This is a genomic window from Micromonospora sonchi (genome assembly GCF_014646235.1).
In the GTDB taxonomy this organism is placed as follows: Bacteria; Actinomycetota; Actinomycetes; order Mycobacteriales; family Micromonosporaceae; genus Micromonospora; species Micromonospora sonchi.
This window is the reverse complement of record NZ_BMNB01000006.1, coordinates 113,958-169,558: the sequence shown is the minus strand read 5'-3', so window position 1 is coordinate 169,558 and position 55,601 is coordinate 113,958. Positions and strand designations below refer to the sequence as shown.

At 71.8% G+C, this 55,601-nt stretch carries 56 protein-coding genes and 1 pseudogene (2 of these 57 cut by a window edge); 24 read left to right on the top strand and 33 right to left on the bottom strand.

Annotated features, from left to right (window positions below):
- From IEY61_RS08875 to IEY61_RS08855, 5 genes are all read right to left on the bottom strand, one after another.
- On the bottom strand, positions 1-1,337 hold the 5' portion of the coding sequence (locus tag IEY61_RS08875; protein WP_189042390.1) for a glycoside hydrolase family 65 protein. The gene continues 1,039 nt to the left of window position 1, outside the view; 1,337 of the gene's 2,376 nt are visible here — the first part of the coding sequence; the start codon lies at positions 1,335-1,337; its stop codon lies beyond the left edge, outside the window.
- On the bottom strand, positions 1,334-2,086 hold the full coding sequence (locus tag IEY61_RS08870) for an HAD family hydrolase (RefSeq protein WP_189042388.1): 753 nt from the start codon (positions 2,084-2,086) through the stop codon (positions 1,334-1,336). The genes IEY61_RS08875 and IEY61_RS08870 overlap by 4 nt, the downstream gene beginning before the upstream one ends.
- 60 nt (positions 2,087-2,146) lie before the next feature.
- Positions 2,147-2,611 (bottom strand): DUF4442 domain-containing protein, encoded by a 465-nt coding sequence (locus IEY61_RS08865; RefSeq protein ID WP_189042386.1) that lies wholly within the window; start codon positions 2,609-2,611, stop codon positions 2,147-2,149.
- 123 nt (positions 2,612-2,734) lie between these two features.
- Positions 2,735-2,923, bottom strand: coding sequence for a DUF397 domain-containing protein (locus IEY61_RS08860; RefSeq protein ID WP_189042384.1), 189 nt, complete (start codon positions 2,921-2,923; stop codon positions 2,735-2,737).
- Positions 2,914-3,714 carry a helix-turn-helix domain-containing protein gene (locus IEY61_RS08855; protein WP_189042382.1) on the bottom strand — a complete coding sequence of 267 codons (801 nt, stop codon included), beginning with the start codon at positions 3,712-3,714 and terminating at the stop codon, positions 2,914-2,916. The genes IEY61_RS08860 and IEY61_RS08855 overlap by 10 nt, the downstream gene beginning before the upstream one ends.
- A 213-nt stretch (positions 3,715-3,927) precedes the next feature.
- On the opposite strand from IEY61_RS08855, the gene IEY61_RS08850 reads away from it, so the two are divergent.
- Entirely contained in the window at positions 3,928-4,254 is a 327-nt protein-coding gene (locus IEY61_RS08850; RefSeq protein ID WP_189042380.1) for a hypothetical protein, read from the top strand.
- Between the two features lie 498 nt (positions 4,255-4,752).
- On the opposite strand, the gene IEY61_RS08845 is transcribed toward IEY61_RS08850, so the two are convergent.
- The 5 genes from IEY61_RS08845 to IEY61_RS08825 form a co-directional block, all read right to left on the bottom strand.
- Positions 4,753-6,111, bottom strand: coding sequence for an ABC transporter ATP-binding protein (locus IEY61_RS08845; protein ID WP_189042378.1), 1,359 nt, complete (start codon positions 6,109-6,111; stop codon positions 4,753-4,755).
- A gap of 80 nt (positions 6,112-6,191) precedes the next feature.
- Positions 6,192-8,369, bottom strand: a complete 2,178-nt coding sequence (locus IEY61_RS08840) for a bifunctional glycosyltransferase/CDP-glycerol:glycerophosphate glycerophosphotransferase (RefSeq protein ID WP_189042376.1) — start codon at positions 8,367-8,369, stop codon at positions 6,192-6,194.
- A 17-nt stretch (positions 8,370-8,386) separates the two neighbouring features.
- Positions 8,387-10,207 (bottom strand): DUF5941 domain-containing protein, encoded by a 1,821-nt coding sequence (locus IEY61_RS08835; protein WP_189042375.1) that lies wholly within the window; start codon positions 10,205-10,207, stop codon positions 8,387-8,389.
- Positions 10,204-10,950, bottom strand: a complete 747-nt coding sequence (locus tag IEY61_RS08830) for an ABC transporter ATP-binding protein (RefSeq protein WP_189042374.1) — start codon at positions 10,948-10,950, stop codon at positions 10,204-10,206. Before IEY61_RS08830 ends, IEY61_RS08835 begins: the two co-directional genes overlap by 4 nt.
- Positions 10,950-11,777 (bottom strand): ABC transporter permease, encoded by an 828-nt coding sequence (locus tag IEY61_RS08825; protein ID WP_189042373.1) that lies wholly within the window; start codon positions 11,775-11,777, stop codon positions 10,950-10,952. The genes IEY61_RS08830 and IEY61_RS08825 overlap by 1 nt, the downstream gene beginning before the upstream one ends.
- 240 nt (positions 11,778-12,017) lie before the next feature.
- On the opposite strand from IEY61_RS08825, the gene IEY61_RS08820 reads away from it, so the two are divergent.
- Positions 12,018-12,224: a PspC domain-containing protein gene (locus IEY61_RS08820; RefSeq protein ID WP_189042372.1), complete on the top strand. Its 207-nt coding sequence runs from the start codon at positions 12,018-12,020 to the stop codon at positions 12,222-12,224.
- Between the two features lie 52 nt (positions 12,225-12,276).
- On the opposite strand, the gene IEY61_RS08815 is transcribed toward IEY61_RS08820, so the two are convergent.
- From IEY61_RS08815 to pdxH, 6 genes are all read right to left on the bottom strand, one after another.
- The gene (locus tag IEY61_RS08815; protein WP_189042371.1) at positions 12,277-13,014 is read right to left on the bottom strand and encodes a DUF4230 domain-containing protein; all 738 of its coding nucleotides are present in this window, start codon (positions 13,012-13,014) and stop codon (positions 12,277-12,279) included.
- 120 nt (positions 13,015-13,134) lie between these two features.
- Positions 13,135-13,440, bottom strand: a complete 306-nt coding sequence (locus IEY61_RS08810) for a type II toxin-antitoxin system VapB family antitoxin (RefSeq protein WP_189042370.1) — start codon at positions 13,438-13,440, stop codon at positions 13,135-13,137.
- A 187-nt stretch (positions 13,441-13,627) separates the two neighbouring features.
- Entirely contained in the window at positions 13,628-14,230 is a 603-nt protein-coding gene (locus IEY61_RS08805; protein ID WP_189042368.1) for a nitroreductase family protein, read from the bottom strand.
- Between the two features lie 62 nt (positions 14,231-14,292).
- Positions 14,293-15,222 carry an aldose 1-epimerase family protein gene (locus IEY61_RS08800; protein ID WP_189042366.1) on the bottom strand — a complete coding sequence of 310 codons (930 nt, stop codon included), beginning with the start codon at positions 15,220-15,222 and terminating at the stop codon, positions 14,293-14,295.
- Between the two features lie 11 nt (positions 15,223-15,233).
- The gene (locus tag IEY61_RS08795; RefSeq protein WP_189042364.1) at positions 15,234-16,574 is read right to left on the bottom strand and encodes an MFS transporter; all 1,341 of its coding nucleotides are present in this window, start codon (positions 16,572-16,574) and stop codon (positions 15,234-15,236) included.
- On the bottom strand, positions 16,571-17,197 hold the full coding sequence (gene pdxH, locus IEY61_RS08790; protein ID WP_189042515.1) for a pyridoxamine 5'-phosphate oxidase: 627 nt from the start codon (positions 17,195-17,197) through the stop codon (positions 16,571-16,573). Before pdxH ends, IEY61_RS08795 begins: the two co-directional genes overlap by 4 nt.
- Positions 17,198-17,475: 278 nt before the next feature.
- On the opposite strand from pdxH, the gene IEY61_RS08785 reads away from it, so the two are divergent.
- The 3 genes from IEY61_RS08785 to sepH all read left to right on the top strand — a co-directional run bounded on the left by IEY61_RS08785 (position 17,476) and on the right by sepH (position 21,302).
- Positions 17,476-18,582 carry a citrate synthase 2 gene (locus IEY61_RS08785; protein ID WP_189042362.1) on the top strand — a complete coding sequence of 369 codons (1,107 nt, stop codon included), beginning with the start codon at positions 17,476-17,478 and terminating at the stop codon, positions 18,580-18,582.
- A 313-nt stretch (positions 18,583-18,895) separates the two neighbouring features.
- Positions 18,896-20,023 (top strand): phosphoserine transaminase, encoded by a 1,128-nt coding sequence (gene serC / locus IEY61_RS08780; protein ID WP_189042360.1) that lies wholly within the window; start codon positions 18,896-18,898, stop codon positions 20,021-20,023.
- Between the two features lie 211 nt (positions 20,024-20,234).
- Positions 20,235-21,302 carry a septation protein SepH gene (sepH, locus tag IEY61_RS08775; RefSeq protein WP_189042358.1) on the top strand — a complete coding sequence of 356 codons (1,068 nt, stop codon included), beginning with the start codon at positions 20,235-20,237 and terminating at the stop codon, positions 21,300-21,302.
- 458 nt (positions 21,303-21,760) lie between these two features.
- On the opposite strand, the gene IEY61_RS08770 is transcribed toward sepH, so the two are convergent.
- Together IEY61_RS08770 and IEY61_RS08765 are read right to left on the bottom strand one after the other, a co-directional pair.
- Positions 21,761-24,106 carry an ABC transporter permease gene (locus IEY61_RS08770; RefSeq protein WP_189042356.1) on the bottom strand — a complete coding sequence of 782 codons (2,346 nt, stop codon included), beginning with the start codon at positions 24,104-24,106 and terminating at the stop codon, positions 21,761-21,763.
- A complete protein-coding gene (locus IEY61_RS08765; RefSeq protein WP_189042354.1) occupies positions 24,100-24,834 on the bottom strand; it encodes an ABC transporter ATP-binding protein in 735 nt (244 codons plus the stop codon). The genes IEY61_RS08770 and IEY61_RS08765 overlap by 7 nt, the downstream gene beginning before the upstream one ends.
- Before the next feature lie 157 nt (positions 24,835-24,991).
- Between IEY61_RS08765 and IEY61_RS08760 the strand changes: the two genes are divergently transcribed.
- Both IEY61_RS08760 and IEY61_RS08755 read left to right on the top strand, forming a co-directional pair.
- Positions 24,992-26,188 (top strand): sensor histidine kinase, encoded by a 1,197-nt coding sequence (locus tag IEY61_RS08760; protein WP_229705767.1) that lies wholly within the window; start codon positions 24,992-24,994, stop codon positions 26,186-26,188.
- A complete protein-coding gene (locus IEY61_RS08755) occupies positions 26,185-26,853 on the top strand; it encodes a response regulator (RefSeq protein ID WP_189042352.1) in 669 nt (222 codons plus the stop codon). The genes IEY61_RS08760 and IEY61_RS08755 overlap by 4 nt, the downstream gene beginning before the upstream one ends.
- Before the next feature lie 16 nt (positions 26,854-26,869).
- Here IEY61_RS08755 and thpR read toward each other — a convergent pair whose 3' ends face one another.
- From thpR to IEY61_RS08730, 5 genes are all read right to left on the bottom strand, one after another.
- Positions 26,870-27,451, bottom strand: a complete 582-nt coding sequence (thpR, locus tag IEY61_RS08750; protein WP_189042350.1) for an RNA 2',3'-cyclic phosphodiesterase — start codon at positions 27,449-27,451, stop codon at positions 26,870-26,872.
- A 17-nt stretch (positions 27,452-27,468) separates the two neighbouring features.
- Positions 27,469-27,966, bottom strand: coding sequence for a hypothetical protein (locus IEY61_RS08745; RefSeq protein ID WP_189042348.1), 498 nt, complete (start codon positions 27,964-27,966; stop codon positions 27,469-27,471).
- Between the two features lie 76 nt (positions 27,967-28,042).
- The gene (locus tag IEY61_RS08740; protein ID WP_189042346.1) at positions 28,043-29,320 is read right to left on the bottom strand and encodes an MFS transporter; all 1,278 of its coding nucleotides are present in this window, start codon (positions 29,318-29,320) and stop codon (positions 28,043-28,045) included.
- Between the two features lie 77 nt (positions 29,321-29,397).
- The gene (locus IEY61_RS08735; RefSeq protein WP_189042344.1) at positions 29,398-29,847 is read right to left on the bottom strand and encodes a MarR family winged helix-turn-helix transcriptional regulator; all 450 of its coding nucleotides are present in this window, start codon (positions 29,845-29,847) and stop codon (positions 29,398-29,400) included.
- 122 nt (positions 29,848-29,969) lie between these two features.
- The gene (locus IEY61_RS08730; protein ID WP_189042342.1) at positions 29,970-31,448 is read right to left on the bottom strand and encodes an NCS2 family permease; all 1,479 of its coding nucleotides are present in this window, start codon (positions 31,446-31,448) and stop codon (positions 29,970-29,972) included.
- Between the two features lie 58 nt (positions 31,449-31,506).
- Here IEY61_RS08730 and IEY61_RS08725 point away from each other — a divergent pair, with 58 nt between their 5' ends.
- Positions 31,507-31,779 (top strand): DUF2530 domain-containing protein, encoded by a 273-nt coding sequence (locus IEY61_RS08725; RefSeq protein ID WP_189042513.1) that lies wholly within the window; start codon positions 31,507-31,509, stop codon positions 31,777-31,779.
- A gap of 40 nt (positions 31,780-31,819) precedes the next feature.
- Here the strand turns inward: IEY61_RS08725 and IEY61_RS08720 are convergent, their stop codons facing one another.
- Positions 31,820-32,656 carry a DUF3027 domain-containing protein gene (locus IEY61_RS08720; protein ID WP_189042340.1) on the bottom strand — a complete coding sequence of 279 codons (837 nt, stop codon included), beginning with the start codon at positions 32,654-32,656 and terminating at the stop codon, positions 31,820-31,822.
- Between the two features lie 87 nt (positions 32,657-32,743).
- Between IEY61_RS08720 and IEY61_RS08715 the strand changes: the two genes are divergently transcribed.
- Entirely contained in the window at positions 32,744-34,399 is a 1,656-nt protein-coding gene (locus IEY61_RS08715) for an MFS transporter (protein ID WP_189042338.1), read from the top strand.
- Positions 34,396-35,046: a futalosine hydrolase gene (locus IEY61_RS08710; protein ID WP_189042336.1), complete on the top strand. Its 651-nt coding sequence runs from the start codon at positions 34,396-34,398 to the stop codon at positions 35,044-35,046. Before IEY61_RS08715 ends, IEY61_RS08710 begins: the two co-directional genes overlap by 4 nt.
- Positions 35,047-35,056: 10 nt before the next feature.
- Here IEY61_RS08710 and IEY61_RS32345 read toward each other — a convergent pair whose 3' ends face one another.
- Positions 35,057-35,890: a GNAT family N-acetyltransferase gene (locus tag IEY61_RS32345; RefSeq protein WP_189042512.1), complete on the bottom strand. Its 834-nt coding sequence runs from the start codon at positions 35,888-35,890 to the stop codon at positions 35,057-35,059.
- A gap of 544 nt (positions 35,891-36,434) precedes the next feature.
- On the opposite strand from IEY61_RS32345, the gene IEY61_RS08700 reads away from it, so the two are divergent.
- Positions 36,435-37,283 (top strand): 1,4-dihydroxy-6-naphtoate synthase, encoded by an 849-nt coding sequence (locus IEY61_RS08700; RefSeq protein WP_189042334.1) that lies wholly within the window; start codon positions 36,435-36,437, stop codon positions 37,281-37,283.
- Here the strand turns inward: IEY61_RS08700 and IEY61_RS08695 are convergent.
- Complete coding sequence (locus tag IEY61_RS08695; RefSeq protein WP_189042332.1) at positions 37,244-37,630, bottom strand: cold-shock protein; 387 nt, start codon at positions 37,628-37,630, stop codon at positions 37,244-37,246. The two genes, IEY61_RS08700 and IEY61_RS08695, sit on opposite strands and share 40 nt — an antisense overlap.
- Positions 37,631-37,659: 29 nt before the next feature.
- A complete protein-coding gene (locus IEY61_RS08690) occupies positions 37,660-38,283 on the bottom strand; it encodes an HAD family hydrolase (protein ID WP_189042320.1) in 624 nt (207 codons plus the stop codon).
- 87 nt (positions 38,284-38,370) lie between these two features.
- Between IEY61_RS08690 and IEY61_RS08685 the strand changes: the two genes are divergently transcribed.
- A complete protein-coding gene (locus tag IEY61_RS08685; protein ID WP_189042318.1) occupies positions 38,371-40,839 on the top strand; it encodes a helicase-associated domain-containing protein in 2,469 nt (822 codons plus the stop codon).
- Positions 40,840-40,845: 6 nt separating this feature from the next.
- Here IEY61_RS08685 and IEY61_RS08680 read toward each other — a convergent pair whose 3' ends face one another.
- Entirely contained in the window at positions 40,846-41,076 is a 231-nt protein-coding gene (locus IEY61_RS08680) for a hypothetical protein (protein ID WP_189042316.1), read from the bottom strand.
- 458 nt (positions 41,077-41,534) lie between these two features.
- Here IEY61_RS08680 and IEY61_RS08675 point away from each other — a divergent pair, with 458 nt between their 5' ends.
- The 4 genes from IEY61_RS08675 (at position 41,535) to IEY61_RS08660 (ending at position 44,677) form a co-directional block, all read left to right on the top strand.
- Entirely contained in the window at positions 41,535-43,214 is a 1,680-nt protein-coding gene (locus IEY61_RS08675) for a DNA repair helicase XPB (RefSeq protein WP_189042314.1), read from the top strand.
- Between the two features lie 234 nt (positions 43,215-43,448).
- Positions 43,449-43,640 (top strand): type II toxin-antitoxin system HicA family toxin, encoded by a 192-nt coding sequence (locus IEY61_RS08670; protein ID WP_189042312.1) that lies wholly within the window; start codon positions 43,449-43,451, stop codon positions 43,638-43,640.
- Between the two features lie 17 nt (positions 43,641-43,657).
- Entirely contained in the window at positions 43,658-44,101 is a 444-nt protein-coding gene (locus tag IEY61_RS08665) for a type II toxin-antitoxin system HicB family antitoxin (protein ID WP_189042310.1), read from the top strand.
- A 123-nt stretch (positions 44,102-44,224) separates the two neighbouring features.
- A complete protein-coding gene (locus tag IEY61_RS08660; RefSeq protein WP_189042308.1) occupies positions 44,225-44,677 on the top strand; it encodes a hypothetical protein in 453 nt (150 codons plus the stop codon).
- 2 nt (positions 44,678-44,679) lie between these two features.
- On the opposite strand, the gene IEY61_RS08655 is transcribed toward IEY61_RS08660, so the two are convergent.
- A complete protein-coding gene (locus tag IEY61_RS08655; protein WP_189042511.1) occupies positions 44,680-44,889 on the bottom strand; it encodes a winged helix-turn-helix domain-containing protein in 210 nt (69 codons plus the stop codon).
- Positions 44,890-45,281: 392 nt separating this feature from the next.
- Here IEY61_RS08655 and IEY61_RS08650 point away from each other — a divergent pair, with 392 nt between their 5' ends.
- Both IEY61_RS08650 and IEY61_RS08645 read left to right on the top strand, forming a co-directional pair.
- Positions 45,282-45,551 (top strand): hypothetical protein, encoded by a 270-nt coding sequence (locus IEY61_RS08650; RefSeq protein ID WP_229705782.1) that lies wholly within the window; start codon positions 45,282-45,284, stop codon positions 45,549-45,551.
- Positions 45,548-45,834 (top strand): annotated as a pseudogene (locus IEY61_RS08645) (hypothetical protein). The gene IEY61_RS08650 and the pseudogene IEY61_RS08645 overlap by 4 nt, the downstream one beginning before the upstream one ends.
- A gap of 516 nt (positions 45,835-46,350) precedes the next feature.
- Here IEY61_RS08645 and IEY61_RS08640 read toward each other — a convergent pair.
- A complete protein-coding gene (locus IEY61_RS08640) occupies positions 46,351-46,821 on the bottom strand; it encodes an SRPBCC family protein (RefSeq protein ID WP_189042304.1) in 471 nt (156 codons plus the stop codon).
- 16 nt (positions 46,822-46,837) lie between these two features.
- Between IEY61_RS08640 and IEY61_RS08635 the strand changes: the two genes are divergently transcribed.
- Positions 46,838-47,164 carry an ArsR/SmtB family transcription factor gene (locus IEY61_RS08635; protein WP_229705766.1) on the top strand — a complete coding sequence of 109 codons (327 nt, stop codon included), beginning with the start codon at positions 46,838-46,840 and terminating at the stop codon, positions 47,162-47,164.
- Positions 47,165-47,180: 16 nt separating this feature from the next.
- On the opposite strand, the gene IEY61_RS08630 is transcribed toward IEY61_RS08635, so the two are convergent.
- On the bottom strand, positions 47,181-47,933 hold the full coding sequence (locus IEY61_RS08630) for a TIGR03089 family protein (RefSeq protein WP_189042302.1): 753 nt from the start codon (positions 47,931-47,933) through the stop codon (positions 47,181-47,183).
- A gap of 106 nt (positions 47,934-48,039) precedes the next feature.
- On the opposite strand from IEY61_RS08630, the gene IEY61_RS08625 reads away from it, so the two are divergent.
- Entirely contained in the window at positions 48,040-48,972 is a 933-nt protein-coding gene (locus IEY61_RS08625; RefSeq protein WP_189042300.1) for an aminoglycoside phosphotransferase family protein, read from the top strand.
- Positions 48,973-49,040: 68 nt separating this feature from the next.
- Positions 49,041-50,102: a hypothetical protein gene (locus IEY61_RS08620; RefSeq protein ID WP_189042298.1), complete on the top strand. Its 1,062-nt coding sequence runs from the start codon at positions 49,041-49,043 to the stop codon at positions 50,100-50,102.
- A 60-nt stretch (positions 50,103-50,162) separates the two neighbouring features.
- Here the strand turns inward: IEY61_RS08620 and ligD (IEY61_RS08615) are convergent, their stop codons facing one another.
- Together ligD (IEY61_RS08615) and ligD (IEY61_RS08610) are read right to left on the bottom strand one after the other, a co-directional pair.
- The gene (gene ligD, locus IEY61_RS08615) at positions 50,163-51,071 is read right to left on the bottom strand and encodes a non-homologous end-joining DNA ligase (protein ID WP_189042296.1); all 909 of its coding nucleotides are present in this window, start codon (positions 51,069-51,071) and stop codon (positions 50,163-50,165) included.
- Positions 51,061-52,002 (bottom strand): non-homologous end-joining DNA ligase, encoded by a 942-nt coding sequence (gene ligD, locus IEY61_RS08610; protein ID WP_189042294.1) that lies wholly within the window; start codon positions 52,000-52,002, stop codon positions 51,061-51,063. Before ligD (IEY61_RS08610) ends, ligD (IEY61_RS08615) begins: the two co-directional genes overlap by 11 nt.
- Before the next feature lie 85 nt (positions 52,003-52,087).
- Here ligD (IEY61_RS08610) and ku point away from each other — a divergent pair, with 85 nt between their 5' ends.
- From ku to IEY61_RS08595, 3 genes are all read left to right on the top strand, one after another.
- On the top strand, positions 52,088-53,155 hold the full coding sequence (gene ku, locus IEY61_RS08605) for a non-homologous end joining protein Ku (protein WP_189042292.1): 1,068 nt from the start codon (positions 52,088-52,090) through the stop codon (positions 53,153-53,155).
- A gap of 379 nt (positions 53,156-53,534) precedes the next feature.
- A complete protein-coding gene (locus tag IEY61_RS08600) occupies positions 53,535-54,959 on the top strand; it encodes a M1 family metallopeptidase (protein ID WP_189042290.1) in 1,425 nt (474 codons plus the stop codon).
- 201 nt (positions 54,960-55,160) lie between these two features.
- Positions 55,161-55,601: the 5' portion of an FKBP-type peptidyl-prolyl cis-trans isomerase gene (locus tag IEY61_RS08595; RefSeq protein WP_189042288.1), read on the top strand. Its footprint extends 216 nt past the window's final position; the window shows 441 of its 657 coding nt (coding positions 1-441); it begins with the start codon at positions 55,161-55,163; its stop codon lies beyond the right edge, outside the window.

The following is a 55,601-nucleotide window of genomic DNA, read 5'->3' as shown; positions in this document are numbered from 1 at the left end:
GTGACCAGCACGTAGCGCCGCACCGCGTCGGCGATGCCCGCCGCGATGTGGAAGCCCGCGGTGCCCGCCGGCCAGTAGCCCGACGACTCCGGGCCCTCGATCGTGCGCCACGGGAAGGCCGCGCCGGCCAGGTTCAGCGTCCGGGCCCGCTCGTGGGCCTTCGGCAGCGTCGCATGCCGCCAGTAGAGCGCGTCGCGTACCGCCGCCGGATGGGTGTACGTCAGCACCGGCAGCACGAACATCTCGGTGTCCCAGAAGGCGTGCCCGTCGTACCCGGGGCCGGTGAGACCCTTGGCGGAGATCGGCCGGCGCTCCGCGCGGGCACCGGCCTGGAGCACATGGAACAGCCCGAACCGGACCGCCTGCTGCACCTCCGGGTCGCCGTCGACCTCCACGTCCGCGGCGTCCCAGAACTCGTCGAGGTACTCCCGCTGTTCGCGCACCAACCCGTCCCAGCCGTCCAGCCGGGCGGCGGCCAGCGCGGCGCCGACCTGGTCGCGCAGGGCGGGCAGCGAGCGCCGGCTGGACCAGCCGTAGGTCAGGTACTTCATCACGCAGAGCTTCTGGCCCGGCTCCAGCACGCACCCGACCGTGGTACGCACCCAGTCCTCGTACCCCTCCGAGTCGATGGTGGTGCGCGCCGGCGATTCGATCTCGTGCTCCATCGCGGCGGCGACCCGCAGGCCGGAAACCTTCGTCCGGTGGATCAGCAACCCGCCGCCGGGGGTGGTCAGCTCCTCCTCGGCCTCCAGCGGCGACTCCAGCACGGCCGCCACCCGCGGGTCGCGGCTCTGCGGCGGCAGTGTCTCGTTGGCCACCAACTCGGACTGGACGATCAGCCGTAGCGGCTTGTCATCGGCCACCGCGACCTCGTACCGGATCGCGGCGACCGAGCGCTGCCGGAAGGAGACCAACCGGGTGCTGTTCACCCGGACCTCGCGGCCGGCCGGTGAGCGCCAGTGCAGCGACCGGTGCAGGGTGCCGGAACGCAGGTCGAGGACCCGCTCGTGGGCGAGCACCTCGCCGTAGCGCACGTCCAGCGGCTCGTCGTCCACCAGCAGCCGGATCAGCTTGCCGTTGGTCACGTTGACGATGGTCTGGCCGGACTCGGGGAAGCCGAAGCCGGCCTCCGCGTACGGCAGCGGACGCAGCTCGTAGAAGGAGTTGAGGTAGGTGCCGGGCAGGCCGTGCGGCTCACCCTCGTCCAGGTTGCCGCGCAGCCCGACGTGCCCGTTGGAGAGCGCGAAGACCGACTCGGACTGGGCGAGGACGTCCATGTCGAGCCGGGTCTCGCGCACGTGCCACGGCTCGACCGGGTACGCCCGCTCCCGGATCATTCGGGCCTCCCCGGGGCGAGCAACTCGGCGAGGTCGGTGACCACCACGTCCGCGCCGTGCGCGCGTAGTTCGTCGGCCTGGCCGACGCGGTCCACCCCGATCACGTACCCGAAGCCGCCGGCCCGGCCGGCCTCCACCCCGGCGAGCGCGTCCTCGAAGACGGCCGCCTGCTTCGGCTCGACCCCCAGCACTTTCGCGCCGGCGAGGAAGGTGTCCGGATGCGGTTTGCCGCGCAGCCCTTCGGCGCGGGCGGTCAGCCCGTCGACCCGGGCCTCCAGCAGCGGTTCCAGCCCGGCGACGGCCATCACCTCCCGACCGTTGGCGCTGGCCGTGACGACGGCTCGGCGCAGGCCGGCCTCGGCCACCGCCTTCAGGTACGTCACCGAACCGGGGTAGACGTCCACCCCCATGCTGCGGATCCGCTCCAGCACCAGGGCGTTCTTCTGGTTGCCGATGCCGTGCACGGTCTGCGCGCCCGGCGGATCGTCCGGCGTACCCTCCGGCAGGGTGATGCCGCGCGAGGCGAGGAAGGTGCGTACGCCGTCGAGCCGGGGACGCCCGTCGACGTAACGGTGGTAGTCCGGGCCGGGGTCGAACGGCTGGTACGGCTCGCCGGCGGTGGCGGCGTGCCGGCGCAGGAAGTCGTCGAAGGTCTCGGTCCAGGCGGCGTTGTGCACCCGTGCGGTCTGCGTGAGCACACCGTCCAGATCGAAGAGACACGCGGTCACGTGAGCGGGGAGGCCGAGCATCCCACCAATCTATCCACCGCCGCCCGGCGGCAAACCCCTTCGGCGTCGAGCCGGCCCGCGTCAGTTCGGGCGCAGGGTCCAAACGACGGTCATCTCGGAGGTCGGCTTGCCCTCCTCGGTGGCGATCTCGACGCGTACCGGAAACTCCGGTCGCTCGCCGGCCGCCAGCTCCGCGGCCACCTCGGCCACCGGGCGACCGAGCCGGGCCGTGGCCAGCACCGGGCCCAGGGCAAGCTTGCGGTACGCGATCTCCGCGCGCACCGCCAGCGGCGTGGCCCGGTCGAGCAGATGCCCGAACGCGGCGAGCACCACCGCGCCGGAGGCGGTCTCGCCGAGGGTGAACATGGCCCCGGCGTGCGGGCCGCCGACGTGGTTGTGGGTGGCCGGCGAGTCGGGCAGCCGGACCACGGCCCGGACCCCACCCTCCGCCTCGGGAGCCACCTCGACGAACTCAAATCCGAGCGTACGGGCGAAGGGCACCGCCGCGAGCATGCCGGCCGCCACCTGCCCCGAGTCGATGGTCATACCGCCTAACGCTACTAGCCAGTAACTTACCTGGCAAGGTAACCGAGATCCCGATCGGTGGCAGTGCAGCTGCTCGACACGCCGGTCCGGAGCACAGCTGGGCTGCCACCGATCGGGGGTTCCTCAGCGCTGCTTCGCGTAGGCCAGGAAGGAGCGCCAGGTGTTCGGGGTGAAGGTGAGCACCGGGCCCTGGCGGTCCTTGCTGTCGCGGACGGCGACCACCCGCGCCAGGTTGTCGGCCACCTCCACGCAGTTGCCAGAATTGCCGCTGCTGCGGGTGCTCTTGCGCCAGATCGCGCCGGTCAGGTCCATGATTCCGCCGCCTCCGAGATCAGTTTGAGGGTGGCCCGGTGGGGTAACGCTTCGGCCCGGACGGATTCCCAGTTCTGCCGCAGCAAGTTTACGTCCACGGTGCGCTCCACAATGGTGCCCTGCAATTGGTTGTCGAGATAGACGAGATCCTCGCCCTCGGGTGGTGTGGCGATCACGAAGGCACCGTTCAGCCCCGGATAGGCGCCGACGCCCTTGGGCACCACGTGCAGGTGCACCCGGGTCCGCCGGCCCACCTCCACCAGGTGTCGCAACTGCTCCTGCATCACCTTCGGGTCACCGATCGGGCGCTCCAGCACCGTGTAGTCGAGCACCGCCACCAGCAGCGGCGGGTTGGGCCGGATGAGCACCTTCTGCCGGGCAATTCTCGCGGCCACCTGCTGCTCCATTGCGTCGCCGACGAGTTGGCTCGCGCCCTCGTGCAGCGCGCGGGCGTACTCCTCGGTTTGCAGCAGGCCGGGCACGACCAGCGGCTCGAAGCTGCACAGGGCGGTCGCTTCCTGCTCGATCGTCACCCACTCGCGGAACCACGGCATCAGGCTCTCCTTGAGGATCGCCTCCCGGATGCGGACCAGCAGCCCCTCGCCGTGCAGCGCGTCGTCGCAACGCAGGGCGAACTCTTCCCGGGGCGGGCGACGGCACTGCTCGACCGACGCCACCAGCGAGGCCGAGTAGCTGATCTGCTCGCCGAGCGCCTCCTGGGAGAGGCCGGCCTTGGTCCGCAGCCGGCGCAGCTCACCGGCGAACAACTCCAGCATGGGTAACCGATCCATCTGCACACCTCTGCACTCCGGTGACGACCGTGTCGTACGGCCGGGCTGGTAGAACCCGAACCACTTCCGAACGTAGTTGGACCATCACCAAACTGTCACGTACGGATTCCCCGAGTTGCGGCATATCGCGGGGATTCGGTCGGGATCCGTCCCGCTCGCCCCTGATGGACGGGGCCCCGACGCCCCGGACAGCCGTGCGACGAGGAGTCCAATGTGATCAGCCAGCAGTTGCCGCAGCCGGGTGACGGGCCGGCGCCCGACCGGCCCCGGGCGTACCCCTCGCACGAGAAGCCGCACACCCCGCTGCGTCCGATGTGGTGCTGCCGGGCCTGCGGCCATCCGTGGCCGTGCGCGATGGCGCGCATCCTGCTCAAGGTCGAGTACGACCACAACGAAATCGGCCTGTCGATCTACCTGGCCGGGCTCTTCTACGAAGCGACCCGCGACCTGTACCGGCTCAACCCCGACGACGGCCCCGCCCCACGCACCCTCTTCACCCGCTTCGTCGCCTGGGCCCCCTACCGCCGCCCACGCCCCTGACTCCACACGCTGCCCCCGTCCGCACCGCCCCGCCGCCCCGCCACCCCCACCAGCAGCGTCAGGCGCCACGGCGGTCGCCGCACGTCGCACGGCGGTTGCCGCACGTCGCATGGCGGTCGCCGCACGTCGCATGGCGGTCGCCGCACGTCGCATGGCGGTCGCCGCACGTTGCCGCGCGGGGTTGACCCTGTCGAGCTGAGAGCGTGAACGAATCGCGGCCCTCGCCCGGGCAGCGCCAAGCGGTGCATCGATTCGCAGCCCACCGCCGCCGGGATCATCTTGTGATGGCATAAACGGTTCAGCTCGACAGGGACAACATGAAGGGCATCACGCCGCCTGGCCGCCGGGCGCCACCAGGAAACACGGCCTGCCGGAACCGATCCTGCCGGGATCGGCCGCCGACCGGACCTACGGCAACAGAGCCCTTCCTTTCCCGCAGGCGTTAATAAGGGGCCCTTCCTCTACCGCAGGCGTTAATAGGGGGCCCTTCCTTACACCTCAGCGCCAGCCGACGTCGATGCGGTCGCCGCGGTCGTCGAAGAAGTGCAGGGCGTCCATGCGTACCTTGATGGCCAACGAGTGGCCGGCGGTGACGGCCGGGTAGGGCGCGAGTCGGACGGCGAGTTCGGCGGGGCGGCGATGGTGGCGGCCGGGGTCGGCCAGAACGCTGGTGCGGTTGTGGTCGGCAGACGTCGACGCCGGCTCCCTGCTGGTGCGGACGGTGAGGCGCTGCATCACCTGGCTGAAGCGGCGCAGGCCGCGCTGTCCGGTCGGGGTGTCGCCGTCCGGCAGGGCTCCGATCTCGTCGACCATGATCGCGGTGGCGCCGATGTCGAGGAAGGCCAGCGACTCGTGGCCGTGGTGTTCGAGATAGCGGATCCGGCCGTGGAGCACGTCGCCGGGGGAGTCCGGGGCGACCGGGGTGAGCGCCTCCGCCCGCATCCCGACCACGATGCGCTCGCCGTGGTAGTGCGCCACGGCACGGCTGCGGATGTCGTCCCAGGGCAGGTAGAGGGCCTGGTCGCCGAGGGTGAGCGTGACGTACCGGTCGAGGTGGACGTAGACCGACGCCTCCAGCAGGTTCATCCGGGGGCTGCCGAGGAAGGCGGCCACGTAGAGGGTCGCCGGGCGGTTGTACACCTGGGTGGGGGTGCCCACGTCCTGGAGGACGCCCTTGCGCATGATGGCGACCCGGTCGGCCATGGTCAGCGCCTCGGCCTGGTCGTGGGTGACGTACATGGTGGTGACGCCGAGTTCCCGGGTCAGGCCGGAGATCTCGGCCCGCAGTTCGGCCCGCAGGCCGCTGTCCAGGTTGGAGAGCGGCTCGTCCATCAGGAACAGGCCCGGTCGGCGGACGATCGCCCGGCCCATCGCGACCCGCTGACGCTGCCCGCCGGAGAGTTGGCTGGGTCGTCGCGGCAGCACGTCACCGATGCCGAGCGCGCTGGCCACGTCGGTGACCCGCTCGCCACGCGGGGCCGGCTCGACGCCGGCCAGCTTGAGCGGAAAGGCGATGTTGTCCCCGACGCTCATGTGCGGATAGAGGGCGAAGTCCTGGAAGACCATGGCGATCTTCCGGTCCCGGGGCGGCAGGTCGTTGGCCAGTTCCCCGTTGAGCATCACCGCGCCGGTGGTCGGTTCCTCCAGCCCGGCGACCATCCGCAGCACGGTCGACTTGCCGCAGCCCGACGGCCCGAGCAGGACCATGAACTCGCCATCGTTGACGTCGAGGTTGATGCTGTCCACCGCGACGGTGCCGTCTCGGAAGACCTTGGTGACATCCTTGAGCGCGACGGTGGTCACCGTCTCCTCCCCCACGTCGTCAACGGAACCCGGAATGACTGTGACCAGGATCATCGCGGCAGCACATCGGGTAAACGTGTCATGTTCAGGTCGTGACAGACCTATTACGCTCCCTCGATTGACGTAGTGGCGGCTCAGGCGCTCGGCTCGCCGAGGAAGACCCGGCCGACCACCCGCTCGGCGGCGTGCCCGTCCTCGAGCGCGCAGAACCGCTCCCGGAAGCGCGCCCGTGTCTGGTCGGCGGCGGACGAGTACGCGTCCCCCCGGCCGAACACGTCGAGCAGCCCGGCGAAGGTACGCGCCACCGGGCCGGGCGCCTCGGCGGTGATGTCGAAATAGACGCCCCGGGTCAGCCGGTACGCGTCCCAGTCCGGGGCGTACACCACGATCGGCCGGTCCAGGACGGCGTAGTCGAACATCGCCGAGGAGTAGTCGGTGACCAGCACGTCGGCCGCGAGGTAGAGGTCTTCGACCCGGGGATGGTCGGTGACGTCCACGATCCGGTCCCGGTTGGCCGGGTGCCGCACCCGCCGGTCCGCGTCCTCGAAGTAGTGGCTGCGGACCAGCAGCAGTCCGGACGGGCCGAGCGCGTCGAGCAGTCGTTCCGGATCGAAGGGCGGCCGGTACCGGGGCAGGTGCTCGCGGTGCGTCGGGGCGTACAGCACCACCTGCTCGCCGAGGCCGGCGCCGAGCGTGGTGCGCAACCGCAGCACCTCCTCCGTGGTGGCGGTGACCAACCGGTCGTTGCGCGGGTACCCCACCTCCAAGGTGGTGTACGCGGCCGGATAGGCACGTTCCCACATCTGGGTGGAGAAGCTGTTCGAGGTGACGCTGTAGTCCCACCGGTCCACCCGACGCAGCAGCCCGGCGAAGTCCATCCCGACCGCGCCCAGCGGGTACCGCTGCTGGTCCAGCCCCATCACCTTGACCGGCGTGCCGTGATGGGTCTGCACGTGCACCGAGCCCGGGCGCTTGGCCACCCCGTCCGGGAAGTTGACGTTGTTGATCAGCCACCGTGCCCGAGCCAGCATCCGGTGGTACGCGGCCGTCCCGGCCACCACGTACTCGACTCCCTCGGGCAGGGTGTGCACCCGGTCGCGGCGGACGATCCACACGCCCCGGATCTGCGGCGCCAGCCGCCGGGCCGCCTCGTAGATCGCCGCCGGGTTGCAGGCGTAGCCGCGGTACCAGTAGGCCGCGTACAGCGCGAGGTTCTCGTCGAGCGGGCGGCACAGCTCCGCCCGGTGGTACCCGCGCAGCGTGAGGTCCCGCGCCGCCCGCGCGGCGATCCCGGCCGGCGGGAGCATCCGGCGCCCGACCCGGCGGGCGATCTCGCCCACCTGGTTGGTGGCGCGCAGGGCGCTGAACGTACGCCATCGACCGGCCGCCACCAGCCGGTGTTTGAGCCCTTCGACGCCATCGGGTATCCGGTGCCCACCGGGTGGCCGGAGCCGGGCGTGCTCGATCGTCACCCGGGCGAAGAAGGCCGGCCGCAGTTCGGGGGCGATCCGGGCGCCGTTGCCGAGCACGGTCAGGTAGTGCCACATCATCCGCTCGAAGACCGCCGACCGCAGTTGCCCGGCGCCGAGCCGGTCGACCTCCCGGAACACCCGGTGCCACTGCTCGAACACGTCGAAGTGCCGCTCACCCCGGGTCCTGGTGATCGCCCCCGCGCGGCGCTGCCGGTAGTGCACGCAGACCACGTGGAGCACGCCGATCCGGTCGGCGGCCAGCAGCAGCGGATAGCTGAACGACACGTCCTCGTACCAGCCGGGGGCGAAGCGCAGCCCGATGTCGGCCAGGAACTGCCGGCGGACCAACCGGTTCCACGCGGTGTGCAGCAGTTCCAGCGTCTCCGGCCGGTCGACCAGTCGGAACGTGCCCGGGCCCGGCGGCTCCGGAAAGACCTGCTCCATCGCGCTGCGGGTGGCCGTGTTGTCCCAGTACGCCCGGACGTGGTCGACCAGCAGCACGTCGGGTCGGGTGTCGCGCAGTCTGGCGGCGACCTCGGTGAGACAGTCCCGGGCGAGCCAGTCGTCACCGTCGACGAACCAGACGTACTCGCCGACGGCCTGATCCAGGCCGGCGTTGCGGGCCGGGCCGAGCCCGACGTTGCGGTCCAGCCGGACCACCCGTACCCGGTCGTCGCGGGCCGCGTACTCGTCGAGGATGTCGCCGCTGGCGTCGGGCGAGCCGTCGTCGACGCCGATCACCTCGATCCCGGTGACCGGCTGACCGAGGATCGAGTCCAGGCATTCCCGCAGGTAGCCCTGCACGCGAAAGGCCGGGACGACGAAGCTGATCAGCGTCATCGTCGTCCCGGCCCCCGTCAGATCGTCGCGCGGCCTCCCGCACCCGCCGGCACCCGCGCGGCCCGGGTCGGCCGGACGAACCAGGCCAGCACGACGCTCACCACGAAGAGCACCAGGAGGTAGACACCGAGTGTAACCAGGGCGATGTTCACAAATCCGGCGATCGCCGCCAATGCCAGCAGCATCGACCGGCCCTCCCAACCGAGGGTGGCGGCGTGCAACGGCGGGGCGGGCTGCCGTTTCTCCAGCCGGGCCACCAGGTCGTAGTGGTGCAGCGTGAGCACGAAGAGGTACCCGAAGATCAGCCAGGCCGGCGCGCCGCCGATCACCCCGGCCGCGATCGCGAACAGGTACTCCGCCGCCCGCAGCGCGGCCGGCACGAGCCAGTCCAGCGACCCCGGACGGCGCGACAGCGGCAGCCGCGCGGCCAGCGGGCCGTCGTCGCGGTGCAGGGTCGCGTCGACCGTGTCCAGCACCGACACCCCCATCCAGCGCGCCCGCAGCGTACGCAGCGCACCGGTGTACGCGAACGCCAGCACCCCCCAGGTCAGCACCGCCAGCAGGGCGACCCGCTGGTCGAACAGCGCCACGGCCAGCGCGATCAGCGCCCACCGTTCCCCGATCGGGAAGACCACCGTCCGTTTCAGCCAGTACGACACCGAGCCCGCATCGGCCTGCACCTTCGTGGACGCGGCGTTCAGCCGGTCGCCGATGCCCCCGCCGCCGGTGCCGACGTCCTTCGGCCGCCGGGCCGCCTCGTCGTGCAGTACGCCGTACCAGGCGTCGGTCATGTGCCGCACGGTTTGCAACGCCATCGCGGCGATCGCCAGCGCCCAGCCGTACCGGAACCCGGCCGCGGTGGCACCCCAACCCAGGCCGGCGTAGACCAGGTACTCCTTGGCCCGGTCGGCCATGGTGTCCAGCCAGCCGCCCCAGGCGCTGAAGTTGCGGGTGTACCGGGCCAGTTGACCGTCCACGCAGTCCAGGACGAATCCGAGGTAGAGCAGGATCGCGCCGGTCACCAGCGCCGGCCGGCCGCCGGTGGCGAAGAACGCCGCCGCGGCCACCGCGAACCCCACCGACAGCATGGTGACGCCGGTCGGGCTCAGCCCTAGCCGGGCCGCGGCCTTGGTGACGTACGGCGACCAGGTGCTGACGAAGTACGTGGTGAAGAAGTCGTCCTTCTCCTTCACCGACAGCCGAAGTTCGGCCCGGTCCTCGGGCACGGCGGCGATCGCCGCCTCCGCACCGGCCAGTCCGGCCGCGTCGTCGACCCGGTGCGCGACCAGCAGGCGTACCCGATGGGCGAGGACCAGCGTCCCCTGCCCGGTGAGCCCCGCGAAGACCCGGTCCACGGCGGGCCCGGTCGAGCCGGAGCCGGTCGACAGTTCCCCAGCCGCAGCGGTACGGGCGGCGGCGACCAGCGCCGGCACGTCGTCGCGGCGGACCCGCAACGCGCCCCCGAAGATGCCGGTGGTCGCGCCCGCCAGCCGCTCGGCCGGACCGGCGTCGACCACCTGGCCACGCTCCTCGCGTACCGCCGTCCGGCCGCCGGCGGGCGGGTCGGTGAGCACCAGCGCCACGGTCGCACCCACCGGGCTGGTCAGCAGGTGCCGCAGCACTGCGGTGTGCGCGACCAGGTCGGCGCCGCTGACCAGCACCGGTCCGTCGGCCTGGCCGGCCAGGTCGGCCACCTCGTCGAGGTCGGCGGCGACCCGCACCTCGGACACCCCCGCCCGGCGCCACTGGGCGGCCAGCCGGTCGGCCAGCGACTCACCGGCACCCGTCGGCAGGCTCGCGGCCGGCGCCCCGGCGGCGAGCACGATCGCGAGGGTCACCGGGTGACCGCGTCGTCGTACGCGGCCAGCGCCTCGGCGATCGTGCCGTCGACGCTCAGCCGGCCCGCGTCGAGGTAGAGCCCTCGACGGCAGAATCGGATCAGATCGTTTTCGTTGTGTGAGACCAGCACCAAAGTGCGCCCCTCCCCGAGCAGACGGTCGATGGTCGTGTAGCACTTCGCGCGGAACTCCGCATCCCCAACCGCCGTCACTTCGTCCATCAACAGGATCGGGTGCGGCAGGTGGGAGATGATCGCAAAGCCGAGCCGGACTTTCATGCCGGACGAGTAGTGCCGTACCGAGGTGTCGATCGCCTGCTCGACCTGCTCGCCGGCGAACGACACGATCTCGTCGAAGTGCCGCTTCAGGTACGCCGACGACAGCCCGTGCAGGCCGCCCACCAGGTAGAGGTTCTCCCGCCCGGTCAGGTCGCTGGAGAAGCCGGCGGAGAGTTCCAGCAGCGGGGCGACGGCGCCGGAGACCCGGATCCGCCCCTCGTCGGGGATCAGCACCCCGGCGATCAGCCGCAGCAGGGTGCTCTTGCCGGTGCCGTTGCGGCCGACGACCCCGACGGTCTCGCCGGCCGCGATCGAGAAACTGACGTCCCGCAGCGGCCAGAACTGCCCCTCGGCACCGCCCCGCCGGCCGCGGTGGATGACCACCTCCCGCAGCCGCAACTGCCGGCGACGGTTGCGGACGAACCGGATGCCGATCCCCTCGGCCTCGATGATCGCGTCGGCCATCAGAGTTCCTTGAGCACGGCGGGTTCGAGCCGGCGGAACGCCCACCAGCCGGCGACGAGCACCAGCACGCTGATGCCGATGGTGGTGACGAGCATCCGGGCGGCCGGAAACTCGTCCGGGTACCACACGGCGTGGTGCAGTTGGAAGATGCCGACCAACGGGTTGAGTTCGTAGCCCACCTTGAGCCACTCGGGCAGCCCCGAGCTGCGGACCAGGCCCAGTGGATAGATGATCGGCGTGGCGTAGAACAGCACCCGGATCACCAGGCGCATGAACCGCTCCACGTCCCGCATCAGGACGTTGCACGCCGACAGCAGCAGCGCGACTCCGATCAGCAGGGTGGCCTGAACCAGCACCGCGAGCGGCAGGGCCAGCAGCGACCAGCCCGGCTCGATCCGGCCGTGGGCGGCGTAGAAGATCGCGATGGCGGCCAGGATCGGCACACCGGCGGCGTACTCGGCGAAGCGGCCGGCGACCCGGCCGATCGGGAACACCTGCCGGGGCAGGTTCATGGTGGTGATCAGCCGGGACTGGCCGGTCAGCGCGTTGGTCGCCTCGCTCAGCGCCGAGCTGGTCCACATCCAGGCGAAGATCCCGGTGATCAGGAACAGCGGGTACGACCCGGCGGCATCGCCCAGGTGGCGGTTGGTGTCGCGGGAGTAGAGCACGCCGAAGACGAACCAGTAGATGGCCCCCATCCCCAGCGGCTCGATCAGCGACCAGAAGTAGCCCAGCGCCGACTGCTGGTACTTCACCGCGAGATCGCGCCGGACCAGGATGCGCAACGAGTTGCGGTGCGACCACAACGCCCCCACGCCAGAGGTCACCGCTGTCTCCTGCCTGCGCAACGGACGACAGGTTAACAGTGCACGACATCCGGCGAGCCGAAAGGCCCACAATCGATCATGCCAGGTGCGGTGTCACCCAGGCGTCGCGGGCTGGCCGCACGGGTAAGCACCTACGGGTCGGGGGAACGGCGTTCCTCCTCTGGACCGAGGGCGCAGTGGCCACCCGTTTCTAACGTCGACTACGGAAGCGGCGCACCGCCGCAGAGGGGAAGTGCCACGATGAGCCGCAAACTCGTCCGGCCCCGGCAGGGGCGCATGTTCGCCGGTGTCTGCATCGGCCTGGCCCAGCGATTCGGCATGTCGGCCGGGCTCGTCCGGCTGCTGTTCCTGCTGTCGCTGCTGCTGCCCGGCACCCAGGTGATCATCTACCTGGCGCTCTGGATCATCATGCCCAACGAGGACCGCCACCCCGTCGCCGGTTACTGACCACCCGCCGGCCGGGCGCGCCGATGCGTCGGGCGCACCGGCCGGGACCGGGTCAGGGCGCGACGTACGTGACGGTCACCCGCTCGTAGCCGAGGGAGCCGAGCAGCCCTTCGAGCATCTTGCGGGTGTTCTCCTCGGCCCGCGCGGCCAGCCCGCTCTCCCGGGCGGCGGCGGTGATCCGGTCCTCGGCCAGTCGGTAGACCTGCTGCTGCCGGTTCGGGTCGCCGCCGATCAGGTCACCGACCCGGTTGAGCAGGCCACGTTCCTCCGCGAAGACGTAGCTCTTGTCCAGGTCGAGGTTGGTCTCGGCGAGCTGCGGCGCGGGCAGCTTGATCTCGACGGATCTGCCGTCCGCCGACGGCACGACCGCCCCCTCGGCGAGCGTGCCGAAGTCGACGTACGCCTCCACGCTGCCCGCGCCGACGAAGAGCGTCCGCTGGTTGAGCAGCCAGTCCGGCACGTGGCGTCGGTCGTTCTGCAGGTCGATCACGACCTGGAAGTTGCCCTCGGCGGCCACGTAGCGGCTGAGATCCCGCATCGACTCCAGCAGCGCGGGCTGACTGCGATCGGTCTGTTCCTTGGCGAACGGGTTGCGGAACTCCGGCAGGATCCCGGCGGCCTGCACGCCGAACAGCAGCACCACCGCCAGCGCCGCCGCGCCGAGCATCCAGAGCAGGGCGCGCACCGCGCCGCCGCCCGACGACGGGGGCGGGCCATCCGACCCGCCCGGATGTGAATCAACCTCGGGATATGCGCTGGTGGGCTCGTTGATGCCGCCGTCGCGTGCCATCGCCCTCACCGTCCTCGTCAGACGCGTTGTCTGTTGATGACGGTAAGCCCTCGGTACGACAGCCGCTCGCCGAGTAGCACGGCTACGCGTTTCCGCAGGTACAGTCCGAGCTCGCCGAACTCACTCGACCGGCCCGGCGAGCGCGAGCACCCGGGCGTGGATCTGGTTGCGCTGTTGCAGCGCGGCGCGCAGCGCGCGGTGCAGGCCGTCCTCCAGGTAGAGGCCGCCGTTCCACTGCACCACGTGCGGGAAGAGGTCGCCGTAGAAGGTGGAGTCCTCGGCGAGGAGCTTGTCCAGCGCCAGCTCACGCTTGGTGGTGATGAGTTGGTCCAGGCGCAGCGGGCGGGGTGGGATCTCCGCCCACTGCTTGAGGGTCAGATTGTGTTCCGGGTAGGGACGCCCGTCCCGGACCGCTCTGAAGATCACGACGGCACGCTCCCCTCCCCCTGGCCGGGACGAGCCGCGACACCGGGCCGGGTCGCGGCACGGCACCGCGACCCGCAGCACCGATGACCTTGCCAGCGTAGCCGCACCCCGCACCCCACGTTCTGCTCCCTGATGCCAGTTTCGCTCCCGCCGTCCGGTTACATCCGGACAAAACCGCCGCTTCGGGTCAGCTCCATCGCCCTCGTCGGACAACCTCTTCCACCGGACGGCGTCCCCGACGCAGCGATGGTGACCGGTGGTCGGGCGCACGGTAACCGATCGTGAGCGCGCCGATCGGATCGTACGCCTCCGGCACGCCGAACGCCGCGCGGTAGGACTCCAGCCGCTGCGGCGGGATGCCGAAGAAGCACGAGCCGAGCCCCTCGTCGACCGCGGTCAGCATCATCAGCAGCGCGGCGAAGCCGGTGTCGATGTACCAGTACGGCACCGGCCAGTGCTCCGTCGACCGGTCCGCCCAGCCCTTGTCCGGTTCCGCGTAGCGCTCAAGGTAGACCGAGCGGTTCGCGTGCGGCACCACGATCAGTGGGGCCCGGCGCATTCCGGCCAGCCAGCGCTCCCTCCCGCCGCCCTCCGGGGTGCTGGCCGCCCAGAAGCGTTCCCGGTCCGCCGGCTCCTCCAGCACGAGGAACCCCCAGCCCTGGGAGAAACCCGCCGACGGGGCCCGCACCGCGTGCTCCAACAACCGCTGGACCACCTCCGGCGGGACCGCGCGGTCCGGGTCGTAGTTGCGCACCATCCGGCGCCGCCGTACGACCTCCGCGAACTCCACGCTCTGCTCCTCACTCGCCCCCGGCAGGCCCCGACCCGTCGCCCGAGCCGGCACTCGGCCGCTCAACTGCCGGGCCGGATGCCCCAGACGCCACGCCAGGTGTCGCCCGGCGCCAGGACGATCACATCCCGGCCGGAGCGGAACGCGTCCGGCGGGCAGGTCATCGGCTCCACCGCGACCGACCGGCGGAACCGCTCACCGGGCAACGTGTCACCGGTGTAGACCTGCCACCAGCCGAACTGCGCGTCGGCCCAGATCCGCAGCCCGCCCGTGCCGTCCGGGCCGGTGAGGGTCACCGCCGAGCCCTCGTCGGCGTCCCGCACCACCTGCCCGAAGGCGTGGTCCAGCACCGCGTCGCCGATGCGCCGCGGCTCGGTGTAGTCGTACTCGGTGCCGGCGACCCGGGTCACGCCAACCGGCAACAGCCGGCTGTCCACCACCATCAGGGTCTGGGCGGGTACCCGCAGCGCGATGTCCTCCACCGCCACTCCGGGCAGGCGCAGGTACGGGTGCACGGAGAAGCCGAACGGCGCCGGCTCGACGCCGACGTTCGTCACCTCGTGCTCGCCCCGCAGCCCCTCCGCTGCCACGCTCCACCGGGTACGCAGCCGCAACGGCCACGGGTAACCCGGCTGCGGCAGCAGGTCGTAGCCGACCGTGATCTCGTCCGGCCGCTGCTCGATCAGCTGCCACGACGCCCAGTTCACCAGGCCGTGCAGGGCGGTGTTCCGCTCCGGCTCGGTGATGTTGAGCTGTAGCGACCGCCCGCCGAAGGTGTAGACGCCGTCGCGGATCCGGTTCGGCCAGGGCGCCAGCACCTGACCGGCCGAACCAGGGCACATCTCGTCGGTGGCGTACCCGTCGAGGTGCTCGACGCCGTCCTGCCGGTAGGCGCGCAGTCCGCCACCCACCTCGACGATGACCGCCTCGTGACCGGCGGCGGAAATGGTCCACTGTGCCCCGGACAGGGGACGCGGCTCGCGGGTTTCCATGTCGCCAGACCCTAGCCGGCAGGGTCGCCGTCCGCTCGCCGCGGTCGGCGATCGACGGAAACGTTCTCCCCGCTCGGCCCGATCTGCGCGCGGTAGCGGGCCAGCGTCGGGAACGCCACCGCGAGCAGCACCGCGAGCGCCGCGGCCGCCAGGCCGCCACCGACCCAGGCCACCCCGCTGCCGAGGCCAGCCCCCATGACGCCGGCCCGTAGGTCGCCCAGGCGCGGCCCGCCGGCCACCACGACCGTGTTGACCCCCTGGAGCCGCCCGCGCATCCGGTCCGGCGCGTAGACGATCAGCATCGACTGCCGTACCACCGAGCTGATCAGGTCGGCTGCGCCGGCCAGCACCAGCAGCGCGACGACCAGCCAGAGGTGTCGAGCCAGCCCGGCCAGTGCCACCGCGATGCCCCACCCGACGACGGCCAGCACCAGCACCAGCCCCTGCCGACGGACCCGGCCGATCCAGCCGGACAGCAGCCCGGCGAGCAGCGAACCGATCGCGATCGAGCTGTACAACCAGCCCACCGCCGCGCCGCCGCCGAACCGCTCGGCCGCCACCTCGGGAAAGAGCGCCCGGGGGTAGGCGAACACCATCGCGATCAGGTCGATCGCGAAGGAGAGCAGCAGCACCGGCGCGCCGGCCAGGTAGCGGACGCCGTCGACGATGCTGCGCAGCCCGGCCTGCCGGGGCCCGCCGTCCGGGTCCGGCTCGGGCGGCATGGCGGGCAGCCGGACCGCCGCCCAGACCAGGGCCACCAGCAGCGTGGCGTCCAGCCCGTACGCGACCGGCAGCGCGACCCCGAGCTCGAAGGCGGCGAGGATCAGGCCGGCGGCCAGCGGACCGAGGACCGCGGTGGCCATCGCCGTGGTGAAGTTCAGCGTGGTGGCGGCGGGGACCAGCTCGGCCGGAACCAGCCGGCCGACGAGCGCGCCGCGGGCCGGACCGCCGATCGCGAACGAGACCGAACTCAGCGCCACCAGGGCCAGCAGCAGCACCGGGCTGCCGACGCCCAGCAGGGCCTGCGCCAGCAGCCCCAGCACGGAGACCCAGAGCAGCACCGAGCTGCCCAGCAGCACCCGGCGCCGGTCGACGGCGTCGGCCACCGCGCCGCCCCACAACCCGAAAACCAGCAGCGGTACGAAAGCGGCGACGCCGAGCAGCCCCACCCAGAGCGAGTCCTGCGTCAGCGCGTACATCTCCACCGGTACGGCGACCGCGGTGAACTGGAAGCCGAACATCGCGATGCCGTTGCCGAGCCACAGCCGCCGGTACGCCGGCACCCGCAGCGGACGCAGGTCGATCGCCCAGCGGCGCTGCTCGCGCGGCCGGGTGGTCTCGGTCGCGGTCACGGAGCCAGCCGCTGGACGACCCAGCCACCGTCGGTACGGCGGAAGCACAGCCGGTCGTGCAGCCGGCTGGCCCGGCCCTGCCAGAACTCGACCGACTCGGGCCGTACCCGCAGCCCACCCCAGTGCTCGGGGGCGGGGATCGGATCCACGTCGGCGAACCGCTCCGCCGCCGCACGGTAGGCGTCGTCCAGCGCGACCCGGTCCGGCAGCACCGCCGACTGGGCACTGGCCCACGCGCCCAGTTGGGAGCCACGCGGTCGGCTGGCGAAGTACGCCTCGGTCTCCGTCCGCCCGACCGGCTGCACCGAGCCGGCGACGATCACCTGCCGGTGCATCGGGAACCAGGGGAAGACCAGGCTGGCGTGCGGGTTGGCGAGGGCCTCGACCCCCTTGCGGGACCGGTAGTTGGTGAAGAAGACGAAGCCGTCCGGGTCGTACCCCTTGAGCAGCACGGTCCGCGCGCTCGGCCACCCGGCGACGTCGGCGGTGCCCACCACCATGGCGTTCGGCTCGGGCAGCCCGGCGGCCACCGCCTCGGCGAACCAGCGGTCGAACTGGGTGTGCCAGTCACCCGCCAGGTCGGCCTCGATCAGCCCGGACTCGGCGGCGTACTCATGGCGCATCCCCGCTGGCCGCGGTGTGTCCCCCGTCACGTGCCCTCCCCGGCGCACCGGGCCGGTACCGGCCCGACCTGCATGTACGGTCCAGTCTTGCCGAACGGGCGGCGACCCACACGTCCGGGGATGTCGTGTGCAGCACATCGACGGCATCTCGCATACCCGATCACCAGCGGGCAAGATGTCACGAACACATCCCTGAGGGTCGCCTAAGGCGCTCACCCGGCCGGGGCCGGGACACCGAGCCCGGGCGGGCGCACCGACGACACACCAGGAGTAGTGAGATGGCCGATTTCAAACCCGGACTTGAGGGCGTCGTAGCGTTCGAAACCAAGATCGCCGAGCCCGACCGCGAGGGTGGCGCGCTGCGCTACCGCGGGGTCGACATCGAGGACCTGATCGGCCAGGTCTCCTTCGGCAACGTCTGGGCTCTGCTGGTCGACGGCCGGTTCGGCCCCGGCCTGCCGCCGGCCGAACCGTTCCCGGTGCCCGTGCACTCCGGCGACATCCGGGTCGACGTGCAGTCCGCCGTGGCGATGCTCGCGCCGTACTGGGGATTGCAGCAGATGCTGGACATCTCCGACGAGCGGGCCCGCGAGGACCTGGCCCGGGTGTCGGTCACCGCGCTCTCCTTCGTCGCCCAGTCCGCCCGCGGTCTCGGGCTGCCGGCGGTGCCGCAGAAGGAGATCGACAAGGCCTCGACGGTGGTCGAGCGCTTCATGAAGCGGTGGCGCGGCGAGCCCGACCCGCGGCACGTCAAGGCCGTGGACGCGTACTTCATCTCGGCGGCCGAGCACGGCCTCAACGCCTCCACCTTCACCGCGCGGATCGTCGCCTCCACCGGCGCGGACGCCGCAGCCTGCATCTCCTCCGGCATCGGCGCGCTCTCCGGCCCGCTGCACGGCGGTGCTCCGTCGCGGGTGCTGAGCATGCTGGAGGCGGTCGAGCGCAGCGGCGACGCCGAGAGCTACGTCAAGGGCGTGCTCGACCGGGGTGAGCGGCTGATGGGCTTCGGCCACCGGGTGTACCGGGCCGAGGACCCGCGCGCCCGGGTGCTCCGCCGCACGGCCAAGGAGTTGGGCGCGCCGCGGTTCGAAATCGCCGAGGCGCTGGAGAAGGCCGCCCTGACCGAGTTGCAGGCCCGCCGCCCGGACCGGGTGCTCGCCACCAACGTCGAGTTCTGGTCCGCCGTGGTGCTCGACTTCGCCGAGGTGCCGGCGCACATGTTCACCTCGATGTTCACCTGCGCGCGGATGGGCGGTTGGAGCGCGCACATCCTGGAGCAGAAGAAGCTCAAGCGCCTCGTCCGCCCCTCCGCCCGCTACGTCGGCCCGAGCCCTCGCAAGCCGCAGGAGGTTGACGGCTGGGACAGCCTCCCCCACAGCGCCTGACGTGTAAGGAAGGGCACCTTTTAACGCCTCAGGTAGAGAAAGGTGCCCTTCTTGACACTCGGCCCCGCCCGGCTTGGTGCCGGCATCCGGTCAGCGGCGTGCCCGGGGCGCGGGGAAGGTGCGGCTGTGGCGGATACCTCATGGTTCCGCGTGGGACCAGCGGCCGGTCAGGGCACCGCTGGTGCGAGGATGAGGATCGGCAGTGTCGCCGGACCGGGGCCCGGATTTCGACCGAGCCGTGCGCGCCACGCATGGCGATCCGCACCGGCGTGACCGGGTCCACCCTCGCCCATTCGGAAGGATCTTCAAGATCGTGGCTGACGCACCGACCATTCGGATTCCCGACGAGATCAAGCCCGCCGACGGCCGCTTCGGCTGCGGGCCGTCCAAGGTCCGTCCGGCCGCGGTCTCCGCGCTCGCCGAGGTGGCGACCAGCTACCTGGGCACCTCGCACCGGCAGAAGACCGTCCGCGACCAGGTGGCTCGGTTGCGCGCCGGCATCGCCGAGTTCTTCTCCCTCCCCGAGGGCTACGAGGTGATCATCGGCAACGGTGGCACCACCGCGTTCTGGGAGGTCGCCACGTTCGGCCTGATCCGCGACCGGGCCCAGTTCGCCAACTTCGGCGAGTTCGGCGCGAAGTTCGCCAAGGCCGTCAAGGACGCGCCGTTCCTCGGCGAGCCGACGATCCGCAAGTCGGACGCGGGCAGCGCGCCGACCCTGGTCGCCGAGGCCGGCGTGGACGTCTACGCCACCCCGCACAACGAGACCTCGACCGGCGTGGCGGTGCCGATCGGCCGCGTCGCCGGGGCCGACCCCGACTCGCTGCTGCTGGTCGACGCCACCTCCGGCGCGGGCGGGCTGGAGGTCAACGTCGGCGAGACCGACGTCTACTACTTCGCCCCGCAGAAGTGCTTCGGCTCCGACGGTGGGCTCTGGCTGGCCCTGATGTCGCCGGCCGCGCTGGCGCGGGCCACCGAGGTCAAGGCGTCGGGCCGGTACATCCCGGCCTTCCTCGACCTGGTCACCGCGATCGACAACTCGCGGCTGGAGCAGACGTACAACACCCCGGCGCTGGCCACCATCTTCCTCGCCGCCGAGCAGACCGACTGGATGAACTCGCAGGGCGGGCTGGCCTGGGCGGCCAAGCGCACGGCCGAGAGCGCCGCGATCGTGTACGGCTGGGCCGAGCGCTCCGCCGTCGCCACGCCCTTCGTCACCGACCCGGCGCTGCGCTCCAACGTGGTCGCCACCATCGACTTCGCCGACGGGGTGGACGCCACCGCGATCGCCAAGGCGCTGCGCGCCAACGGCATCGTGGACACCGAGCCGTACCGCAAGCTGGGCCGCAACCAGCTGCGGATCGCGCTCTTCCCGGCCGTCGAGCCCGCCGACGTGGAGGCGCTGACGGCATCCATCGACCACGTCGTCGAGCGACTGTAACCGGTCCACGACGACCGTCACGAGCCCGGCCACTCACGCCGGGCGGTCGGGCCCAGCTGAGCCGTCGGACAGCGGCGGAGCAGCGGCGAATCGGCCCGCCCGCCCGGGCGTGGCGTCTCCCACCTGGACCCGAATGGGCGTACGGTGGTACGCAACGCCCGGGTGGCCGGCTCGTGGCGTACGGCCAGCGAAGCGGGACGGAGGCAACGCGATGCGCCCAGTACGCTTCGTCGCCCTCTCCGAGGACGGCCAGGCCCTGGTGCTCGCCGACGAGGTCGGGCGGCTGCTCGCCCTGCCCATCGACGAGCGTATCGCCGGAGCACTGCACGCCGAGCCGGGCGCGCCCACGCTCGCGGTGGCTTCTGCCGCCGATCCGGTGCCGTCGCTGTCCCCACGGGACATCCAGGCCCGGATCCGCGCCGGTGAGTCCGCCGAGGACGTGGCCCGCATCGCGGGCGTTCCGGTCGACCGGGTGCTCCGCTACGCCGGGCCGGTGCTTCAGGAGCGGGCGATGCTCGCCCAGCACGCCCGCCGCACCCGACTGAAGGGCGCCGAGAAGCCGACGCCGCTCGCCGAGGTGGTCAACGGCCGGCTCGCCCAGCACGGGATCGACACCGAGAAGATCTCCTGGGACGCGTGGCGCCGCGAGGACGGCACCTGGCGGATCGTCGCCACCTGGCCGTCGGGCAAGGCCACCGCACAGGCGGTCTGGGATCTCGACAAGACCCGCCAGTCGGTGACCCCGCACGACGACATGGCACAGTACCTCTGCGCCGAGCGCCCGATCCCGATCCTGGGCCAGGAGCCGGCGCCGGAGCGGGGCGGCCACGCCCTGCCCACCCCGTCGCGCGGCGAGCCGAGCCGGGGCGGGCACGGTTTGCCGGCGCCCGCCGATCCGGGCCGGCCGGGCCGTGACCCGATCCGGGCCGGCCGGGATGCCCTGCTCGCCTCGCTCGACCGGCCGCTCGGCTCGACCTCTGGTCGCGGTCTCGAGCCCCGTTCGCCGGCCGCGCTGGCCGGGTCGGACTCGCCCCGGCAGCGGGCCGTCAGTGGCGGGGCCGCCGCGCTGCTCGGCGGTGGTCAGGGCTCGGCGTTCGACGACGACTCCGACGCGCCGAAGGAGGTTCCGGCCGTACCCTCGCTGGCCGTGCTCCGACCGCGTCGGCAGGGCGCGGCCACGACGGAGACCTCCGACGCCTCCGGCAAGCCGCGCAAGCGGCTGCCCAGCTGGGACGACGTCCTCTTCGGCAGCGGCCCCGCCGCCCGCGAGTCCTCCTAACTCGGAAGCAGACCTACTTCCTCCCGATTAGGGCCGCTTCGCGCAGCGGAGCACCAAAGGCCAACCCCACCCCGCCAGCGCGCCCCTACTCCGCCGCGCCCTGCCCCACCCCGCGCACTGCCCCGCCGCCGACCTCAGCGGCAGACCGAACCACCTCGCCCGATATATCCCCCGAAAACCACCCCCGCTGCAGTAGATCTTGGACTCGGGAGGCCCCTCTGGGGGCAGGAAATGTCCAAGATTGCCCGCTGGGAGTGATCTGGCCAGTGGGACGGGCGACGGGGGGTGAGCCGCTGCCGGTCTTCACGCCTGCGAGGCGTCCCGAAGACCGCGATCTTGCACTTTCTGTCGGGGCAAAAGCCCCTTACAGGGGCTTATCGGCGACCGAAAGTGCAAGATCGGCGCGGGGTGGGGAGCGCGGGGTGGGGAGCGCGGGGTGGGGAGCGCGGGGTGGGGGGTCAGCGGGAGGTCAGGGATTGGGCGGGGAGGGTGCTGGCGAGGATTGCCAGGGCCAGGCAGAGGGTGACGACTGCAGCAGCGGCGGGCCAGGGCACGACCAGGTCGACGGGCGCGCCGGCCTGCTCGGCCAGTGCGCCCACCGAGCCGAGCAGTGCGAGCAACGCCGCTACCCCGCCGAGCAGCGCGCCGATCGCCACCACCAGCGCCGACTCGGCCGCCACGGACAGCAACACCTGACGGCGGGTCGCGCCGGCCAGTCGCAGCAGCCGCAGGTCCCGGGTCCGGGTCACGGTGGCCAGCGCCAACGTGCTGGCCACCGCCAACGCGCCGTATCCGGCGGATACGCCGACCATGAGCAGCGTCGCCAGCCACACCAGTCGGTCCTCCTCGGCGTCGGCACGAGCCGCGTACGTGGCGACGTCCACCAACTCCGCCCCGGGTGGCGTCCGGCCCGGCGGCGGCCCGGTCAGCAGCACCGCGGCGGCGAGCACGGACGGGTTCCGTTGTCGGAGCAGGGCCCGGTCCAGCAGCAGGTCGCCGGGGAAGCCACCGTCAGCGACCACGGCCACCACCCGCAGCCCGACCGGCTGGCCGTCGGCGAAGATCACCCGCACGGTGTCCCCAATCGACCAGCCGAAACGGTCCGCCGTGGCGTGCGCGACCGCCACCGTGTCCGGCTCGGACAGGGCGGAAGTGGAGCCGGACAGCACCGACATCCGGGCCGCCACCGAGCCGAGTGACGCCGGATCGGTGCCGATCGCGGTGATCACCGTGTCGGCCACGTACGCCTCGGTGCTCAGCAGCGCCGCTCCCGCCGCACTGGTCACCGCCGCGTCGGTCAGCCCCGGGGTGCCGTCGGGGATCAGCACCGCACCGGCCCGCACGGACGCCTCCCGGGCGGCGGCGTACGCACCGGTGGTGGTCTGCACATTGCCGAAGATGAAGACCGCGAAGGCCACGGTGAGCAGCACCGGTGCCGCCGTCGAGGCGGTGCGGCGGACCGCTGTCGCGGCGCTGCCCCGGACCACTTCGCCGAGCACCCCGGGCAGGGCTCGACCGAGCACTCGGACCAGGGCGGGCACCACCGCCGGTGCCAGCAGCGCCGCCGCCACGACCAGGGCCATCGTGCCGAGCAACGCGACCGCCGACAGATCGGCCAGGTCGTCGGTGGTCAGCGCGGTCAGCCCAGCTACGCCCGCGCCGACTGCCGCCGCCAGTCCGGCCACCCAACGGGTACGGGTCATCGGACGCTGCTCCACCTCGGCCGCGCGCAACGCCTCGATCGGCCGGACTCGTCCGGCCCGACGGGCCGCGACGCCCGCGCCGAGCAGCGCCACGACCGGTCCCACCGTGAGCCCCGCCAGCAGTGGCCAGAGCCGCCACCTGACCTCGAAGCCGAGCGGTTGGAATCCGGCGTCGACCAGTAGGGCACCGACCGGCACCGCGACCGCTGCGCCGAGCAGTACTCCGCCCAGCGCGGCCGGCACTCCGACGATCAGCGCCTCCCGGTACACCGTCCGGCGTACCTGGCGTGGTGTCGCACCGACCGCGCGGAGCAGCCCGAGTTCCCGCCGCCGCTGGTTGACCGTGAAGGCGAAGGTGGCACCGACCACGAAGATGCAGGCGAAGGCGGCCAGCGCGGACATTCCGGTGAGCACCTGCATACCGATCCACCGGGTGCGGGCGTCGGCTCGGGGTTCGAGGGCACCCCGTTCCGCTCCGGCCAGGACGCTGCCGGCAGCACCCACGGTGTCGGCCACCGCGTCGACGTCCGGCTGTCCGAGCAGGCCGATCGCGCGTACCCCGGGGGCGAGTCGGCGGGCGGCGGCGTCCGAGACATAGAGCGCTTCGGCGTCGACCAGGCCGGTGACGGTCCAGCTCGCCGGGCCGGTCGCGATCAGCACGGTGAGTTCGCCCCCGACCGGTACGCCCAGCGCCCGGTCGACAACCACCTCCCGGTCCCGCACGGGCGGAGCACCCGCGACGAGCCGGTACGGGGCCAGCGCGACGCTCGCCCAGCCCTGTCCCTCGGTCGGCCCGGGAGCCGCACGCCCGTCGAGCACCGGCTGGGCGTAGAAAGTGTGCTCGGGCACCACCGCCGTCACCCCGTCCACCGCTGCCAGCTGCCGGACCAGCTCGGCGGCCTCCGGTCCGGACCAGGGGCGGGGCTCGGGGAAGGGTATGGCGGGAGTGCTCACCTCGGGGCTACGGACCACCACCGCCGTCCCGGCGAAGCGGTCCGGCACGCGGGGCGCGCCGGAGGCGAAGAGCAGCAGGCTGGCCGTGACGATCGCGGTGCCGAGCAGCACCGGCACGAGTGCGCCGAGCCGTTCCCGGGTCAGCACGTCGGCTCCAGCGTGGCCAGCCGGCTGATGATCGACTCGGCGCTCGCCTCGGTGAGCCGGTCGACCAGCCGGCCATCGGCGAGCACCACGATCTCGTCGGCCGTCACCGCGGCCAACGGGTCGTGGGTGACCATGACGACGGTCTGCCCGTGCTCGTCGACGACGGTACGCAGCAGCTCAAGCACCTGCCGGGAGGAGCGGCTGTCCAAAGCGCCGGTCGGTTCGTCGGCGAACAGGACGGCCGGCCGGTTGAACAGCGCCCGGGCGATCGCCACCCGCTGCTGCTGGCCGCCGGAAAGCTCGCTCGGCCGGTGCCCGGCCCGGTCGGCGAGGCCGACCTCGGCGAGCGCGGCGGCGACCTCCCCGGCACTCGGCCGACGCCCGGCCAGTCGGGCCGGCAGCGCCACGTTCTGCGCGGCGGTCAGCGAGGAGACCAGGTTGAACTCCTGGAACACGAACCCGATCCGGTCCCGGCGCAGCCGGGTCAGGCTCGACTCGTCCAGGCCGCCCAGGTCGGTGCCGGCGATCGTGACCCGGCCTCCGGTCGGGCGGTCCAGCCCGGCCGCGCAGTGCAGCAGGGTGGATTTGCCGGAACCGGACGGGCCCATGATCGCGGTGAAGGTGGCCGGCGGGAAGTCTGTCGTGACCCCGTCCAGGGCACACACCCGGCGTGCTCCGGTGCCGTACACCATCCGCAGGTCGCGGAGGGAAACCGTGGCTGTCGTCATGGCTGCCACGATCGCCGTCACGGGCCGAGAAAGCGTCAGGCCGGGATGGACACTTCGGACTCGTACCCCGGGTGGAGTCGACGGCCGGTTTCCGACCCAGGAACGTCCGACCCTGGTCTGACGCGCGCCCGGCGGCCGGGAAACTACTCTCGATCGCATGACCGCCGTAGCGCCGCCGCCGTGGATGCGCTGGCTCAGCCGGGCCGGCCCGTTCCTGGCCGACGTGTTGCTGGCCGCCGCGGTCGCCGCACTCGGCTGGTACGCGGCCATGGAAGCCCCGGCCCCGACGGTTGGCGGGCTGCACGAGCCGCCCTGGCAGTCGGCGCTGACCGGGCTGGCCCTCGGCGCGTCGGTGATACTGCGCCGGTACCGTCCGTGGATCGCCACTGCCGTGGTGCTCGTCGTGGCGGCGTTCGCCCTGGCCACCGGGATCATCCCCGACTACGCGGTGGCGGCGCCGCTGGTCGCGGTGGGAGCCGTGCTCTACTCGGTCGCTGTGGCCGAGTCGACCCGCCGGTCCGCTGCGGCCCTCGCCTGCTGCCTCGGGGTGATCACGGTCGCTGTGTTGTCGGTGGCCCAGTCGCCGTTCGGTCTGGGCTCGCCGTCCACGGGCGGTGAGTCGTACGGCGTGCTGGGCGGGGTGTTCGTCGCGCTGGTGCTCGGTGCCGCCTGGGCGATCGGCTGGGCCGTGCGGGAGCGACGCGCCTGGGCCCGGCGGGCCGCGGAACGGGTGACCGAGCAGGCGGTGCAGGACGAGCGGCTGCGAATCGCCCGGGAGGTGCACGACATCGCCGCGCACGGGATGGGCCTGATCGCGGTGCAGGCGGCGGTCGCAAACCACGTTGCCGAGCAGCACCCGCAGCAGGCGCAGGAATCGCTGCGGGTGATCGAATCCACCAGCCGGGCCGCGCTGGTCGAGCTACGTCGGGTTCTCGGCACCCTACGTCCCGAGCCTGATCTCGAACCCGTGCCCGGCCTGGCCGATCTGCCGGCCCTGGTCGAACGGACCCGATCGGCGGGGGTCCCGGTGGAGTTTGCCGTGCACGGCACCGGTACGCCGCCGGAGGGCGTCGGGCTGTCGGTGTTTCGAATCGTGCAGGAGTCGCTGACCAACGTCGTGAAGCACGCCGGTCCGGCGCGGTGCCGGGTCGACGTGGCGCTCGCCCCGAACGAGGTACGCGTCGAGGTGCACGACGACGGAGGGCGGCCGGCCCGATCACCGGCGCGATGCGGTCAGGGCCTGGTGGGCATGCGTGAACGGGTGGCCCTCTATCAGGGACAGTTCCGTGCCGGCCCGGACGACGCGGGCGGTTGGACCGTCCGGGCCACCCTGCCGCTCGGGCGGACCGGATGACCGCCGTACGGGTGCTCGTCGCCGACGATCAGGCGCTGCTGCGGGCGAGCTTCCGGCTGTTGGTCGACCACACCGAGGGGTTGACCACGGTCGGTGAGGCCGGCACCGGCGCCGAGGCGGTCGCCGCGGCTCGGCGGGAACGGCCGGACGTCGTCCTGATGGATGTCCGGATGCCCCGGATGGACGGCATCGAGGCCACCCGGCACATCTGCGAGTCGGCGGAGACCGCCGCAACCCGGGTGCTCATCCTGACCATGTTCGACCTCGACGAGTACGTCTACGGCGCGTTGCGGGCCGGGGCGAGCGGCTTCCTGCTCAAGGACACCGCGCCGATGGACCTGATCGCCGCGATCCGGGTGGTCTCCGCCGGTGAGGCGCTGCTCGCCCCGACCGTGACCCGGCGGCTGATCGCCGAGTTCACCCGCCGTCCTCGCCCGGGACGATCCCCGCTCTCCACGCTGGACGGGGTCACCCAACGGGAGCGCGAGGTACTCACCCTGATCGGGCGAGGGCTGTCCAACACGGAGATCGCCGAGCAGTTGTGCTTGAGCATGGCCACTGTCAAGACCCACGTCGGCCGGTTGCTGACCAAACTGCACGCGCGGGACCGGGCCCAACTGGTGGTGGCAGCGTACGAGAGCGGCCTGGTCGTCCCCGCCGGCTGACGGTGGGTTCGTGGGTTCAGATCGGCCAGGCGGCGAAGGGCTGGTAGCTCGGGCCGGGTCGGCTCTGCACCAGCACCAGTTCGCCGGCCACCCAGGGCGGACCGAGATAGCCGTCGAGCGCGGCCAGGTCCGCCTCGATGTCGGCGTGCGGCATCCGGTCGCCGGGACGGGCGATGGTCAGGTGAGGCCGGAACGGCTTGTCGTCACCGGCCACCCCGATCGCGGCCAGTCCGGCCCGGACGGCGCCGGCCAGTGCCACCAGGCGGGCGACGTCACCGCGTACGTCGGCCCAGAGCACGGTGTCCCGCCCCCAGCCGAACCGGCCACCGCCGCCCAGCCGCAGCACCAGCGGAGCGTCGCCCGTCCCGTCGTTGCCGCGCATGGCGTCGGCCACGAGTTCGAGGGCCTGCCGTACCGCGGTCAACCGCGCGGGGTCGACCTCACCGAGGAAGGCGAGGGTGAGATGGGCCTGGGCCGGGTCGACCAGGCGTACGTTCGTCCCGGCGGCCGCCGCGGCGCCGAGCCGTAGCCCGGCCACCTGGGCGGTGAGGTGTTCGACCGCCTCGGTCGGCGGGTAGACAGCGGTGAAGAGTCGCACCAGATCCAGGATGCCAGTCAGGCGTGGCGCTCGTGTTGCCCGGGGCGGTTCGCCGGCAGTCGCAGACCGGCGGCGTCCAACTCGCCCTCGACCCGGACCCGTTCGAGCTGCCGATCGACGCCGGCCAACTCGGCCAGGTACTCGGTGATGCCCAGCGCCCGGCAGGCCAGCCGGAGCCGATCGTCGTATGCGTCGAGGACGCCGCTGTGCCAGACCGCCGCCGGCCCGGTGCCGCCGATCCGATCCCGGCGCAGGCACCGCAGGTCGGCGGCGATTCGTTCCAGCGGACGACGGTCGGCCCGGTCGAGCGCGGCGAGGTCGACCCGTCCGGCGATCTTGTCCGCGTCCACCGCTCGATTCAGCCGCGAGATCAGGCGGCGCTCCCGCCAGTGGGCGTATCCGCAGGTGAAGCGGTCGATCACCTCGTCCGCGCAGAGCAGGAGCGCGATCAGCACGGGCAGCAGAACCACGGCGGCCAGCGCCAGGGCGAGCAGCAGCAAGCGTACGACCTCCACTCACCGAAGCTATGCCGCAACTCACCGTGACGTAACCGATTTTCCCGAACCGGGCCACCCGGCCGTCCCGGTGTGCTCAGAGCTGGGTGACGTAGAAGCGGGGCATCGGCAGAACGCGGAATCGCACTCGGGCGCCGTCGCGGCGAAGCTGCCAGGCCAGTGCGAGCAGTGCGGTGGCCAGGGAGAGCAGCCCGCCGGCCCAGATGCTGACGCCGGCGCCGTAGGTCTCCGCAACCCAGCCGATGATCGGGGCGCCGACCGGATTGGTCCCCAGGAACACCAGCACCCACAGCGCCATCACCCGCCCCCGGAACGCGGCGTCGGTGCCGAGTTGAACCCGCTGGTTGGCCGCCTGGGCGAAGTAGACCGTGAAGAAGCCGGTCGGCGGCAGCAGCGCCACGACCATCCAGTACGCGGGCGCGAGCCCGACGAGCGTGCCGAACACGGCGCAGCCGATCGCCGCTCCGAGCACGAGCCAGACCGAGGGGCGGCTACGCCGCCCGGTGCCGGCCAGGGCACCGATCAGCGCGCCGACCGCGAGGGTGGTACTGAACAGGCCGAACGAGGCGGCACCGGTGTTGAACACCGTCTTGGCGAGCGCCGCCAGGGTGAGCTGGAAGTTGAACAGCGACATCCCGATCACCGACATCACCACCATCGGCAGCAGCAGGTCGGGACGGCGACCGACGTAGCGCAGCCCGTCCAGCACCGTCGCCGAGGCCCGCTCCTCGCGCGGCGGCAGCGGCTCCCGGTGCAGCTCGGCCGGGCGCATCCGGACCACCATCACCAGGGGCCCGATCGAGCTGATCGCGGTGACCAGGAAGACCGGCCCGACGTCCAGGGCGGCGATGGCGAGACCGGCGACGGCCGGGCCGACGATCCGGGCCGAGTTGAACACGGCCGCGTTGAGCGACAGCGCGTTGGGCAGCAGCCGCATGCCGACCAGTTCGGAGACGAACGCCTGGCGCACCGGCGTTTCCACCGCGTTGGCCACGCCGAGCAGGGCGGCGAAGAGGAAAACGTGCCAGAGCTGGACCAGGTCGGTGAGCACCAGCACGCTCATCGCCAGCGACAGCACGGTCCAGAAGGCGTTGGCGACGAAGAGGAGCATCCGCTTGTCGTACCGGTCGGCGAGCCGGCCGGAGAGCAGCGTGAGCAGCAGGACGGGGGTGAACTGGAGGGCGATGACCACCCCGAGCGCCGTGGCCGAGTTGTCGGAAAGCTCGAGAACCAGCCAGTCCTGGGCGATGAACATCATCCAGACACCGATCAGCTTGATCAGTTGTCCGGACGCGAACAGTCGGTAGTTTCGGACCTGTAGGGACTGGAACATCGTGCTCAACCGTGCCTGCACTCTGAGTGCGCCTCCTCGCGGTCGTACTCGTCGTCAACGACGGACGGCGCGGCGCGGGGCACACCGGGTGTGCGGCCTCAGGCGCGGGAGAGCCGCTGGAGAATCTCCGCGGCGTGGTGCAGCGTCTCCTGGTCGGCATCGCTCAACTCGGCCAGCCGATGGGCCAGCCATACGTCCCGGACCCGCTCGAACTGGTCGAGCACGGTCCGGCCCCCCTCGGTCACCGCGAGGATGACCTGCCGGCCGTCGGTCGGGTGCGGGCTGCGCTGCACGAGGCCGCGCTCCTCCAACTTCGCGACGATCCTGGTCATCGTCGGTGGCTGCACCCGTTCGACGTCGGCGAGTTCCCGGGGCGTGACCGCGCCCCCCAGCCGGATGCTGGTGAGCGCGGAGAGTTGGGTGACCGTCAGGTCACCGACCGGTCGGGCCTGGCGGACCCGCCGGTTCAGCCGGGTGATCGCATCACGCAGCTGATGGGCCAGCTGCGCCGGTGGCATGCTCTGAGCCGTCACCGTCCGCTCCGTCACGATAGTTAGCCTAACTAATTTTCTGTCCGGCGGTAGTCGATATGGCCATGATCACGCTGGAGTTCCGCCTGTCCGGCGGGCGCGCGGTGCGTGGGGGACGCAGCCGCGCGCCCGGCCTGGAATCAGAACAGCAGCGCCTCGATCGGCCCACGCAGGAAGTACACCACGAAGAGCGCCGCCACCCCGTACAGCAGCGGGTGGACCTCACGGGACTTGCCCTTGGCCACCTTGACCACCACGTACACGATCAGGCCCGCGCCGATGCCGTTGGAGATGGAGTAGGTGAACGGCATGAGCACGATGGTGAGGAACGCCGGGATAGCGATCTCGTAGTCCGACCAGTCGATGTCGCGTACCGCGGTCATCATCAGGAAGCCGACCACCACCAGCGCCACCGACGCCGCCTCGAACGGCACGATCACCACCAACGGTGCCAGGAACATTGCCAGCAGGAACAGCACGCCCGTGACCAGGTTGGCCACCCCGGTCCGAGCACCCTCCGCGACCCCGGCGGCACTCTCGACGAACGAGGTGTTGCTGGAGACGCTGCCCACGCCGCCGGCGGCGGCGCCGATCGAGTCGACCAGCAGGATCTCCTTCGCCCGGGGCGGGGTGCCCTGCTCGTCGAGCAGGCCGCCCTCCCTGCCGACCGCGACCATGGTGCCCATCGTGTCGAAGAAGTCGGTGATGAGCAGGGTGAAGATGAACATCAGCACGACCAGCCAGCCGGCCCGCTCCCACGACCCCAGCACGTTGAACTTGCCGAGCAGCGACAGGTCCGGGATGTCGAGCGGATTGCTCGGCAGGGTCGGTACGTTCAGCGACCAGCCCTTCGGGTTCGGTACGCCGTTGACGAACGACGGGCCGACATTGCCGAGGGCCTCCACCACCATCGCCACCACGGTCGACGCGAGGATGCCGAGCAGGATCGCGCCCCTGACCCGGCGTACCACCAGCACCAGGGTCAGCAGCAGGCCCAGCACGAAGACCAGGGTCGGCCAGCTGACCAGCCTGCCCCCGATGCCCAGGCCGAGCGGAACGGTGGTGTTCGCCTCGTCCGGGAGCCGCCGGACGAAGCCCGCGTCCACCAGGCCGATGATGGTCAGGAAGAGGCCGATACCGACGCCGATCGCCGTCTTCATCTGGGTCGGCACCGAGTGGAACACGGCGGTACGCAGGCCGGTCAGCACCAGGATCGCGATGATCACGCCTTCGATGACCACCAGGCCCATCGCGTCGGCCCAGGTCATCTCCGGTGCGATCTCGTACGCGACCAGAGCGTTGATGCCCAGGCCGGCGGCGAGCGCCAGCGGGAACCGGCCGACCGCGCCCATCAGGATGGTCATCAGACCGGCGATCAGGGCGGTGGCCGCGGCGATCGCCGGGATCGGCAGGGTCTTGCCGTCGGCGTCGACGGCGCTGCCGAGGATGAGCGGGTTGAGCACCACGATGTACGCCATCGTGAAGAAGGTCGCCAGGCCACCGCGTACCTCGCGGCTCATCGTCGAGCCTCGGGCGGTGATCTCGAAGTACCGGTCGAAGCGGCTCACCGGCCGGCTCGGATCGGGTGGTGTGTCGTTCTCGGGCGGCGCTACTGCCATCGGGTTCCTCGCAGCGAAAGATCAGGTCGTCGCGCGCATCGTCGCAGATGACGGGCGTATGGCAAAGCCGATCACGTACCCTGACCGGGTGCCGAAGCAGCCGCCGCGACCCGAACCGATCGATCCGCCGATGGTGCCGTTCGCGCTCGCCGGGATGGCGGCCTGGGCGGTCGTTGGCCTGGTGCTACTGCTCCTCCGCGACCGGTTGGCCGCCAGTGGCAACGAAAACTGGCTCTGGATCTGCCTCGCCGGTTTCCTGTGGGGCTTTCCCGGTCTCGCCGTGATGATGCGGCACGACGCGCACCGGCGTCGCCGCCGCGCCGCCCGCTGACTGTTGCCGACATCACCCTGCGGCGAGCGCCGAAAGCAGGTCAGGAGTGGTCGTACGACTCCGTCGGCTCGCCCGGCTCGACCGCTCCCGAGGGGTGGCTGACCGACATCGGCTCCACCGTGCTGTCGTCGTAGACGGTGGGCATTTCGTCCACCGCCGTCTCGGTCTCGACCAACGTCTCCGAGTGGGCGCCGCAGCCGTGGTCGGCGCTGACCACCCGGCCGTCGTCCGGGGCGTAGAAGTTGCCGCAGACTCCGAAGCACTGCCGGAGCTTGCCCGCGAGCGGGAGATAGAACCCGCAGCTGCCGCAGCGGGCAGTGGCCGGCGCGGCAGTCGAGATGGGGGCCGACGGGCCGTGGTCTCCGTCGTACCAGCGCTGGGCCGCCTCGATCCGCCCTTCCCGCGACAGCACGCGGGGCCGGCCGAGCCCCAACTCCCAGGCGGTCTCCTCGACCGCCGGATCGTCGGAGAGGAGGTAGCCGGGCTGGAGCCGCTCGTCGTCCGGCGGCGTCGGCAGCAGATCACCCGGGCCGAGGTCGCCCGGCTTGAGCCGCTCCTGCCAGGGCAGCCAGCCTGGCGCGAGCAGCGCGTCCGGCCCCGGCAGCAGCACGGTCTCGCAGATCGTCACGTTACGGCTGCGCGGCACCCGGGTGACGGTGACTGCCCACCGCCAGCCCCGGTAACCGGCCAGCCGGCACTCGAAGTAGTGCGTTACGAGTCGATCACCCTCGACCATCACCTGGAGGTGGTCGCCGACGTCGTCGGGATCCACCTCGGTAACGCCGGCACGTGCCACCTCGACGGCGGCGGCGCAGACCTGGTCGAGACGAGCGGCACGGGCGGAGGCGGGCCTGGTCACCAGACCATTGTTCCCCATCGGTGGGGTCGGCCGCGAGGCACTCCCCAGAGGTGTTCTGGGGCGGTGGCGCGCCATCTGTCCGCCCGATGGGTCAGGATGGGTCCCATGCCGCTGTTCTCCCGCTCCGAGCGGTCCCTCCTCGGGCGGACCATCGGCACCGGTATCCGTGCCACGCGACTGCTGCTGCGCGGCTCGCTCAGTGGTGGCCGCTGGGTGACCCGCGGCGCGGTCCGGGCCCGGGCCCGGGGTGCCGGCGGCGAGACCGGCATGGTCCGCCTGTTCGACCTGCACGCGGTCTCCTGCGCCGGGGACACGCTGATCGCCATCGGCCTGGCTGGAACGATCTTCTTCAACGTGCCGCTCGGCGAGGCCCGGAGCAAGGTGGCGCTCTACCTGCTGGTGACCATGGTGCCGTTCGCCATGCTCGCCCCGGTGGTCGGCCCACTGCTCGACCACTTCCGGCACGGCCGGCGGTACGCCCTGGCCACGACCATGCTGGGCCGAGCGTTCCTGGCCTGGTTGATCTCCGACTACATCCACGGCTTCGGCCTCTATCCGGCGGCCTTCGGCGTGCTGGCGCTCTCCCGGGCGTACGGCGTGGCCCGCTCCGCCGCCGTGCCCCGGCTGTTGCCCGAAGGACTCGGCCTGTCCCAGGTCGGTGCGCGGGCCAGCGTCTACGGCACGGTCGCCGGAGCGCTGGTCGCCCCGATCGGGCTGGCCGCGTTCTGGTTCGGGCCGCAGTGGCCGCTGCGAGTCGCCTCGATCATCTTCCTGATCGGCATGGTGATCGCCCTGCGGCTGCCGCCGAAGGCCGACTCCGAGCCGCCGGAGCGGGTGCCGCGACCACTGCGGGCACTGCGGCGACGCGGCGGCGAACGCCCGTTGGGCCGGGGGCGCCCGGCCGGCCGGCTGGTGATCTCGGCCCTGATCGGGGCGGCCACGCTTCGGGCGGTCTACGGCTTCCTGCTGCTCTTTCTCGCCTTCACCATCAAGGCGGGCGACCTGACCACGGTGGTGTTCGGTCGCGACCTGGGTGACGAGGGAGCGTTGGGCCTGGTCGGTGCCGCGCTGGCCGTCGGCACCTTCCTGGCCACCGCGCTCGGCACCCGGCTGCGCATCCACCGGCCGGTCGCGCTGCAGGCCAGTGGTCTGGTCATCGTCGCCGGGGTGGCGGTGTTCGCCGCGCTGAACTTCTCGCTGCCGATGGTTGCCCTGTTCTGCGTGGTCGCGGCCCTGATGAGCGGGATCGCCAAACTCGCCGTGGACGCGTCGATCCAGGAACGAATCCCGGAACGACTGCGGGCCAGTTCCTTCGCCCACTCGGAGACGGTGCTGATGCTCGCCTTCGTGGCCGGCGGCGGGCTGGGGCTCGTACCCTTCAACGGTCGGATCGGCATCGCCGTCGCGGCCGGGGTCGGGGTGCTCGCCGCCGCGCGGGGCCTGGTGATGGCCCGGCGGTTGCGGGCCGAGCGGCTCTGCGGACGGCCGCTGACCGACGACGAACTGACCACGGCGGAACAGGCCGCCGACGAGCAGGCCGCCGACGAGCAGGCGGCCGTGGACCAGGCCGCCCGGGATCGGGAGACCGCCAAGGCGGCGGAATCGGCGCCCATCTCCCCCGCGCCCGTCAACGGCGACTCGACACCGGAGGAACCAGACCTGGCGCCCCCGGGCTTCCACATCTATCGGCCGTCGTCGGCGGCCACCCGCTCCGGCGGCAGCGACGACGAGACCCGCAGTTCCCCCGGGCCGATCCCGTGACCGGCCTGCTCGTGGTCACCGCGGTCCCCGCCGAGGCGGAGGCGGTCCAGGCCGGCCTCGCCGACCCCACCGTGGCGGTGATGCCGGTGGGCGTGGGTCCCGCCGTCGCCGGTGCGGCCACCGCCCGACTGCTGGCGCTCGCCGAGGCGGCCGGCCGGCCGTACCGCGCGGTGATCAGCGCGGGCGTGGCCGGTGGTTTCCCGGGCCTGGTGGCGGTCGGCGGCACCGTGCTCGGCACCTGCGCCGTCGCCGCCGATCTGGGTGCGGAGTCGCCCAACGGCTTCATCCCGGTCGATGAACTGGGCATGCCGCCCGAACTGCTCGGCGGCGGCACCGCCGTCGCCGCCGACCCGGGGCTGCTGGCCGCCCTGCGTGCCGCGCTGCCGGACGCCACCGTCGGGCCGGTGCTGACCGTGAGCACCGTCACCGGCACCGCGCCCAGCACCGAGGCGTTGCGCCGACGCCACCCGGACGCGGTGGCCGAGGCCATGGAGGGGTACGGCGTGGCCGTCGCCGCGAGCCACGCCGGGGTGCCCTTCGCCGAGCTGCGGACCATCTCGAACCCGGTCGGACCGCGCGACCGCGGCGCTTGGCGCCTGCGCGAGGCCCTCACCGCCCTCACCACCGCCGCCACCGCCCTGCGCTGACCCCGGCCGCTCAGTGATGTTCCAGGCGAAGTGCCTGGGGCCTGTTCCATTCGATCCGGTACCCGCAGGCCAGCAGGAACTGAATGCCGCCGAATTCGGCCGTGGCACGCACGGCGGGCAGCCCCGCGCGGCGGGTCTCCGCGGCGAGCCGGGTCACCAGCCGACGTCCGATGCCGAGCAGCCGCAGTCTGGGCGCCACCACCACGCCATCCAGCACCACCTCGCGACGGTCGCCCAGATCCTCGCCGTACAGCAGGTCGAGGCTGCGCTCGTGTGCGCGCAGCTCGCCGACCAGCTCTCCGTCGGGCAGTTCGGCCACCAGGCGCCAGCACCCCGCCGGCACCCCGTCGGTGACCCGGCGGATCCGCACCGCGTCCCGCAGCCGCTCCCGCAGCCGCCGCTCGTCCCGACGACCACGGTCGAGGTCGTACGTCACCTCGGGCACCCGCAACGGCCATCGATCGGGCCGCAGAGAATACGAGTGCGCCCACCATGCGCCTGGCCAGTCCTTCAACGTGCGTACCTTCCGCACGTCCAGGTGCGCCGGATAGCGCCGCCCCGCCTCATCACGCCGGGTGTCATCGTGGATAGCGCCACCGAAACAGGTCGGGCCATCGCAGGTCGGGCCATCGCAGGTCGGGCCATCGCAGGTCGGATCAGGGTCACCGGCGGTCCCCAGCCGCATTGCCCGGCCGGCCGCTCGAACGAGCCGCTGAACGGTCCGGAACCGAGGATCAGCGGCCCGTCCCGACTCGATGCGCGCCACCGTGGACTGCGGCACTCCGGACAACATGGCCAACTGACGCTGACTCAGGTCGGCCTCCCGGCGCAGCGCTCGAAGCATCGCGCCCAGATCGTCAAAAACGCCACCAGTACCGGTCCCATCCGCCATGCCTTCGATGCTTCCCGGCCACGCCGCACCCGTTCAACCCCGGACACAAACCTGTGGATAAACCTGTGGACAACCCCCAGCTACCGCCAATTCGATCAGCAAATCGGACGACGAAGACCCTCAGTCTCACGTTGGCCGCCTGTCGAGCTGAACCGCCCACGCCATCGCCGCAACTCCCACCTGCCCTGTCGAGCTGAACCGCCTGCGCCATCGCCGCAAGCTGCCGGCCACCCTAAGCCTCCGCTGGCCGGGGCCCGATCCGTCTCTGCTCTCAGCTCGACAGGGAGCGTCTCTGACCGGTCTCGGGCGGCGTGGAGGCGGTGGCGCGTCGCCGAGCCCGATCAGCCCGGGGGACCGAACGCGCCAACGCACGGCATGAGGGCGGGGCTCCTCCACCGGGTTTCGTGGGAGGGGAGGGGCCGCGGCGGGGTGTGCTCTGGCTGACGACGACAACGCCGCGGCCAGCGGTCACCGTGGGCGGGGTTACGGTGGGGGTGTGGCGCTCTCGCTGGCGATCTCGCCCTGCCCCAACGACACGTTCGTCTTCCACGCCCTGGTGCACGGGCAGGTGCCCGGCGCGCCGCCGGTGGAGGTGACCTACGCCGACGTGGACGTGACCAACACCGCCGCCGAGCGCGGCGCGTACGACCTGGTGAAGGTGAGTTACGCGGCGCTGCCCTGGCTGTTGGACGACTACCACCTGCTGCCCTGCGGAGGTGCGTTGGGGCGCGGGTGTGGGCCGCTGGTGCTGACCCGCACCGACCGCGCCGGCGGGCCGGAGCGTACCGACCTGCGCGGTGCGACCGTGGCGGTGCCCGGCGACCGGACCACCGCGTACCTGCTCTTCCGGCTCTGGGCGGCCGGCCGCGCGCCACAGCGCATCGAGGTGGTGCCGTTCCACGAGATCATGCCCGGCGTCGCCGCCGGACGGTACGACGCCGGTCTGGTGATCCACGAGGCGCGGTTCACCTATCCACGGCACGGCCTGACCGCCCTGGTCGACCTGGGTGAGTGGTGGGAGAGCGACACCGGCCTGCCGATCCCGCTCGGCGCCATCCTGGCCCGGCGCGGCGCGGTCGATCCGGAGCAGGCCGCCGGGTGGATCCGGGACTCGGTCCAGCGGGCCTGGGCCGACCCGGCGGCCAGCCGGGAGTACGTGCTGACGCACGCTCAGGAGATGGAGCCCGACGTGGTGGACCGGCACATCGGCCTCTACGTCAACGAGTACACCGCCGACCTGGGGAGGTCGGGGTTCGCCGCCGTCGAGGCGTTGCTCGGCCGGGCCGCCGACGCCGGGCTCGTGCCTCAGGCCTCCAGCTCGCGGGCGACCGCGTGGACCAGCTGAGCGATCTTCTGCGCGGCCTTGCGGTCCGGGAACCGGCCCCGGCGCAGGTCGGGCTGGACCTTCGCCTCCAGCACCTTGATCATGTCTTCCACCAGGCCGTGCAGCTCCTCGGCCGGCCGGCGGCGCAGCTCCGCCACGGACGGCGGCGCCTCCAGCAACTTCACGCCCATCGCCTGGGTGCCCCGCCGGCTGTCCACCACACTGAAGTCGATCCGCTGGCCGCCCTTGAGCTCGGTGACACCGGCCGGTAGCGCGGTCTTCGGCAGGAACACGTCGCCACCCTCGTCACTGGTGACGAAACCGTATCCCTTGGTCGCGTCGTACCACTTCACTCGACCCGTAGGCACCTGAGAACCTCTGCTTCGTGTTGAGCCGTCTACTGCCTCAAGGCTAGCCGGGTCACGCCGTCGAGCGCCGCCGGGAATCCGGCGAGGTCCGCCAGCAGCACGGCCGCCCCGGCGGACCGCAATTCGTCGGCCGAACACGGCCCGGTGGCCACCGCGATCCCGGGCACGCCGGCCGTCCGGGCAGCCACCATGTCCGCCACGTGATCGCCCACGTAGTGGGTCGCGCTGTGGGCGCGTAACGCCGTCGCCTTCTCCTCGGCGAACAGGTCCCCGGCCAACTCGTCCACCACCAGCCCCAGGTGGTCCAGGTGCAGCCGGGCCAGCTGGCCGTGCTTCGCCGTGACCACCAGCACCCGGCCGCCCCGTTCCCGGACCGCGTCGACGGCCGCCCGGGCGCCGGGCATCGGGAGAGACGGGGTGATCGCGTACGCCGGATAGAGCTCGCGGTAGATCCGGACCGCCTCCTCGACCCGCTCGGGCGGGAACCAGCGAGCGATCTCGGTACGCAACGGCGGGCCGAGCCGCGACACTGCCGCCTCGGCGTCGACGGGTACGCCCGTCCGCTCGGTCAGTGCCCGGAAGGCCGCGGCGATGCCGGGACGCGAATCGACCAGGGTCATGTCGAGGTCGAACCCGACGGTCAGTGCAGACATCCTGGAACGCTACCCGGTCGACCGACCACCCCAGCCCGGCTGTCCGATGGGCGGGAGCAGGCCAGTGCGGGCTAGCGTGGAACGACGATGAGCACCTCACTCGCCGACCACCTGCGGTCGCTGCCCGACGAGTCGCTCGCCGCCCTGCTCCAGCAGCGGCCCGACCTCGTCGTACCGGTACCCGCCGACATCGCCGCGCTCGCGATCCGGGCCCAGTCCCGGGTCTCGGTGTCGCGCGCCCTGGACGAGCTGGACCGGTTCACCCTCCAGATCATGGACGCCGCCCGGTTGACCCGTGACCCGGCCGACGGCACCACCTCGGTCGACGGGGTCCTCGCGATGGCCACCGCCGGCCCGCACCCGCCCGCACCGACCGCCGTCCGGGCCGCCGTCGACCGGCTACGCGCCCGCCTCCTGCTGTACGGCCCCGACCACCGGTTGCAGCTCGTCGGTGGCATCGACGAGATCTCCCCGTACCCCGCCGGGCTCGGCCGACCGGCGGCGGAGCTGGACCCGCGTACGGCGGCGCTCTGCGCGGACCCGGCGAAGCTGCGGCGGACGCTGCTGGCCGCGCCCCCGTCGGCGCGGGCGATCCTGGACCGGCTCGCGGCCGGGCCGCCGGTCGGCAGCGTGCCACCCGGCGCGTTGCAGGCCCCGGCCGCCGGCGCCGAGGACGAACTGCCCCCGGACGAGACCAACGGCGGGGCGCCGACCGGCTCCCCGGTGCGCTGGCTGGTCGACCACCGGCTGCTGGTGCGGGTCGCCGGTGGCAAGGGCGGCACCACCGGCATGGTCGAGCTGCCGCGGGAGATCGGGCTGCTGCTGCGCCGCGACACCGGGCCGCTGGGTCCGCTGAGCACCAGCCCGCCGCCGGTCGCCGCCGTCGGCCGCGAGCCGAAGGCCGCCGACTCCGCCGGGGCCGGGCAGACCATGGAGGTGGTACGCCACACCGAGGCGCTGCTGGAACAGTTGGCTGCCGAACCGGCGCCGGTGCTGCGCTCGGGCGGCCTCGGCGTACGCGATCTGCGGCGGTTGGCCCGCGCCACCGGGCTGGACGAGTCGACGGCGGCGCTGCTGCTGGAGGTGGCGTACGCGGCCGGGCTCACCGGCGAGGTCGAGCTGCCCGGCTCCGCCGCCCGGTACGGCGTCGACCAGCAGGTGCTGCCCGCCGCCGGCTACGAGCTGTGGCGGGCGGGGTCGCTGGCCCAGCGCTGGGAGCAGCTGGCCCGCGCCTGGCTGACCATGACCCGGCAGGCCGGGCTGGTCGGCCAGCGCGACGACCGGGACCGGCCGATCACGGTGCTCTCCGCCGAGGCGGAGCGCGCCGGCGCGCCGGCCACCCGGCGGGCGGTGCTCGGCGTGCTCGCCGAGCTGGAACCGGCGACCGCGCCCACCGCCGACGAGGTGCAGGCGCTGCTCGAGTGGCGGGCGCCCCGGCGCAGCCGGGGCCGGGAGGCGGCGCATCGGGAGGTGCTGGCCGAGGCGGCCACGCTGGGCGTGACCGGGCTGGGGGCGCTCACCTCGTACGGGCGGATGCTGCTGGCCGAGGCGACCGCGACCGAGGACCGCGACAGCGACGACCCGCTCGGGCTCCGCTCCGACGCCGTGGACGCCGGCACGGCGGTCCGGGCGCTGGACGCGCTGCTGCCCGCCCCGGTGGATCACTTCCTGGTGCAGGCCGACCTGACCGTGGTGGTACCCGGGCCGCCGGAGCCGGCGCTCGCCGCCGAGTTGGACCTGGTCGCCGAACCCGAGTCGGCCGGTGGGGCGAGCGTGCACCGGGTCACCACGGGCAGCGTGCGCCGGGCGTTGGACACCGGCTACTCCGCCGACGACCTGCACGCACTGTTCCGGCGCCGGTCGCGTACACCGGTGCCGCAGGGGTTGACCTACCTGGTCGACGACGTGGCCCGCAAACACGGCGGGTTGCGCGCCGGCTCCGCCGGGGCGTACCTGCGCAGCGACGACGAAGCGCTGCTGGCCGAGGTGCTGGCCGACCGGCGGGTGACGGAGTTGGCGTTGCGGCGGCTCGCGCCGACGGTGCTGGTCACCCCCTACCAGACCAGCCGGATGCTGGGCGTGCTGCGGGAGGCCGGTTACGCGCCGGTGGCCGAGGACGCCACCGGTTCGGCGATGCTCACCCGTCCGAAGGCCCGGCGGGCGCCGGCCCGGGTGTCGGTGGCCACCCGGGCGAGCGACCCGCTGGTGGCCCCGCGCCTGCCGCTGCCGCGCCTGCTCGGTGTGGTCGAGCAGATCCGCCGGGGCGACGCGGCGGCGCGGGCGGCCCGGCGGGCCCCGGCGGCGGTACGCGGCGCGCCCCCGACCGGGCCAGTGCCCGCGCACAGTCACAGCGACGCCCTGGCCGTGCTCCAGCAGGCGGTACGCGACAAGGCGCTGGTCTGGGTCGGCTATGTCGACGCGCACGGGGCGACCGCGTCCCGGCTGGTCCGGCCCGTCTCACTCGGTGCGGGCTACCTGCGCGCCGAGGACGAGCGGACGGAGATGTTGCACACCTTCGCGCTGCACCGGATCACCGCGGCGGTGCTGGAGAAGTGAGCCCGGTCAGCGCCGGTTGCGCCGCACCGACCCGACGATCGCCACGAGCAGCAGCAGCCCGAAGCCGATTCCGGCCACCTCGCCCACCGAGTCGACGAAGCCCTTCTGCACCACCAGCCAGATGAAGAGGAACCAGCCGGCCAGTACAACTCCGAAGATCGCGTACCCGACCACCGTCGCGGTGGAGACGGGTTCGGCCTGCTCGTGCTCGGGGACAACTTCCTGATCGACGGTCATCTGCCCTCCCCGTACCGTCCGGCTCTGCCGTCCAGGGTGTCACTCCGCGCGGCGGCCGGCCAGCACCAGCGTGTTCTGATCTTGCGGCAGCTCGTACCCAGGGTGGGGCGGCGACGAAACGTCGGCGGTTCGCCGATCGGGCCCGGGCGCGCCGCTCGCCCCCGTTGGCTGATCCGCGGTGACGGGAGCGGCCCCCGCGCTGGCCCGTCTGACCGCGGTCGAACGCGCACGCACCGGTGCCGACCGGCGGGACGATCGCGAGGGCGGCGCACCCTCACTACAGCGCCGCCCCCCGCACTCGCCCCTCCTCCTAGACGCACCGGGGCACCCGTTCGGTTGCGCTCGTGAGCGTGTTCTTGCCACCGGCCGGGACGTGCAACACTGGATGGTCGCCCCGCGCGGCAGGTCAGATGCCTGCCGAGAGGGGCGGATCAGCCGTACGGAGGAGGAGACTCGGCGTGAGCGGTGGACCCCTGATCGTGCAGTCGGACAAGACCCTGCTGCTGGAGATCGACCACCCCGACGCGCAGGCGTGCCGGATGGCCATCGCGCCCTTCGCCGAGTTGGAGCGCTCCCCCGAGCACGTGCACACGTACCGGCTGACCCCGCTCGGGCTCTGGAACGCCCGCGCCGCCGGGCACGACGCCGAGGGCGTGGTGGACGCCCTGATCAAGTACTCGCGGTATCCGGTGCCGCACGCCCTGCTGGTCGACGTGGCCGAAACCATGGACCGGTACGGCCGGTTGCAGCTCGTCAACGACCCGGCGCACGGCCTGGTGCTGCGGGCCCTGGACCGGGTGGTGCTGGTCGAGGTGGCCAAGAGCAAGAAACTGGCCGGGATGCTCGGCGCGAAGCTGGACGACGACACCATCGCGGTGCACCCGTCCGAGCGGGGCCGGCTCAAGCAGGCCCTGCTCAAGCTGGGCTGGCCGGCGGAGGACCTGGCCGGGTACGTCGACGGCGAGGCGCACCCGATCGAGCTGGCCGAAACCGGCAAGGACGGCGGCAAGCCGTGGACGCTGCGGTCGTACCAGCGGGAGGCGGTGGATTCGTTCTGGGCCGGCGGGTCCGGGGTGGTGGTGCTGCCCTGCGGCGCCGGCAAGACGCTGGTGGGCGCGGCGGCGATGGCCGAGGCGAAGGCGACCACGCTGATCCTGGTCACCAACACGGTCGCCGGCCGGCAGTGGAAGCGGGAGCTGATCGCCCGCACGTCGCTGACCGAGGAGGAGATCGGGGAATACTCCGGCGAGCGCAAGGAGATCCGCCCGGTCACCATCGCCACGTACCAGGTGCTCACCTCGCGGAAGAAGGGCGCCTTCACCCACCTGGACCTGTTCGGCGCCCGCGACTGGGGCCTGGTCGTTTACGACGAGGTCCACCTGCTGCCCGCGCCGATCTTCCGGTTCACCGCGGACCTCCAGGCCCGCCGCCGGCTCGGCCTGACCGCCACCCTGGTCCGCGAGGACGGCCGGGAGGGCGACGTGTTCAGCCTGATCGGCCCGAAGCGGTACGACGCACCCTGGAAGGACATCGAGGCGCAGGGCTGGATCGCCCCGGCCGAGTGCACCGAGGTACGCGTCACCCTGACCGACGCCGAGCGGATGGCCTACGCGACCGCGGAGACCGAGGAGCGCTACCGGATGGCCGCCACCGCCCGCACCAAGCTGCCGGTGGTTCGCGCCCTGGTGGAGCGGCACCGGACCGAGCAGACGCTGGTAATCGGCGCGTACATCGACCAGCTGCACCAGTTGGGGGAATACCTCGACGCCCCGATCGTGCAGGGCTCGACGACGAACAAGGAACGGGAGCGGCTCTTCGACGCGTTCCGCTCCGGCTCGCTGCGTACTCTCGTCATCTCGAAGGTCGGGAACTTCTCGATCGACCTGCCCGAGGCAGCGGTGGCGATCCAGGTGTCGGGCACGTTCGGATCGCGACAGGAGGAGGCGCAGCGGCTCGGCCGGGTGCTCCGCCCCAAGGCCGACGGCCGGCAGGCGCACTTCTACACGGTCGTCTCCCGGGACACCATCGACACCGAGTACGCCGCCCACCGCCAGCGCTTCCTCGCCGAGCAGGGCTACGCGTACACCATCGTCGACGCCGACGACGTCCTCGGCCCGTCGCTGCCCTCCTTCGACTGAGCAGCGCCTGCGGCGGCCTTGATCGACTCCGTTACGGCGATACTGCGGTATCGACCCACCCCTCATGCCGCCATCCCGCCGAAACGGAGTCGATCAAGGTGGTGAACGGCGGGTGACGCGGTAGGCGTTGTGGGTGACATCGAGGCGGGCGCCGGGTCGAAGCAAATGGCCTCCCTGGCCAGCCCCCCGTCTAGGATGCTTTACTTGAATTGTCCAGCAGACTAGACTTGCTGCGTGAAGCGGGTTGACCTGATCAACAGGATCAGCAAAGCGGCTGCCAACGCTGGCGTCACCTTCGAGAAAGCCCGCGAGGGCGGCAGCCATACGATCTACAGGTACGGCTCGCAGAGTGTGGTTATACCTCGACACAAGGAGATCAACGAACTTACCGCGCGGGGTATCCTGCGCAGCCTGGGCTTGAGGTGAGAGGGGGGCCGTCACCGATGAAGTACACCGCCAGATGCGTACGCTCGGGCTCTTGGTGGGCGATCAGTGTGCCAGAGATCAAGGGCGTGTTTTCGCAGGCTCGCCGTCTCGACCAAGTCGAAGAGATGGCACGTGAAGCCATCGCCCTCATGCTCAACATCGACCCGAACAGCTTCGATATCGATGTGCAGCCCGAACTGCCGCAAGAGGTGACCCGCGCCCACAAGGCCCGCAGCGCTCTACGCAAGGCTGAGGAGTCCGCCGAAGAGGCAACGGTGAGCGCGGCCCGTGCGCTACTCGCCAAGGGCTACACGGTCCGAGACGCGGGTGCACTTCTTGGCATCTCCCCGCAGCGCGTATCGCAGCTAGCGCCGAGGAAGGCTGCCACCGGTCGCGCTGAGAAGATCCGCAAAAGCGGGAGCACCCCGCTCAAGCAGGAGCGAGGGACCGCCGCCGCCTGACGCGGCCCTCACTTCGCAACTCCCAGGTTGGATCGAGGTACACGTCACGCTACGAAGGTTGCTGCGTTGCCAGCTTTGCATCGCCTGCGCCTACCCGAGGGTGCCGCCCAGAGGACTCTAGAGATGAACATCAGCGTTGGAATCTATGACCTCTTCGCGTACGCGATCCCAGGTTCGCTCTACCTGTCGCTGCTGATCTACCTATCCGACCGGCAGAGCTGGCTCGACGCCGAGGGATTAGCCAAGCTGCCAACGCCGCTGCTGATAGCGATTGCTCTGATCCTCAGCTACGTCCTTGGGCACCTGACCTACCCAATTGCGAGCCTGCTGGATCGGATTCCTCGGGGACGGTTTGATGCGGCCATGGACGCGGTACGACGGGCCTTCGTCGAGCGCGCACCAGGGGAGCGAGCAGAAGCGCTCTCCCGAACGGACCTGTTCCTGATCCAAGCTGGTGCGGAGATCCACCATCCCGAGGCTGTGGCAGAGTCGGCTGCCTGGCGCTCGTTCACCACCTGGTCCTCGTGCACCACCTGGTGTCCCGCTCCGCCATCGTCCGCCGACGAGCTGGTTTGAGGTCAGCGCCGGCTGGACTCCGCGACGAAGACGCCGCGCCCTGGGCGGCCGACCAGCACGCCCTGATCCCGCAGCCGCGCCACCGCTCGGCTGATCGTGGACTGCGAGACGTCGTACTCGTCCGCCAGCGCCCGCCCTGAGGGCAGCTGAGACCCAGGCGGATACGTCCCATCCTTGATCTTGCTCAGGAGATCTTCGAGCAGCTCATCCATGGTGGGCGGAATAGGCACGTCAGGCCCCTTGCAGTCGGTTGGCCCGCCCAGTATCGATCAACAGCTACGCCACAGGCAACACACGTAGCATCGGTGACACAAGTGGGTCACTGACTCAGAGACATGCTTGACATAGGTGACTCGGTGGCAATACCGTCACTCGTGGTGATGCGGTGCTGATGCGGTCGGTTGGCGCCTCTCGTACCGGTCTCGCATCGCCGTCGAGACCCCATCTCCGCGCTCCCCGGCGCGGCCCTGTCGTCGTACCGCCAATTGAGGCTGCGGCGGCCGGGCGCGGGCGGTCTCCGCCGACCCCCTCGGCGGAGGCCGCCCCTCCACCGTCACCCGATCCGACGAAGGGTGGTCAACACGTGCGCTACCTGATCCGCCGGCTGCTGCGCCGGCCTGCGACAAGACCCGAACCAGCGATTCCGCCGCCGGGCCCGTTTCCACTGCGGCCCGCACAGGTCCGCGAGCGGTGTCTCAACGTCCGGCGGCACGGCCTGGATCCGGCCGAGATCCGCGCCTTTCTGCACCGGGTGGCCGACGAGCTGGCCGCCGCGCAGGTCGCCGTGGCCGTGGCGCAGGAGGAGAACGTACGGATCAAGGATGCGCTGCGTGCCTGGCAGAGCGCCCAGTCGGCGAGGAACCGGTACCGATGAGCGAACGTTGGGTGATCCACTTACCGGTCGGCGCGCCCGATCTGACGCGGGCCCGGATCTTTGCGCGGACCGCCGCCCGGGTGCTGGCCCGCCTGAACGCCCGGTCGAGCCGGGCGGGGTGACCGTCTCGACCGAGGACCAGCAGTGCGTACGCCACTGGGTCTTCTGCGACCAGCCACTGCCCGGCGGCGGCGGGCGGTGCGTGCTGCCCTACGAGCACAGCACGCCCTGCTCGCGACGCGCGCCGGGGCTCGACCGGCCTCGGGCACCCAGGGTCGATTGACTGTCAGGCGTGCTCCGGCTTGGAGCGATCGGCAATAGGGCGATGGGACGAGGCGGGCACATCCCCACCTGTTGCGGCTTCTCTCAGTGATCGGCCGCTGGCCTCCGTAGCCTGTTGATCGACTCCGTTTCGTCGGTATGGCGGCGTCTGATCGGGGCGGACACCGCCATTACGGCGAAACGGCGATCGGCGTTGATCAAGGCGATTGCTGTCGTAGCCGCGGTCCAGGTGTGTCTGGGGCGGTGGGCGGCGCGGGATGCGGCATGTCGGGGTGTTCGGGCCGATCGGGTCGGGCGCGGGTTGCGGCATGCCGGGGTGTCCCGTCCGGTGGGCGGCACGGGTTGCGGTATGTCGGGGTGTCCGGGTCCGTTGAGGCCGCGAGTTGCGGCATCTCGTGCGCCGAGCATGAGTTGCGGCATGCTGCGCGACGAGGCCGACGCAGCCCCTCAGGCTGATCGGCCGGCGCCGCGCAGGCCAGGACTCGCCTCGTCACCACCGCCCGATTGCCGGTCGCACTTACTTGTAGAAGCCTTCGCGCAGGTTGATGCCGTGCTCCAGCCAGGCCTTGAGGGCGGCGAGCATGCCGGTCCACCCCTGGCAGTTGCCGAACGCGGCCCGGGCTCCCTCGGGGGTCGGCTGCCAGGACGTCTCGGTGATGGTCACCAGGGTCCGGGTGTCGTCGTCGATCGACTCGAACTCGAAGACGACCCGGGTGTTGCCGCGGTCGCCCGTGGTCGCCTCGCCGTCCCACTCGATGACGATCCGGCGCGGCGGGTCGGCCTCGGCCACCGTGACCGGGAAGGCGCCGGGGAAGTCGTGGAAGTCCCACATGACCGGCTTCCCCGGTTCGAGGCGCCCCTGTGCACCGCCGGTGGTGAAGTACCGGGAGAGCTGCGCCGGGTCGGCGACGGCTTCGTACACCTCGGCGCGCGGACGCGCGATGCGCCCGGAGACGGTGAAGGAGAGTTCCGTGAGGGCTGCAGCCATGTTGTATTTTTACAACATGACTGGCTCGGTCGCCAAGGATTCCGACGATGATCTGGTGTTCAAGGCGCTCGCCTCGCCGGCACGTCGACGGATGCTCGACGCGCTCAAGGCTGCCCCGCAGACCACCGGCTCACTCTGCGCTCTGCTGCCCGAACTGGACCGCACCACCGTGCTGCAACATCTGCGGGTGCTGGAACGCGCCGGGTTGGTGACCGGGCGCAGGGTGGGCCGGGAGCGCCACCTGTCGCTCGCCCCGCTGCCGATCAAACGCATCCACGACCGCTGGATCAGCGGCTACATGCGGGCCGCCGTCGACCTGCTCGAACAGCTCGACGCCGAGTGAGGATCGGCCCGCGCCGTCAGAGCACCCGGGTGACGCCCTCGCCGGCGATCACCGCGTCCCGGCGGGCCGGGTCGAGGTCGGCGGCGAGCACCACCGACGCGCCGGTCGACAGTGGGGCGAGCAGCCACTTCACGGGCTCCTCGTGCTCGGCCACGTCGATCAGCAATCGGTCGCCGACGCGCAGGTCCCACCGCTCGGCCATCTCGCGGGCGATCCCGCCCCACTGGCCGTAGCTGGTGCCGTCCGGGCTCGCCGGGTCGGTCGCCCGGATCGCCCGCTGCTCCGGCGGGACGCCGGTGTGCCGGAGCACCTCCACGGACCAGTCGAGCCAGCCGGCGGGTACGTCGGCCAGCGGCTCCGGCCCGGTGCCGACCAGGTAGCGGTGCAGCCCGTCGGGCACGTCCTCCAACCAGTCGTCGAGCCGTTGCGGGGTGACGAAGACCGCGTCGTACGGTCGCGCTCCACCGGGCTCCAGCACCGGCAGCCCGGCGGTGGCGCGCGGCCGGAACGACACCTCCAGCCCCACCGACCAGGCACCGAGCAAGATCGCAGCAGTACGCCAGTGCGGCGGCAACAGCACGGCCACCCGACTGCCCGGCGTCAGCCCGCACCCGTCACGCAGCAGGCCGGCGGAGCGCGCCGCCCAGTCGCCCAGCTCGGCGGCCGTCAGATCCTGGCGATGACCGCTCCGCTGGTCAAGGTAGGTGAGCAGCGGCTGCTCCCGCTCGGCGAGACCGACGACGGAGAGCACGGGCGTGGCAGCAGGCATAGGTACGTCCTACTACCTGCTGCCCCACCCTGTCGAGTCCGCAAGACACCCAATGGGTCAGGAAATCGCGTTGCCGCAGGGCCGACATCTACCAAGGATGTACGCCATGCCTTCGACCACGGACGACGAGACGCTGCCGGCTGGGCTCGATGGCCGCGCCGGGATTACCGCCGGCCTGGTGAGGCGTCTGCTCGCCGCCCAGTTTCCGCAGTGGGCCGACCTGCCGGTGCGGCCGGTGCCGGTCGACGGGCACGACAACCGGACGTACCGGCTGGGCAGCGAGCTGACCGTACGACTGCCCACCGCCGCCGGGTACGTCCCCGGGGTGGCCAAGGAGAACGAGTGGCTTCCCCGGCTGGCCCCGCATCTGCCGGTCGCCGTCCCGCCGGTCCTCGGTCTGGGCGTGCCCGGCGAGGGGTACCCCTTTCCGTGGTCGGTGCGGGGCTGGCTGCCCGGCGAGACGGCCGACCGGGGGCGCATCGACGACCTGACGGGGTTCGCGGTCTCGGTGGCCGATCTCCTCCGTGCCCTTCAGGCTTGCGACGCCACCGGCGGGCCGGTCGCCGGGGAGCACAGCTTCTACCGGGGTGCCCCGCCGGCCCACTACGACGCGGAGACCCGCCAGTTGCTGGCCACGCTGGCGGGTCACGTTGACGTGGCGCGGGCCGGCGCGGTCTGGGAGGCGGCCCTGGCCGCCGAGTGGCGCGGCGAGCCGGTGTGGTTCCACGGGGACCTCGCGGTGGGAAACCTGCTGGTGGCGGAGGGGAAGCTGAGCGCCGTCATCGACTTCGGCACCTGCGGAGTGGGCGACCCGGCCTGCGACCTGGTGATCGCCTGGGCGATGCTCTCCGGCGAGAGCCGCCGGGCGTTCCGGGAGACGGTCGGCCAGGACGCCGGCACCTGGGCGCGGGCGCGGGGCTGGGCGCTGTGGAAGGCGATGCTGCTGGTGCGGCAGCACCTCGACACCGCGCCCGAGTTGGCCGCCGCCAACCAGCACGTGATCGCCGAGATCCTCGACGACCACGACCGCCTCGGATAGTCGATGGTCGGCGGTGGCATAGACCAATGGCGCTAGTGGCGCCCTCGCGCTGCCAGGACAGTCGAGCCATGACTCACCACGGACAGCAGCGGGCCGGCGTCGCGGAAGCGGGCCAGCAGACCGAGGTGCCGGGCGCCGGGCAATCAGTGCGGCGACTTGTCCCGGTCGTGGCACTGCTGCTGCTCGCCCCCTGGGCGGCCGAGTGCTCATGGGGCGGGTTCGCCGGCACGGACATGCTGCTCGTCGTGGTCGTGCTGGCCCCGATGTACGGCGGCGCGGCGATCCTGATCCGGGAGGCGGCCCGGCGTACGGGCGCAGGGTGGCCGATGATCCTGCTGCTCGCGGCGGGATTCGGTGTGTTCCAGGCGGGGCTGGTCGACCAGTCGCTGTTCAACCCCGATTTCCTCGCCGACACCGAGTTCGCCGACCTCAGCGCGGCGGACCAGACCCGTATCCCGTGGCTGGGGATCAGCGCCCAGGAGGCGGTCAGCTTCCTGGGCAACCACGTGGCGTTGACCATCTGCGCGCCGATCGCGATCGTCGAGTCGTACCTCTCCCCGGCCCGCCGCCTGCGCCCATGGTTGCGGGCACCCGGCCTGGTCGCGGTGGCCGCTCTCTACCTGCTGGGCAGCCTGCTCATTTTCACCGACGACAGCGGCCGGGCGGGGTTCCTGGCCAGCCCTGGGCAGCTCGTCGGGGCGGCCGCGGTGGTAGCCGCCCTCATCGTGGTGGCCGCGCTGCCCCGCTGGCGGCGCCGCCCGGCCGATGCGCGGTTAACTGACCGGGCACCGGCCGGCGCGCCACGACCGGCCCTTCCCGGGGTGCTGGTCCTGGTCGGTTACCTTGCCGTGAGCATGCAGACCAACTGGCTCGGGGTCGCCGTTGCGGTGATCGTCATCGCTGGGCTGGCGGTGGTGCTCGTCCGCTGGTCCGGGCGCGCCGGTTGGGGGCAGGGCCACGTGTTGGCCTGCGTCGCGGGGGCGCTGGTCGGCGCGGCGGTCCTGGCGTACCTCGTGCCGCCGTACGCGCCGGCATCGCCCGGCGAGGCCCTGGTCAGCGACGTGCTCGTCAGCGTGATCACGGTAGCCCTGCTCAGCGGGGCCTACGCACGACTACGCCGGCAGGGTTGAGAGGGGCTCTCACCTCTACCGCAGGCGTTGGTAGGGGGCCCTTCCTACTCCGAGTGCTTGTTACGGGAGGGTGGGGCCGCCGTCGAGGAGTGGGGCGAGCAGGTCGCCGTACTTCTCGGCTCGTTTCAGGACCTCGGCGGCGGTGAACCGGCGGACGGCGGGCTGCTTCCCGCGCGGGCCGGCCTCCACCTCCTCCCAGGTCAGCGGCGTCGACACCGACGGCACGGCCTGGGCGCGCAACGAGTAGGGCGCCACCGTCGTCTTCGCCGCGTTGTTCTGACTCCAGTCGATGAAGACCTTGCCCGGCCGGAGCGTCCTCGCCATCTTGGACACGACCAGCTTGGGGTGTTCGCGTTCCAGCTCCTGGGCGATCCGACGCGCGTACGCCGACACGTCGTCGGCGGACTGGGTCCCGGCGATCGGGCAGCAGAGCTGCATGCCCTTCTTGCCGGAGGTCTTCGGGTACGAGTCGACGCCGTCGTCGGCGAGCCGGTCGCGCATCAGGATCGCCACCGTGCAGCACTCCGCCAGCCCGGCGGGTGGGCCCGGGTCCAGGTCGACGACCATCATGTCCGGGTGTTTGCCGATCTTCCACTGCGGCGTGTGCAGTTCCAGCGCGGCGAGGTTGGCCAGCCAGACCAGGGTGGGCAGGTCGTCGGCGACCACGTAGTCGATGGTTTCCCGCCCCTTGCTCGATCCGGGGGCGGGCAGCGTCTCGGTGCGTACCCACTCGGGGGTGGCGGCGGGGGCGTTCTTCTCGAAGAACGAGTTGTCCTCCACCCCGTTCGGGTACCGGATCCGGGTCAAGGCCCGGTCGGCCAGGTGTGGCAGCAGCACCGGGGCGATCCGGGTGTAGTAGTCGATCACCTCGCCCTTGGTGAAACCGGCTTGCGGGTAGAGGACCTTGTCCAGGTTGGAGAGCTTCAGGGCGCGGCCCTGGACCTCGACCTGGAGCCGGTCAGCTGGCATCCTCGACCTCCTCGGCCGGTTTGTCCGGTCGCAGCCGAAGGATCCGGGGGAACCGCAGTCGCCCGTCCGGCGTGCGCTGGCCGTACTTGACCTCCACCACCACCAGTGGGTTCACCCAGATGGCGCCCCGGGCGTCCTCGCGGGGCACGTCGCCGGCGAACGGCGACGCGGTGGTGCGCAGTGGCTCCAGCTCGCGCAGCAGTTCCCGTTCCAGGGCGGCGCCGATCCCGCCGCCGACCCGACCCCGGTAGACGAGCGGCCCGCCGGCACCGGGCACCCCGACCAGCAGGCCGCCGATCCGCCGCGCGCCGGGTCGCCAGCCGCCGACGACGAAGTCGCCGGTCACCTCCAGCTTGACCTTGAGCCAGTCGGGCGAGCGGACCCCGGGCCGGTAGGCCGAGTCGAGCCGCTTGGCCATCACCCCCTCCAGGCCGTGCTCGCCGGCCGCCGCGTAGGTGGCCGGGCCGTCGGTGAAGGCCGGCGGAACGGCCCACCGCGCCGCGCCCAGCCCCAACTCGTCAAGGGCCTCGCGACGCCGGGCGTACGGCCAGCCGGTGAGGTCCGCGCCGCCGAGCCGGATCAGGTCGAAGATCATGTACGTGACCGGGGCGCTCGCCGCCAGCCGGGCCGCCTTCGCCGGGTTGCGCACGTGCATCCGCTCGGCCAGGGCGGTGAACGAGGGCCGCCCGGCCTGGTCGAAGAGCACCACCTCCCCGTCGAGCAGTGCGTCGTCCACCTGCTCGGCGAGCGGAATCAGTTCGGGGTACGCGGTGGTGATCTCCACGCCGGAGCGGGCGTAGAGGCGTTGCCGCCCGGCGGCGATGTCGGCGAGGCCGCGTACGCCGTCCCACTTGAACTCGTACGCCCAGCCCGCGCCGGCCGGGAGTTGCCCGGTCATCGCGAGCATCGGCTTGAGCGGCGCGCCGGGCACGTTTCGACTGTAGTACCAGGCCGAACGCCCCGCGCCCGGTTCCATCTGGTGCGAGCATGGTCGATACCGGGAAAGGGGGCGCGGGATGCGGGCCATCTGGAAGGGAGCCGTGTCGTTCGGGCTTGTCTCGATCGGGGTCAAGCTCTACTCGGCGACCGAGGAGAAGGACATCCGGTTCCACCAGGTACACCGGGAGGACGGCGGGCGGATCCGGTACAAGCGCACCTGCCAGGTCTGCGGCGAGGAGGTCAGCTACGACGACATCGCCAAGGGCTACGACATCGGCGGCGGCGAGATGGTGATCCTCACCGACGAGGATTTCGCCGACCTGCCGCTGACCACCTCCCGCGCCATCGACGTGCTGGAGTTCGTGCCGGCCGAGCAGGTCGACCCGATCCTCTACAACAAGGCGTACTTCCTGGAGCCCGAGGGGACGGCGACCAAGCCGTACCTGCTGTTGCGGGACGCGCTGACCGACTCCGAGCGGGTGGCGATCGTCAAGGTGGCGCTGCGCCAGCGGGAGCAGTTGGCCACCCTGCGGGTCCGCGACGGCGTGCTGCTGTTGAACACCATGCTCTGGCCCGACGAGATCCGGAAGCCCGCCTTCGGCTTCCTCGACGAGGACCTGAAGCTCCGCCCGCCGGAGCTGGCCATGGCCACCTCGCTGATCGACTCGATGGCCGCCGAGTTCCACCCGGACGAGTTCACCGACGACTACCGGGCGGCGTTGCAGGAGGTCATCGACGCGAAGGTGGAGGGCCGCGAGGTGGTCCAGCCGGAGGAGGTGGAGGAGGCCCCGGCCGCCGCCGTCGACCTGATGGCCGCGCTCAAGGCGTCCGTCGAGCGGGCCCGCGCGGCTCGCGGCGAGGCGGGTGCGGCGACCGGTGGTGGAGCCGGCGGTGGTGGAGCCGGCGGTGGTGGTGGTGCCGGTGGTGGTGGTGCCGGCGAGCCGACCCCGATCACGTCCGCCCGATCCGCGCAGAAGAAGGCGGCCAAGGCCCCGGCGAAGAAGGCCGCGGCCAAGACGCCCACCCCCAAGCGGGCCGAGGGTGCCAAGAAGACCGAGGGCGCAAAGAAGGCGGCCCCGAAGGCGGAGAAGAAGGCCACCGCCAAGAAGGCTGCTCCGAAGAAGGCCGCCCGCAAGACCGCCTGACCGCCCCGGCGGGCGCCTCGTGTCGGGATTGGAACGCCCGGCAGGAGGCCTTGCGCACGCCCTACCGTGCGTACGCCCGGCCCTGTCGAGCTGAGAGCGTCAACGGATCACGGCCTCGACCGGACGGCGACCAACAGCCCGCACGCGACGGCGTCAACGATTCAGCTCGACAGGGACAGCACGAGCACGTCCGGGGACGGGGCTTGTCGCAACCGATCGTGCCGGCAGCCGCGCCGCACGGCGTGAACCTGCCCGTCGCCCGGCGGCCATGAACCGAACACGGCAGGAACCGAACACGGCAGGAACCGGCACGTCAGGTCATTGACCAGGAATCTTGGGGATCCTACGCTGCGCGGCATCCCCCACGGAGAGGATTCTCATGACGATCCCCCGACTGCGTGGTGCTGCCCTGGCCACCGCCAGCCTGCTGGCCGCCGGTGCACTGGTGGCGCCGAGCCCGGCCGGCGCAGCACCCGGTAACCCCGGCGCTCCCCGCTTCGCACCCGGTGCACCGAGCATCGGCGACCCGTACTTCCCTGATCAGGGCAACGGCGGGTACGACGTACAGCACTACGATCTCGACTTCTCGTACGATCCGGCGACCCGGTTCATGGACGCCACCGCGACGATCACCGCGCGGGCCACCCAGGATCTTGATCGGTTCAACCTGGACTTCCGGGGTCCGGCGGTCTCCTCGGTGACGGTGAACGGCAAGAAGAACGGCTTCACCCGCGACGGCCAGGAACTGGTCATCACCCCCCGACCGAAGCCGAAGACCGGGCAGACGTTCACCGTGGTGGTGAAGTATGCCGGCGTACCGGGACCGGTGACCGACCCGGACGGGTCGATCGAGGGCTGGATCCCGACCGACGACGGCGTCTTCGTCGTCGGCGAGCCGCAGGGCACGCCCGCCTGGCTGCCGAGCAACGACACCCCGACCGACAAGGCCACGTTCCGGTTCACCGCGCGGGTGCCGGAGGGGCTCACCGCCGTCGGCAACGGCCAGCTTCTCTCCCAGCGGACCCGCAACGGCTGGACCACGTACGTCTGGGACAACACCGAGCCGATGGCCACCTACCTGGCGACGATCACCATCGGCCGGTTCCAGGTCACCGAGTCGGTCACGCCCAGCGGTGTTCCGTCGTACGTGGCGATCGACCCGCGCCTGGTCGCCGGCTCGACCAACGCGGTGTCGCAGATCCCGAAGATGATGGAGTTCTTCACCGAGAAGTTCGGGCCGTACCCGTTCGCCTCCACCGGCGCGATCGTCGACTACGCCCCGCAGGTGGGTTACGCCCTGGAGACCCAGACGAAGCCGATCTTCTCCAACACGGCGAGCGTCGGCACGATGGCGCACGAGATCGCCCACCAGTGGTACGGCAACAGCGTCTCACCGGAGCGCTGGAAGGACATCTGGCTCAACGAGGGCTTCGCCACGTACGGCCAGTGGATGTACACCGAGCACAACGGCGGGGCGACGGTCGAGCAGACGTTCAACAGCAGCAGCAACTACGGGCGGGCCGCCTCGTCGTCGTTCTGGCAGATCCTCCTTGCCGACCCAGGGGTGGTGGACATGTTCAGCAGTGCCCCGTACAACCGGGGTGCGATGACCTTGCACGCGCTGCGCGGCAAGGTCGGTGACGACGCCTTCTTCCGCATCCTGCGGCAGTGGGCGGAGATCCACCGGCACAGCCACGCCGCCACGGCCGACTTCATCGCGCTGGCCGAGCGGGAGTCCGGGCGGGATCTGACCGCCTTCTTCGACGTGTGGTTGTTCCAGAAGGGCAAGCCGACCTCCTGGTGATCCGCCGTGCCCGTGCTCGCGGCGTCGGTCAGCGGTGCGGGGCCCGGAATCGTTTCCGGGCCCCGCACTCCTGCCCCAGCCGGCTCAGGAATCCCACGGGCCACGATCGATCGTCGGAGGTACGCGCGACACCAGGTACCGTGTGTCGGCGACGGCGTCCGTGGCCCGGACGCATCCATCTCTCATCAGGGAGTCGAGGACGTGAGCGAGCACGCGGGCGGGCAGGAGAGCAAGGCACGGCGGCGACTGGCCGAACAGTTGGCCGAGCAGAAGGCAGCCGAGGCCAAGCGCCGCCGGCAGGCCTGGGCCGGCGCCCTCGCCGCCGTCGCCGTGGTCGGCGTACTGATCACCGTGTTCGTGATCATCGGGCAGCGCGGTGGCGACGACTCCCCCGAGCAGGCGGCGGGCAGCCCGTCGGCGTCGCCGAGCGACGTGACCGACCCGGCGGCTCCGGGTGCACCGCCCGCCCCGCAGCTGCCGGAGGGCGCCGACCCGGCCCTGGGCAGCAAGCCGACCATCGCCGCCGGCGAGGGCGAGCTGACCAAGCTCACCGTCACCCCGCTGATCGAGGGCACCGGGCCGAAGGTGACGGCGGGCCAGGCGATCACCACCAACTACGTGGGCGTGTTCTACGAGAACGGT

Bases quoted from the DNA above. Each gene is read 5' to 3' on its own strand.
- IEY61_RS08665 (WP_189042310.1), top strand. From the start codon at position 43,658: ATGAAGTACACCGCCAGATGCGTACGCTCGGGCTCTTGGTGGGCGATC.
- IEY61_RS08720 (WP_189042340.1), bottom strand. From the start codon at position 32,656: ATGGGGAACAATGGTCTGGTGACCAGGCCCGCCTCCGCCCGTGCCGCT.
- IEY61_RS08690 (WP_189042320.1), bottom strand. From the start codon at position 38,283: ATGTCTGCACTGACCGTCGGGTTCGACCTCGACATGACCCTGGTCGAT.
- IEY61_RS08680 (WP_189042316.1), bottom strand. From the start codon at position 41,076: ATGACCGTCGATCAGGAAGTTGTCCCCGAGCACGAGCAGGCCGAACCC.
- IEY61_RS08730 (WP_189042342.1), bottom strand. From the start codon at position 31,448: ATGGCAGTAGCGCCGCCCGAGAACGACACACCACCCGATCCGAGCCGG.
- IEY61_RS08865 (WP_189042386.1), bottom strand. From the start codon at position 2,611: ATGACCATCGACTCGGGGCAGGTGGCGGCCGGCATGCTCGCGGCGGTG.
- IEY61_RS08655 (WP_189042511.1), bottom strand. From the start codon at position 44,889: ATGGATGAGCTGCTCGAAGATCTCCTGAGCAAGATCAAGGATGGGACG.
- IEY61_RS08855 (WP_189042382.1), bottom strand. From the start codon at position 3,714: ATGGATCGGTTACCCATGCTGGAGTTGTTCGCCGGTGAGCTGCGCCGG.
- IEY61_RS08860 (WP_189042384.1), bottom strand. From the start codon at position 2,923: ATGGACCTGACCGGCGCGATCTGGCGCAAGAGCACCCGCAGCAGCGGC.
- IEY61_RS32345 (WP_189042512.1), bottom strand. From the start codon at position 35,890: ATGCTTCGAGCGCTGCGCCGGGAGGCCGACCTGAGTCAGCGTCAGTTG.
- IEY61_RS08845 (WP_189042378.1), bottom strand. From the start codon at position 6,111: ATGATCCTGGTCACAGTCATTCCGGGTTCCGTTGACGACGTGGGGGAG.
- IEY61_RS08830 (WP_189042374.1), bottom strand. From the start codon at position 10,950: ATGGCCGACGCGATCATCGAGGCCGAGGGGATCGGCATCCGGTTCGTC.
- IEY61_RS08620 (WP_189042298.1), top strand. From the start codon at position 49,041: ATGACTCACCACGGACAGCAGCGGGCCGGCGTCGCGGAAGCGGGCCAG.
- IEY61_RS08840 (WP_189042376.1), bottom strand. From the start codon at position 8,369: ATGACGCTGATCAGCTTCGTCGTCCCGGCCTTTCGCGTGCAGGGCTAC.
- IEY61_RS08815 (WP_189042371.1), bottom strand. From the start codon at position 13,014: ATGGCACGCGACGGCGGCATCAACGAGCCCACCAGCGCATATCCCGAG.
- ku (WP_189042292.1), top strand. From the start codon at position 52,088: ATGCGGGCCATCTGGAAGGGAGCCGTGTCGTTCGGGCTTGTCTCGATC.
- IEY61_RS08660 (WP_189042308.1), top strand. From the start codon at position 44,225: ATGAACATCAGCGTTGGAATCTATGACCTCTTCGCGTACGCGATCCCA.
- IEY61_RS08755 (WP_189042352.1), top strand. From the start codon at position 26,185: ATGACCGCCGTACGGGTGCTCGTCGCCGACGATCAGGCGCTGCTGCGG.
- IEY61_RS08760 (WP_229705767.1), top strand. From the start codon at position 24,992: ATGACCGCCGTAGCGCCGCCGCCGTGGATGCGCTGGCTCAGCCGGGCC.
- IEY61_RS08820 (WP_189042372.1), top strand. From the start codon at position 12,018: ATGAGCCGCAAACTCGTCCGGCCCCGGCAGGGGCGCATGTTCGCCGGT.
- sepH (WP_189042358.1), top strand. From the start codon at position 20,235: ATGCGCCCAGTACGCTTCGTCGCCCTCTCCGAGGACGGCCAGGCCCTG.
- IEY61_RS08685 (WP_189042318.1), top strand. From the start codon at position 38,371: ATGAGCACCTCACTCGCCGACCACCTGCGGTCGCTGCCCGACGAGTCG.
- IEY61_RS08785 (WP_189042362.1), top strand. From the start codon at position 17,476: ATGGCCGATTTCAAACCCGGACTTGAGGGCGTCGTAGCGTTCGAAACC.
- IEY61_RS08715 (WP_189042338.1), top strand. From the start codon at position 32,744: ATGCCGCTGTTCTCCCGCTCCGAGCGGTCCCTCCTCGGGCGGACCATC.
- IEY61_RS08765 (WP_189042354.1), bottom strand. From the start codon at position 24,834: ATGACGACAGCCACGGTTTCCCTCCGCGACCTGCGGATGGTGTACGGC.
- IEY61_RS08725 (WP_189042513.1), top strand. From the start codon at position 31,507: ATGGCAAAGCCGATCACGTACCCTGACCGGGTGCCGAAGCAGCCGCCG.
- IEY61_RS08630 (WP_189042302.1), bottom strand. From the start codon at position 47,933: ATGCCTGCTGCCACGCCCGTGCTCTCCGTCGTCGGTCTCGCCGAGCGG.
- IEY61_RS08800 (WP_189042366.1), bottom strand. From the start codon at position 15,222: ATGGAAACCCGCGAGCCGCGTCCCCTGTCCGGGGCACAGTGGACCATT.
- ligD (WP_189042296.1), bottom strand. From the start codon at position 51,071: ATGCCAGCTGACCGGCTCCAGGTCGAGGTCCAGGGCCGCGCCCTGAAG.
- IEY61_RS08870 (WP_189042388.1), bottom strand. From the start codon at position 2,086: ATGCTCGGCCTCCCCGCTCACGTGACCGCGTGTCTCTTCGATCTGGAC.
- IEY61_RS08635 (WP_229705766.1), top strand. From the start codon at position 46,838: ATGACTGGCTCGGTCGCCAAGGATTCCGACGATGATCTGGTGTTCAAG.
- pdxH (WP_189042515.1), bottom strand. From the start codon at position 17,197: ATGCGCCATGAGTACGCCGCCGAGTCCGGGCTGATCGAGGCCGACCTG.
- IEY61_RS08640 (WP_189042304.1), bottom strand. From the start codon at position 46,821: ATGGCTGCAGCCCTCACGGAACTCTCCTTCACCGTCTCCGGGCGCATC.
- IEY61_RS08600 (WP_189042290.1), top strand. From the start codon at position 53,535: ATGACGATCCCCCGACTGCGTGGTGCTGCCCTGGCCACCGCCAGCCTG.
- IEY61_RS08625 (WP_189042300.1), top strand. From the start codon at position 48,040: ATGCCTTCGACCACGGACGACGAGACGCTGCCGGCTGGGCTCGATGGC.